This is a genomic window from Buttiauxella warmboldiae (assembly GCF_003818135.1).
GTDB classification, from domain to species: domain Bacteria; phylum Pseudomonadota; class Gammaproteobacteria; order Enterobacterales; family Enterobacteriaceae; genus Buttiauxella; species Buttiauxella warmboldiae.
This window is the reverse complement of sequence record NZ_RPOH01000064.1, coordinates 57,672-112,604: the sequence shown is the minus strand read 5'-3', so window position 1 is coordinate 112,604 and position 54,933 is coordinate 57,672. Positions and strand designations below refer to the sequence as shown.

The window sequence follows — 54,933 nt, the reverse complement described above, 5'->3', positions numbered from 1 at the left end:
TTTATTTTCGCTTTTCATCTGGCTGACGGGCCGGTTGGTAAGCCGTTATGCCGTGTCAGTGGAGGCGCAGTATAGGGATTTTACGGAAGCTGACAAGCATAAAATACAAAAAAACCATCGATAGCCTGGTTTTTAATCAAAAACGAGCCCCGAAGGGCCCGTTTTATCTTTTTGCAGCTTACTGCACTGCCGCTATATGACCATCTTTAACCTGAAGATGGACCATTTTCCCTGGAATCAGCTCTCCAGAAAGAATTTGCTGAGCCAGCGGGTTCTCAATTTGCTGCTGAATTGCTCGTTTCAGCGGTCGTGCCCCATACACCGGGTCATAACCATTCTCGCTGAGCAACTTCAACGCATCATCAGTGATAGTGACTTCGTAGCCACGCTCTTCAAGTCGTTTATACAAACGCTGCAGCTGAATCTGCGCAATAGACGCAATGTGTTTTTCACCCAACGGATGGAATACCACAACTTCATCAATACGGTTAACGAACTCCGGACGGAAGTTCTGGCTGACAACCCCCAGCACCAGATCTTTCATATGACCATAATCCAGATCGCCGAAGCGTTCCTGAATCAAGTCAGACCCGAGGTTAGAAGTCATTATCACCACCGTATTACGGAAATCGACGGTTCTGCCCTGTCCATCAGTCAGCCGACCGTCATCCAGTACCTGTAATAAGATGTTGAATACGTCCGGGTGCGCCTTCTCAACTTCATCTAACAGAATGACAGAGTAAGGACGACGACGAACCGCTTCTGTCAGATAACCGCCCTCTTCATAACCGACATAACCCGGAGGCGCCCCCACCAGACGTGAGACCGAGTGTTTTTCCATAAACTCGGACATATCGATACGCACCATCGCATCGTCGCTATCAAACATAAAGTTTGCCAGCGTCTTGCACAGTTCAGTTTTACCCACCCCGGTCGGCCCAAGGAACAGGAACGAACCAATTGGGCGATTAGGATCGGATAAACCAGCACAGCTACGGCGAATAGCGTTCGATACGGCTTCTACCGCTTCATTCTGCCCGATAACACGGGTATGAAGCTGCTGTTCCATACGCAGCAGTTTCTCACGTTCGCCTTCAAGCATTCGGGCGACTGGAATACCAGTCCAGCGCGCCAGCACTTCCGCAATTTCTGCATCAGTGACTTTATTACGCAGCAGGCGCATGGTTTTGCCTTCACTCTGAGTCGCAGCCGCAAGCTGTTTCTCAAGCTCCGGGATTTTCCCGTATTGCAACTCAGACATGCGTGCGAGGTCGCCCACGCGGCGAGCCTGCTCAATGGCAATTTTCGCCTGCTCCAGCTCAGCTTTAATCGTCTGGGTACCGGAAAGAGAGGCTTTCTCCGCTTTCCACTCTTCTTCCAGAACTGAGTATTCCCGCTCTTTTTGCCCTAACTCTTCTTCAAGCATAGCGAGCCGTTTTTGGCTGGCTTCATCAGACTCTTTCTTCAACGCCTGCTGTTCCAGTTTCAGCTGGATAATACGGCGGTCAAGACGGTCCAGCTCTTCCGGCTTCGAGTCAATCTGCATACGAATGCTGGACGCCGCTTCATCGATAAGGTCGATGGCTTTATCCGGTAGCTGACGGTCGGCAATATAACGATGCGATAAAGTCGCAGCCGCCACAATGGCCGGGTCCGTGATCTGCACATGGTGGTGCAATTCGTAGCGCTCTTTTAAGCCACGTAAAATAGCAATGGTGTCTTCGACAGAAGGCTCGGCAACAAATACTTTCTGGAAGCGACGCTCAAGTGCCGCATCCTTTTCTATATATTGACGATATTCATCAAGCGTTGTCGCACCCACGCAGTGTAGTTCACCACGCGCCAAGGCAGGCTTCAGCATGTTGCCTGCATCCATTGCGCCGTCTGCTTTACCTGCGCCGACCATAGTGTGCAATTCGTCAATAAACAGAATGACGTTGCCTTCCTGCTTAGAGAGGTCGTTCAGCACACCTTTCAGGCGCTCTTCAAACTCCCCACGGTATTTGGCACCCGCCACCAGCGAGCCCATATCCAGAGCCAGTACGCGGCGACCTTTCAGCCCTTCGGGGACTTCGCCGTTAATAATGCGCTGCGCCAGGCCTTCAACGATGGCGGTTTTACCCACGCCAGGCTCACCAATTAATACCGGGTTGTTTTTGGTACGACGTTGCAAGACCTGAATAGTGCGACGAATTTCTTCGTCACGGCCAATTACCGGATCGAGTTTGCCCTGTTCGGCACGCTCGGTCAGATCGACGGTATATTTTTTTAATGCCTGCCGCTGATCTTCGGCACCCTGATCGTTCACGTTCTCGCCTCCACGCATTTGCTCAATGGCTGCTGTCACATTTGCCGTGGTAGCCCCTGCTGATTTAAGTAAATCCGTTAATGTTCCGCGTGCTTCAAGCGCGGCCAGAACAAATAACTCTGACGAAATAAAATTGTCATTTCTTTTTTGCGCCAGTTTGTCACACAGGTTTAATACGCGGACCAAATCCTGTGAAGGCTGAACGTCACCGCCTGTTCCTTCCACTTGCGGCAAACGGCTTAAAGCCTGATCGATGGACGTACGCAGCTGGCCCGCGTTTACGCCAGCAGAGGTCAGTAAAGGACGCACAGATCCGCCTTCCTGATTCAGCAGCGCGCTCATCAGGTGCAGGGGTTCAATAAATTGGTTGTCTTGCCCGAGAGCTAAGGATTGGGCATCAGCGAGTGCAAGCTGGAATTTATTAGTAAGACGATCCAGACGCATAACTCCTCCCATATACAGGTCAAATTTGCTACTGGAGATAAAATGAGGTCATCCCTCAATTATTCAAGGTTAATGACCTGAAATATTTGAAGCGTGAGTTATTCACGCTGGATCGCCTTGATTCAATAGGTTATATCAGCCAAATGAAACTTGCCATACGGCCTGTGGTTCTGTCGCGTCGATATGAGAAAAAATCATCCGCTTCGCTAAAGGTACAGCGATCGCCACCATAAACCTCGGTAACACCTACAGCAGATAAACGCTGGCGGGCCAGAGTGTAAAGATCCGCGAGGTATTTTTCCCCTGACGGGAGAAATGCACTCCCGGCCTGACTATCTTTCGCCATAAAGGCTTCACGCACTTCCGGGCCGACTTCAAACGCGCCAGGTCCGATAGCCGGGCCAAGCCAGGCGATAATATTTTCTGGAGCGTCTTTAAAGCAGGCAACCGTCTCTTCAAGAACGCCTTCGCATAGCCCGCGCCATCCGGCATGAGCCGCCGCAACTTCGCTTCCGGCTTTATTACAGAAGAGTACTGGCAGGCAATCTGCTGTCATTACCGCACAAACCGTGCCCGGTGTTGAGCTATAAGAAGCATCAGCGCGCTTAGACAAATATGGCCCGCCCGTGAGTTTTAACACTTCTTTGCCGTGTACCTGCTCTAACCAAACGGGTTTCGAGGGCAACGAGGCAACAGCGTAAAAAAGACGGCGGTTTTCTTCGACATCATCCAGGTTATCACCGCAGTGGGCCCCAAGATTAAGCGAATCGTAAGGCGGTTGACTCACACCGCCAACACGTGTCGAACTGCAAGCAGCCACTCCTTCAGGGAGCGGCCAGTGCGGGACGATCAATTTGCTCATAGCCAGTCCAGTTGATCCTTATGGATTTCCGTATCGACACGCAGCGCTTCTATTAGCTCAACCATATCCTGAGGAATCGGCGCATGCCACTCCATCAACATACCGCTGATTGGATGATGAAGACGCAGCATGGTGGCATGCAGAGCCTGGCGGTCAAACTTACGCAGCACGCTAACAAACTCTTCCGACGCGCCTTTTGGCGGACGTGGACGGCCACCGTAAAGCTGATCGCCAACTAATGGATGAGTGATATGCGCCATATGCACACGAATCTGGTGAGTACGGCCGGTTTCCAGACGCAGACGCAGACGTGTGTGCACGCGGAAATGTTCCATGATTCGGTAATGCGTAACCGCAGGTTTTCCCATTGGATGCACAGCCATGTGGGTACGTTTGGTTGAATGACGGCTGATGGGCTCGTCTACCGTGCCGCCCGCAGTCATGTGGCCAATCGCCACCGCTTCATATTCACGCGTAATTTCACGCAGCTGCAAAGCTTCAACCAGGTGAGTTTGTGCTGGAACGGTTTTCGCCACCACCATCAAACCGGTGGTGTCTTTATCCAGACGATGCACAATACCCGCGCGAGGCACATCGGCAATCGGCGGATAGTAATGCAGCAGCGCATTCAGTACGGTCCCGTCAGGGTTGCCCGCACCAGGATGCACAACGAAATCACGCGGTTTGTTAATCACCAGAATATCGTCATCTTCATAGACGATATTGAGCGGGATATCTTGTGGTTCCCAGCGCGCATCCTCTTCGATTTCCGCATTGATTGTGACGCTTTCGCCACCCAATACTTTTTCTTTCGGTTTGTCGCTGAGCGTGCCATTGACCAGCACGCGCCGATCGAGAATCCATTCTTTTATACGAGAACGTGAATAATCCGGGAACAATTCGGCCAAAGCTTGATCTAAGCGTTGACCGAGTTGAGATTCGGACACGGTTGCGGTGAGTTGTACTAGTTGTGCCATAGACAGCTTCTTCGTTAACGTTGGGTTTTACGGCAATGCCGTTTAATATAGTGTGCTATTGTAGCTGGTCTTAATCGGGAGCTGGAACTGCGAGCCTCCCGGATAACATTCTGAGGAAAGTCAAAACGTCATGACGCGTATGAAATATCTGGTGGCAGCAGCCACGTTGAGCCTGGCTTTGGCTGGTTGCTCCAGTTCCAAGGATGAGGTTCCTGATAATCCACCTTCTGAGATCTATGCGACTGCCCAGCAAAAGTTGCAGGACGGTAACTTTAAAGCGGCGATAACGCAACTGGAAGCGCTGGATAACCGTTATCCGTTCGGGCCTTACTCGCAGCAAGTGCAGTTAGATCTTATTTATGCTTACTATAAGAACGCTGACTTGCCACTGGCTCAGGCGGCTATCGACCGCTTTATGCGTCTTAATCCCACCCATCCAAACATTGACTATGTACTTTACATGCGTGGTCTGACGGACATGGCGTTGGATGATAGCGCATTACAAGGTTTCTTTGGCGTAGATCGTTCAGACCGGGATCCACAGCATGCTCGTGATGCTTTCAACGATTTCTCTAAGCTGGTTCGTGGTTACCCGAACAGCCAGTATGTCACCGATGCCACCAGGCGCCTGGTGTTCCTGAAAGATCGTTTAGCAAAATATGAGCTTTCGGTGGCGCAATACTACACTAAACGCGGCGCGTGGGTTGCAGTAGTTAACCGTGTCGAAGGAATGTTGCGTGATTTCCCGGATACTCAGGCCACTCGTGATGGTCTGAAGCTGATGGAAAATGCTTACCGTGAACTGCAAATGCCGGCTCAGGCCGATAAAGTGGCTAAAATTATCGCGGCTAACAGCAGCAAAGTCTGATGCACCGAGCGATAAAAAACAAAGTGGCAGCCCGGGTGGCTGCCATTTTTATGCGCTGAAAACTGTAAACTGAAACGGTTTAGCCTCAGGTCATCCCGTCAAATATGGACGCTATTTCTCACTTCCACAAGCTTTAAAAACAGAGATCCTGTTCTGCCTCACAAAAAGGGTTTGCTGACAAAAAGCGACAAAACAGTGTGATTCACATCACACATTTTGACATTCAGAAAGGTATGCTGGCGTTACCAAGACGGGAAAGACAAGAGGTAACTTTATGCCAATGAACATTACCAGCAAGCAAATGGAAATCACCCCAGCTATTCGCCAGCACGTCGCAGACCGTCTCACTAAACTGGACAAGTGGCAAACTCATCTAATTAATCCACACATTGTTTTGTCCAAAGAACCGAAGGGTTTTGTGGCTGATGCCACCATTAATACGCCAAACGGGCAGCTCGTAGCGAGCGCTAAACACGATGATATGTATACGGCTATCAACGATTTGATCAACAAACTGGAGCGGCAGTTGAATAAAGTGCAACACAAGGGTGAAGCGCGTCGCACAGCAGGCTCAGTGAAAGACGTCGCTATCGCGGAAGAAATTGAAGAAGAGTAATCTTTTATCCTTATCAATCACTACAACGCGCCTCCGGGCGCGTTTTTTATTGACAGAGCGAAAACAGACCGGGTAACTTAGCTGTCTGACTAATCAGGAACCCACCATGAAATTATTTCCGTTTTTCTTCGCATTCTTTTTTACCTTCCCCTGAATGGGAGGCAATTCGTCGTGTGATAAAGAATGCGAAGACGAACAAACAGGCCTCCCCAACCGGGGGGGCTTTTTTTATGGATTTCGAAAAGGTAGCGTTATGAGTGAGATAAACCCATTGCTGGCACTGCGCGATAAAATCAGCGCCCTGGATGTAAAACTGCTGGCATTACTGGCTGAGCGGCGCTTACTGGCGGTTGAAGTCGGCAAAGCCAAACTCGCGACTCACCGCCCGGTACGGGATATCGATCGTGAGAGGGATTTACTGGAGCGCCTGATAGCCCTGGGCAAAACGCATAATCTGGACGCCCATTATATTACCCGCCTGTTTCAGCTCATCATTGAAGACTCCGTCCTGACTCAGCAAACGCTATTGCAGCAGCATCTTAATAAAACCAACCCGCAATCAGCCCGCATCGCATTCCTCGGCCCGAAAGGTTCTTACTCGCACCTGGCCGCCCGCCAGTACGCCGCTCGCCATTTCGAACAATTTATCGAAAGTGGCTGTGCCAAATTCCATGACATCTTTAATCAGGTCGAAACAGGCCAGGCTGATTACGCTGTTGTCCCGCTGGAAAACACCAGCTCTGGCGCAATTAACGATGTCTATGATTTGCTGCAGCACACCAGTTTGTCCATCGTTGCGGAAATGACCGTGCCAATTGACCACTGTGTATTAGTTAACGGCACTACAGATTTAGACACAATCCAGACGGTATACAGCCATCCACAGCCGTTCCAGCAATGCAGCCAGTTCATTAATCGCTACCCGCACTGGAAAATTGAATATTGCGAAAGTACGTCTGCGGCGATGGAAAAAGTGGCTCAGGCGAACTCGCCACATGTTGCAGCGCTGGGCAACGAAGCCGGCGGTGCGCTGTATGGCCTACAGGTTCTGGAACGCAATCTGGCAAACCAGACGCAAAATATTACCCGTTTCATCGTGCTGGCCCGCAAAGCAGTTGAAGTAACCGACCAGGTTCCGGCAAAAACCACGCTGCTGATGGCTACCGGCCAACAAGCCGGTGCATTAGTAGAAGCGCTACTGGTTTTACGTAATCACAATCTGATTATGACTAAACTGGAATCCCGACCAATCAACGGCAACCCATGGGAAGAGATGTTTTATCTGGACGTGCAGGCCAATCTGCATGATGACGCGATGCGCAAAGCCCTGCGTGAACTGGGTGAAATCACCCGTTCAATGAAGGTGCTCGGCTGCTATCCAAGCGAAAATGTGGTGCCTGTCGATCCGGCCTGATGCTGGTTACTGGTGTTGTTTAAACTTCAATTTTGGCATGCCCGCAACAGCGGCTTTCAGCGTAAAAATGGCGCCGGAAAGCGGGCGTTCCGCAACTTCTGCATCATCCATATTTTCTCGCGTCGTCGTGATGAACAACGTCTTCATATCATCACCGCCAAAGCACATCATCGTCGGGCAGCGTACCGGCAACGAATACTCTTCCAGTACCTCAGCCGCTGGTGATAAACGAGCAATACGGTAGCCGTCGAACAGCGCAGTCCAGTAGCAGCCCTCCACATCCATTGCTGCGCCGTCAGGAATTCCCTGCCCCGGCTCGAAGCGCTTAAACACTTCACGCATAGCAGGTTCACCGCGCGCATCCAGCGCAGTTCTGTAAATCACCCGGTTTGGCGTATCTGAGGTATACATCCAGTTTTTATCCGCGCTAAAAGCCAGGCCGTTAGCGCCATGGATATCGTGCTGGATGACGTGTGGCGTCAGATCGTTATCGATACGGCACAACAGCGCACCATTGTAGTCCCCCGGCCCCCAAAAGGTTCCGGCATAAAACCGCCCGTCCCTGTCGGTCCCGCCATCATTGAAGCGCGCCAGCAGCGGATTATTCGGATTATCACAAACCTTACGCGTGATGAGCCCGGTAGGGTTAGTGAGATAAATTCCGCTCCTGAGCGCGACGATAAAGCCGCCCGTTTCGCACAAAGCAAAACAGCCCACTTCTTCAGAAAACTGGATAACATCATGTTTTTTGCTTGCAAGGTGATAGCGATGAATTTCATTCTCAAGAATATCCGTCCAGTAGAGGCTGTTTTCATCCGCGCTCCACGTTGGGCATTCAGGTAAGTGACCGGTGTAATCGAACAGAACTTGCGGCTGAGCCATTTTCCCATCCTTAATCGCCAATAAAAAAAGCCAGCAGGTCTCCCTGATGGCTTTTGATTATAAAACCTTTTTGCCATTACTGGCGGCTATCATTCGCCTGACGTAACAAAGTGCGACTTTCACTCTGGAATCGCTGCGCATAGTCACCAAACCAGTGCTCCACTTTGCGGAAGCTGTCGATAAACGCCCGCTTATCACCCTGTTCCAGCAGACCAATCGCCTCGCCAAAACGCTTATAGTAACGCTTAATCAGCTCCAGATTGCTTTCTGACGACATAATGATATCGGCGTAAAGCTGCGGATCCTGAGCAAACAGCCTCCCGACCATGGCCAGTTCCAGGCGATAAATCGGTGATGAGAGCGCCAGTAATTGCTCAAGCTGCACATTTTCTTCAGCCAAATGCAAACCATAAGCAAAGGTCGCAAAGTGGCGCAGCGCCTGAATAAACGCCATATTCTGATCGTGCTCTACTGCCGTGGAACGATGTAAACGTGCGCCCCAGACCTGAATTTGCTCAAGCAGCCACTGATACGCTTCGGGCTGGCGACCATCGCAATACACCACGACTTGCTTCGCAAGGCTTCCGCTATCGGGCCCGAACATCGGGTGCAGGCCAAGCACCGGGCCCTGATGGGCAGCTAACATCGCTTGCAGAGGGCCATTTTTCACCGAAGCCAAATCGACCAGAATGCAGTCATCAGGCAAGCGTGGTAACTGAGCAATAATTTGTTCAGTGATATGAATTGGCACACTCACAATCACCATGCCTGCATCAGCCATCAGCTCAGGGGCTTTAGCCCAGTCTTCTTTTTCAAGGATACGGACCTGATAACCAGACAGCGTAAGCATTTTTTCAAACAGGCGCCCCATCTGGCCGCCACCGCCGACAATAACCACCGGGCGCAGCGCAGGGAATAGCGTTTTAAAACCTTTGTCATTCTCGCTTGAGTAAGACTCCCGCATGACACGGCGCAATACATCTTCAATCAGATCGGGGGGAACGCCCAGCGCTTGCGCTTCTTTACGGCGTGAAGCCAGCATTGCGGCCTCGCGTTCCGGGACATAAATAGGCAAACCATGCTGGCTTTTGACTTCGCCAACTTCTGCTACCAGCTCCAGACGGCGCGCCAGTAGCTCCAGCAACGCCTTATCCACCTCATCAATTTGATCGCGTAGTGCGGTCAATTCAGCCACCATAGTAAAACCTCTTATGCCTGACGCGCCGTGAGCGTACCGTTCAGATCGTTATGAATCTCACGTAATAAAGTCTCTGTTGTCTCCCAATCGATGCAGGCATCCGTTACGGAAACACCGTATTTCATTTCACTGCGCGGCTGCTCTGAAGATTGGTTACCCTCATGGATATGACTTTCAATCATCAGGCCAATAATCGAACGATTACCATCTTTAATCTGGGCGACAGCTGATTCAGCGACGCCCGGCTGGCGACGGTAGTCTTTGTTTGAGTTGCCATGGCTGCAATCTATCATCAAGGCCGGGCGGAGTCCCGCCTGCTCCATCTCTTTTTCACACTGCGCAACGTCTGCCGGGCTGTAGTTCGGCGCTTTGCCGCCGCGTAAAATCACATGGCCATCGGGATTGCCCTGGGTTTGCAGCAGGCAAACCTGGCCTGCCTGGTTGATGCCGACGAAACGGTGCGGCATAGATGCGGCACGCATCGCATTGATCGCCGTCCCCAGGCTGCCGTCAGTCCCATTTTTAAAACCAACCGGCATCGAAAGGCCGGAAGCCATTTCACGGTGAGTCTGGGATTCAGTGGTACGCGCACCAATTGCAGACCAGCTGAACAGATCGCCTAAGTATTGCGGACTATTTGGATCAAGCGCTTCCGTCGCCAGCGGCAGGCCCATACTGACCAGCTCTACCAGCAGCTGACGGGCAATTTTCAAACCGCCCTCGACATCAAACGAGCCATCCATATGGGGATCGTTGATCAAGCCTTTCCAGCCTACGGTAGTCCGTGGCTTTTCAAAATAGACACGCATCACGAGGTACAGACTATCGCTAACTTGTTCAGAAAGCGTTTTAAAACGACGAGCATATTCAAGCGCGGTATCAGGATCGTGGATCGAGCAAGGTCCACACACCACCAACAGGCGAGGATCGCGGCCAGCGATAATGTCGGAAATGGTTTGACGGGACTGTTCAATCTGCGCTTCCTGAGCCGCAGTCAGCGGGAATTTCGCTTTCAGCTGCTCCGGAGTGATGAGTACCTGTTCGTCAGAAATATGAACGTTGTTCAGCGCGTCTTTTTGCATGATGGCGATCCTGTTAGCTCGTTTGCGATAGTCGTTTCCTCGGTGAGGACGGCACTACCTTATCAGCTTTAGTAAACATTGCAATCCATTTTACGTAAACAATACGTTACACAAGCAAATTAATTGCTGGATTATGCACGTTAATAACCTCATATCGTAAACATTAATATACACCCATGCATAACCAGGCCTGTTTTTACGTAAACATGCGTTCCAAAAAATAGCCTGATACATGACCATAAGGGCTCTATGCTCAAAGCATACACTTTGCAACAGGTATCCTGGTCATGCGTTATGTAGCCCTTCTACCGCTACTCTTGCTCTGCGCCTGTTATGTTGATCCCTATACACATGCTCCAGCAGCGGCCCCCACCGACTGGTATCAGGCGGGCTGGAATGATGCGATGTCCGGGCACCCCATAAGAAGCAACCTTGTCATTGCACATATGCATAACGATGAGAATGTGGATCGTGAAGAGTGGCTAAAGGGATATGCAGAAGGCCAGCAGCGGATTTGCGACCCGCAATTGCTACTGCTACTCGGGCAAAGCGGTAAATCATTTCCCGCCAGCTGTGAAACGCTGCCTGATGTTAGCAAGCGTCGCACTCAGTGGGAGAAAGGAAATCACGAAGAATTTCAGCGCTCGTTTCTGCGTTAGACAAAAAAAGGGCTGCCGGATGGCAGCCCTTTATATGGATGTCGCGCTAGCGAATCTTACTTGCCCAGACGCTCTTTGATACGAGCAGACTTACCAGTACGCTCACGCAGGTAGTACAGTTTAGCTTTACGAACGGCACCACGACGTTTAACGGTAATGCTGTCGATTACCGGGGAGTGAGTCTGGAATACACGCTCAACACCTTCGCCGTTGGAAATTTTACGAACAGTGAATGCAGAGTGCAGACCGCGGTTACGGATTGCGATAACCACGCCCTCAAATGCCTGCAGACGTTTTTTAGAACCTTCAACGACCCATACTTTCACTTCCACGGAATCACCCGGACGGAATGAAGGTACATCCTGTTTCATCTGTTCTTGTTCAATTTGCTTGATAATGTTGCTCATAATTTTGTCTCTTATCCTGGGTAAACTGATAATCGGGGGCTTACGCCATCCCATCATGTTTATGTTGCTGTATTTGCGTGTTCCCGTTGGAACTCCGCCAGCAACCTTGCTTGCTCTTCAGTCAGAGCCAGGTTTTCCAGAAGTTCAGGTCTTCTAAGCCAGGTGCGGCCCAACGACTGTTTCAGGCGCCAACGGCGAATCTCAGCATGGTTACCCGACAGTAAAACTGGCGGAACCTCCATGCCTGCTAACACTTCAGGGCGAGTATAGTGTGGGCAGTCGAGCAATCCATCGGCAAACGAATCTTCGCTTGCTGATGACTGATGCCCCAGCACTCCCGGAATAAACCGTGAAACTGAGTCAATCAAGACCATTGCTGGCAACTCACCACCGCTGAGAACGTAATCACCGATTGACCATTCTTCATCAATTTCGGTTTGGATCACGCGCTCATCTATCCCTTCGTAACGGCCACAAACCAGAATTAACTTCTCATTTGTTGCCAGTTCACTGACGCCTTGTTGATCAAGCTTGCGTCCCTGAGGTGACAGATAGATAACCTTAGCACCTTCCCCTGCCGCCGCTTTCGCTGCGTGGATGGCTTCCCGTAAAGGATTGACCATCATAAGCATCCCCGGTCCGCCACCGTAAGGCCTTTCGTCCACGGTACGGTGCCGGTCATAAGCGAAGTCGCGTGGACTCCAGCTCTGGATGCTCAGCAGGCCATTTTTTACTGCCCGGCCAGTTACCCCGAAGTCGGTAATTGCGCGAAACATCTCTGGAAACAGGCTAACTACACCAATGAACACAAGCCAATCTCCATTACGCCGTCTTTTACCGTTAATCCGGAGGTTTTAAAAACCAGGATCCCAATCTACTTCAATGGTTTGAGTAGCGAGATCGACTTTCTTGATAACCTGCCCATCGAGGAACGGAACCAGCCGCTCCTTGATGCCGAACGCATCCTTCAGGTTTGCCTTAATGACCAGAACGTCATTGGAGCCGGTTTCCATCATATCGATGACTTTACCGAGCTGATATCCCTCAGTGGTGACAACCTGGCAACCCATAAGGTCTTTCCAGTAATAGTCGCCCTCTTCGAGACCTGGCAATTGCGTAGAATCAACCACAATTTCGCAATTGGTGAGGAGATTCGCCGCATCCCGATCGTCAACGCCTTGCAGCTTGATGATCAGATCCTGACCGTGGTGCTTCCAGCTTTCCAGCTGTACTTGCTGCCACTGACCCGCCTTCTGGATAAACCAGGGCTGATAGTCAAAAATGCTATCGGCGTCTTCGGTGGAGGAAAACACTCTGAGCCAACCACGAATCCCATAGCAGGAACCCATCTTGCCCAATACGATTGGGTTAACAGGAGCCTTTGCAGCGAGTTGATTGCTCATCATGACCACCGTGACAGATTAAGCTGCTTTTTTTGCTGCTTTGATCAGCGCAGATACGCGATCAGAAACGGTTGCGCCTAAGCCAACCCAATGCTCGATACGATCCAGATCCAGGCGAGTTGCCTCGTCTTTTTCACCAGCGATAGGGTTGAAGAAACCAACGCGCTCGATGAAGCGACCGTTACGTGCATTACGGCTGTCAGTAACAACAACCTGGTAGAACGGACGCTTTTTCGCGCCGTGACGTGCTAAACGAATAGTTACCATAACATCCTCTTTAGTGAATAAAACACCGGGCCCCATCGAGGGAGGGAGCCCGGTGTCATATTAAAAGCCCGAAAATTTTACTCATTTCGTCGCAAAATGCAATCTAAATGAGCTTAACGGCCTGGGAAACCTGGCGGCATCATACCTTTCATGCCGCGCATCATTTTCGCCATTCCGCCTTTCTTCATCTTCTTCATCATGCGCTGCATGTCGTCGAACTGCTTGAGCAGACGGTTGACATCCTGCACCTGCATACCCGCACCCGTCGCGATACGACGTTTACGTGAACCTTTGATAATCTCTGGCTGCGCACGCTCTTTGAGCGTCATGGAGTTAATAATCGCCTCCATACGCACCAGAACTTTGTCATCCATTTGCGACTTAACGTTATCCGGCAATTGCCCCATACCCGGCAATTTGCTCATCATGCTCGCCATGCCGCCCATGTTTTTCATTTGTTTAAGCTGCTCAAGGAAGTCGTTGAGATCAAACCCGTCGCCCTTCTTCAGCTTGCTGGCAAGCTTTTCCGCCTGAGCGCGGTCAACTTTGCTCTCAATATCTTCGATAAGCGAGAGAACATCGCCCATCCCCAGAATACGTGAGGCGATACGATCCGGGTGGAATGGCTCCAGCGCTTCAGTTTTTTCGCCCACACCGAGGAACTTAATCGGCTTGCCGGTGATATGGCGAATAGACAGCGCGGCACCACCACGGGCATCACCATCGACTTTCGTCAGCACAACGCCGGTTAGCGGTAACGCTTCGTTAAAGGCTTTTGCGGTATTTGCCGCATCCTGGCCGGTCATGGCATCGACCACAAACAAGGTTTCAACTGGGTTAATCGCAGCATGAACCTGTTTGATTTCGTCCATCATCGCTTCATCAACGTGCAAACGACCGGCGGTATCCACCAGCAGCACATCAAAGAATTTCAGCTTCGCTTCTTTCAGCGCCGCGTTAACGATATCGACCGGTTTTTGACCGACATCAGACGGGAAGAAATCAACACCGACTTGTTCCGCCAGCGTTTCCAGCTGTTTGATCGCCGCCGGGCGATAAACGTCGGCAGAGACCACCAGCACTTTCTTCTTGTGTTTCTCACGCAGGAATTTACCTAACTTACCTACGCTTGTAGTTTTACCCGCACCTTGCAGGCCCGCCATCAGCACCACGGCTGGTGGCTGTGCAGCAAGATTCAGGCTGGCATTCTCTTCGCCCATCGCCGCAACCAGTTCGGCGCGCACGATTTTGACGAACTCCTGACCCGGCGTCAGGCTTTTGTTCACTTCATGGCCAACCGCTTTTTCTTTCACACGGCTGATAAAGTCACGCACGACCGGCAGCGCAACGTCCGCTTCCAGCAACGCCATGCGCACTTCGCGTAGGGTTTCTTTTACGTTCTCTTCAGTCAGCCGCCCGCGGCCGCTGATATTGCGCAGCGTGCGCGACAGACGGTCAGTTAAATTATCAAACATGGTCTTTTGCCTAACGTGGTAACTTAGGGCCGCAGCTTGCGACACAAACAGAATTTGGCGGATTATAACATGAAGCCGCCTTCGGTGTGATGCAACGGTTAGAGTTGGAGCAGGCGGCAGGTAACGTTATACTGCTTTTTTTCTTCTCTGGCTAACTGACCGACACTTTATATGCCTGTTTTCGCACTCCTTGCGCTTGTAGCCTATTCCAGCAGCCTTGCGCTGATTATCCCCGCGCTGCTGACCAAAAACAGCGGATGGCGCCGTTTCGCTATTATATCGGCCGTTATCGCGCTGGTGAGCCACGGTGTCGCGCTTGAGGAGCGTATCTTTGCCGCTGATGGCGGTCAGAACCTCAGCCTGCTTAACGTCGGCTCGCTAGTCAGCCTGATGATATGCAGCGTGATGACCATCGTCGCCTCACGCAATCGAGGCTGGCTGCTGTTGCCCATTGTTTACGCTTTCGCGCTAATTAATCTGGCGCTGGCCACCTTTATGCCCAATGAGTTCATCACCCATCTTGAAACCACACCGGGGATGATGGTGCATATCGGTTTGTCACTCTTTGCCTACGCCACGCTGATTATTGCGGCACTTTACGCGCTGCAGCTGGCCTGGATTGACTACCAGCTCAAAAATAAAAAACTCGCTTTCCGTGCCGAAATGCCGCCGTTGATGAGCATTGAGCGCAAAATGTTTCATATCACCCAGGTCGGCGTGGTCCTGCTGACGTTAACCCTTTGCACCGGCCTGTTTTACCTGAAAAATCTTTTCAGCCTGGAAAACGTCGATAAGGCGGTATTGTCGATCCTCGCGTGGTTTGTCTACATCGTTTTGCTTTGGGGACATTATCATGAGGGGTGGCGAGGCCGCCGTGTAGTGTGGTTTAACGTCGCGGGTGCCACAATTCTGACACTTGCCTATTTTGGCAGCCGCGTTTTGCAACAATTCGTCGGCTAACGTTGCATTTTTAAAGGAAAACCTTTTGGAACAGATCTCAACTACTACGCTGATCGTCACGCTGATCGTCATGGTAGTAGTTTCAGCGTACTTCTCCGGCTCTGAAACCGGCATGATGACGCTTAACCGTTATAAGCTGCGCCACCTCGCCAAGCAGGGCAATCGCGCCGCGAAACGGGTTGAAAAACTTCTTCGTAAACCAGACCGCCTGATTAGTCTGGTATTAATTGGCAATAACCTGGTCAATATTCTCGCCTCCGCCATCAGCACCATCATCGGTATGCGTTTGTACGGCGATGCGGGCGTGGCTATTGCAACAGGTATCCTCACTTTTGTGGTGCTGGTTTTTGCCGAAGTGCTGCCAAAAACCATTGCTGCGCTGTACCCGGAAAAAGTGGCCTTCCCAAGCAGCTTGCTACTCGGCCCGTTACAAATCCTGATGATGCCGCTGGTTTGGCTTCTTAACCTTATCACTCGCATGTTGATGCGCATGCTCGGTATAAAAACCGATAACGTTATCAGTGGCGCACTCAGTAAAGAGGAGTTGCGGACCCTGGTACATGAATCGCATTCGAAGATTTCCCGCCGCAACCAGGACATGCTGCTTTCCGTGCTGGATCTGGAAAAAATCAGCGTCGACGATATCATGGTGCCGCGCAATGAAATTGTCGGGATCGATATTAACGATGACTGGAAATCCATCGTGCGCCAGCTGACACACTCCCCCCACGGACGTATCGTGCTGTACCGCGACACGCTGGATGACGCCATCAGCATGCTACGCGTGCGTGAAGCCTACCGTTTGATGACCGAAAAGCAGGAGTTCACCAAAGAGACGCTGCTGCGTGCCTCTGACGAGATTTACTTCGTGCCGGAAGGAACGCCGCTCAGCGTGCAGTTGGTTAAATTTCAGCGTAATAAAAAGAAAGCCGGTCTGGTGGTTGACGAGTACGGTGATATTCAGGGGCTGGTCACCGTGGAAGATATTCTTGAAGAGATTGTCGGTGATTTCACTACCTCCATGTCGCCAACGCTGGCTGAGGAAGTCACGCCGCAAAACGATGGCTCCGTGATTATTGAAGGCAGCGCCAACGTTCGTGAAATCAACAAAGCCTTCAACTGGACGCTGCCCGAAGACGAGGCTCGTACCGTAAATGGCATGCTGCTTGAAGAGCTGCAGGAGATCCCGGCTATCGATACACGCGTGCGCTTAAGCCGCTACGATATTGATATCCTTGACGTGCAGGACAATATGATTAAGCAAGTGCGCGTCACGCCGGTGACACCGCTTCGCCAGAGTGTTGAAGAGAAATAGTGACAAAAAGCCAGCCGCTACGGGCTGGCTTTTACCTAACGTAATCGGGCTAATTACGCTTTTGCTTTTGCCACAGAAACCATTGCTGCGCGCAGCGTGCGGCCGTTCAGGGTATAGCCCTTCTGCATCACCATCAGCACATGGTTAGGTGCCACATCTTCAGATTCGACCATCGCAATCGCCTGATGCACGTCCGGGTTGAACGGCACATTGGTATCGCCGATCGCTTCCACGCCAAATTTACGCATCACATCCAGCATTGATTTCTGAGTTAACTCAATGCCTTCAATCATCGCGGCTAAATCGGCATTGGACTTGTCTGCCACTTCCAGAGCGCGGTCCAGGCTGTCGATAACCGGCAGCAGCTCGTTGACAAATTTGTCCAGCGCGAACTTGTGCGCTTTCTCCATATCGAGTTCGGTACGGCGACGCAGGTTTTCCATCTCCGCTTTGCTGCGTAACACCAGGTCACGCTCGCGCTGCTGAACTTCTTCCAGTTGCGCTGTTAAATCGGCAATTTGTTCATCGCGCGGATCAACCACTTCGGCACCCTCTACGGCCTCGACTTCTTCGTGGCTTTCCATTGCAATTTCGTCCGAGACTTGCTCGTCTGGTGTTTTTTGATCTTTACTACTCATGAATTTCTCCGCGTTTTTAGCATTCATCTCGCTGGTTCGCTTATTATGGGGATCGGTTTCCGGGATTCAAGGGAACGTGACATATTGTCATAATAAGACGGCATATCTGCGCATAAGGATCTTCAGCATAATGAACAAACATTTCAACTGCATTGGTATTGTCGGGCATCCTCGTCATCCTACCGCCCTCACCACGCATGAAATGCTGTATCGCTGGTTATGCACCAAAGGCTACGACGTCATCGTCGAGTCGCAAATTGCCCAGGAACTTAACCTGAAAAAGGTGAAAACCGGCACGCTGGCGGAAATTGGCCAGCAGGCCGATCTCGCGGTGGTGGTTGGCGGTGACGGCAATATGCTGGGGGCGGCCCGCGTGCTTGCCCGCTATGATATTAAAGTCATCGGCATTAACCGTGGCAACCTCGGTTTTCTTACCGACCTTGATCCGGACAATGCCCAACAGCAGCTGGCTGATGTTCTCGAAGGGCACTACATCGCCGAGCGCCGCTTCTTGCTCGAAGCCCAGGTTTGTCGGCAAGAGACGCCAACACGCCTGAGTACCGCCATCAACGAAGTGGTTCTGCACCCCGGGAAAGTTGCGCATATGATTGAATTCGAAGTCTATATCGATGAGATCTTCGCTTTCTCGCAGCGCTCCGACGGGCTCATCATTTCGACGCCAACCGGTTCAACTGCCTATTCTCTTTCGGCAGGCGGGCCCATTCTGACCCCGTCGCTGGATGCCATTACGCTGGTGCCGATGTTCCCGCACACGCTTTCGGCTCGCCCGCTGGTGATCAACAGCAGCAGCACTATTCGCCTGCGTTTTTCGCATATGAGTAGCGACCTGGAAATCAGCTGCGACAGCCAGATTGCCCTGCCGATTCAGGAAGGCGAAGACGTATTGATTCGCCGCTGCGACTACCATCTCAATCTGATTCACCCCAAAGATTACAGTTATTTCAACACATTGAGTTCAAAGCTCGGCTGGTCGAAAAAATTGTTCTAAAAAGTGACCCAGGCCTTTTACTGTATATAAAACCAGTTTATACTGTATGAAAACACAGTCATGTCTTTTCATACAGGAAAGCTATTATGCTGGCACAACTCACCATCAGTAACTTCGCTATCGTTCGTGAACTGGAAATTGATTTTCACCACGGCATGACCGCCATTACCGGTGAAACGGGTGCCGGTAAATCTATTGCGATTGATGCCCTTGGGTTGTGTCTGGGCGGCCGAGCGGAAGCAGACATGGTACGCAGGGGGGCTAACCGCGCCGACCTGTGCGCCCGCTTTTCGCTGAAAGATACCCCGGCGGCCCTGCGCTGGCTGGAAGAAAATCAGCTTGATGATGGCCGCGAATGCTTGTTGCGCCGGGTCATCAGCAGCGATGGCCGCTCGCGCGGCTTTATTAACGGAACCGCGGTTCCCCTTTCGCAACTGCGCGATCTCGGCCAGATGCTGATTCAAATCCATGGCCAGCATGCACACCAGCTCCTGTTAAAACCTGAACATCAAAAAAACCTGCTCGATGGCTATGCGGGCGAGCCTGCTTTGCTGCAACAAATGGCAGAAAGCTATCGCGAGTGGCACCAAAGCTGTCGGACTCTTGCACAGCACCAGCAGCTTGCTCAGGAACATGCGGCGCGCACTGAACTGCTAAATTACCAATTAAAAGAGCTCAATGAATTTGCCCCGGTGGCGGGCGAGTTTGAGCAAATTGATGAAGAGTACAAACGGCTGGCGAACAGCGGGCAGCTGATCTCCACCAGCCAGCAGGCGCTGGCTATTCTCGCCGATGGCGAAGAGAGCAATCTGCAAAGCCAGTTATATAGCGTGCGCCATCTGCTGGAAGAGCTGGTAGGCATGGATGGAAAACTTTCCGGCGTATTGAATATGCTGGAAGAAGCCAATATTCAAATCTCAGAAGCCAGCGATGAATTGCGCCATTACTGCGACCGCCTGGATCTCGACCCAAACCGGCTGTATGAGCTGGAACAGCGTATCGCCAGGCAGATCTCACTGGCGCGCAAGCACCACATTTCCCCTGAAGAGTTACCGGCGTTTCATCAGCAATTGCTGGCAGAGTTGCATCAGCTTGACGATCGGGCCAGCTCTCAGGACGAACTGATGCAGGCGGTAACCCTCCATCATCAGCAAGCGCTTAGTATTGCGCGTGAATTGCATCAGCGCCGTACACACTATGCCGCTGAGCTTTGCGGCTTGATTACCCAAAGTATGCACTCACTCTCCATGCCTCACGGAAAACTGGCGATTGACGTAGAGTTTAACGAAAACCACCTCACTGCTGAAGGCGCTGACCGTATTGATTTCCGCGTAACCACCAACCCAGGCCAGCCATTACAGCCGCTGGCGAAAGTAGCATCCGGGGGCGAGCTTTCGCGTATTGCTCTTGCCATTCAGGTGATTACCGCACGCAAGATGGAAACCCCCGCGTTAATCTTTGATGAAGTGGATGTTGGGATCAGCGGCCCAACTGCCGCAGTGGTAGGCAAATTACTGCGCCAGCTAGGTGAGTCGACTCAGGTGATGTGCGTAACGCACCTGCCGCAGGTCGCAGGCTGCGGTCATCATCACTTCTTCGTCAGTAAAGAGACCGACGGTGAAATGACAGAAACACATATGCAGCCGTTGGATAAACGCTCACGCCTGCAAGAGCTGGCACGCTTACTTGGCGGAAGCGAAGTCACCCGTAACACGCTTGCCAACGCCAAAGAGCTGCTGGCCGCTTAAACGCTATTATTGATGTGCCTTATGCACCGCAAAACACAATCGTTCAAAAAAAGAACAACCGGCTGGCATATTGTTAATTGAGCAGCTTTTAAGCCAACTTTTTTGCCGTACCGGGGTCAGAGTTAAGCGCCTTAATGTTTTAAACTGCGTAAAGGTTTATTATCATCGGCATATTATAAATGAGCCATGTGCTGCTCGGGCCCGAAAAGGAATCAAATCACTATGCGCTGTAAAACGCTGACTGCCGCCGCAGCGGTTCTTCTTATGCTGACCGCAGGCTGTTCCACTCTGGAGCGCGTGGTTTACCGCCCCGACATTAACCAGGGTAACTATCTGACACAAAATGATGTGTCTAAGATCCGTACCGGCATGACTCAACAGCAAGTTGCCTATGCGCTGGGTACGCCAATGATGGCCGATCCATTCGGCACCAGTACCTGGTTCTATGTCTTCCGCCAGCAGCCAGGGCATGAAAACGTCACTCAGCAAACGCTGACGCTGACCTTTAACAGCAGCGGTGTGTTGACCCATATCGATAATAAGCCGAAGCTGGAAAAACAATAACCTACAAAAAAGGTGCCGCAACAGGCACCTTTTTTCTGGCGATTTGTTAACTACTTCTGCGCTGTTTTTTCTGCTCTCTGGCGCCTTAACTCTTTCGGATCGGCAATCAGCGGCCGATAAATCTCTACCCGATCCCCCTCATTAACGCTATCGCTCAGCTTTACCGGGCGGCTAAAAATGCCAATCTTATTCTTCGCCAGGTCAATATCGGTACGCAACTCGAGGATACCTGATGCGGCAATCGCCTGTTCAACGGTACTGCCCTGCTCCAGCACCACTTTGAGCAAATACTGTTTCTCAGGCAGCGCATACGCCACCTCAACCTTAATTTCAGGCGCCACTGTAAACCTCTTTGGCACGCACGGTAAACGCCTGAACCATGTTACCCGCAAGCTCCCTGAAGATACGGCCAAACGCCAGTTCGATCAGTTTATTGGTAAATTCAAAATCAAGCTGGAACTCAATGCGGCATGCTTCAGCACTCAGCGGGGTAAATTTCCAGCCCCCTATCAGGGACTTAAAAGGCCCATCCACAAGATGCATCAAAATGCTCTGATTGCTGGTTAGCGTATTGCGCGTTGTGAAGGTTTTGCTGATCCCTGCCTTAGAAACATCTACCGCCGCCGTCATCTGTTCTGACGAGGCGTCAAGCACCCGGCTGCCGGTACAACCCGGTAAAAAATCGGGGTAGGATTTCACATCGTTCACTAATTGATACATCTGCTCCGCGCTGTATGGCACTAGCGCAGTACGGGTAATCTGAGGCATAGCATTTCCTGAGAGTCACAAAACGGGTAAATAATAACATTTATCATCATGCAAAGAAAAACTCTTAGCCTGGAGCCGTGCTAAGATATGCCCTCATCCTCGCAGCGAAGCGGGGTGTATTTGAACTCCTGGATGACTTATACTGAGCAGCACTATGACAAAGAAAAAAGCACATAAACCAGGTTCAGCCACCATTGCGCAAAACAAACGCGCCCGCCATGAATACTTTATCGAAGATGAGTATGAAGCAGGGCTCGTGCTGCAAGGCTGGGAAGTAAAATCTCTGCGCGCCGGGAAGGCAAACATCGGTGATAGCTACGTCATTTTGAAAGATGGCGAAGCGTTCCTGTTTGGTGCCAACTTTACCCCGCTAAATGTGGCTTCAAGCCATGTGGTTTGCGACCCAACGCGTACCCGTAAGCTGCTGCTTAACCAACGGGAGCTGGATAATCTTTACGGACGAATCAACCGTGACGGCTATACCGTGGTTGCGCTATCGATGTACTGGAAGAACGCCTGGTGCAAAGTGAAAATTGGCGTTGCGAAAGGGAAGAAACAGCACGATAAGCGTACCGATCTGAAAGACAAAGAATGGGCGCTAGATAAAGCGCGCATAATGAAACACGCAGGTCGATAAACCAGCTTTATAAGCTGCCAATTTCGCACTGGTCTTCACATGGGCCAGTGCTCAATACTCACCGGTATATTTTATTAACATTCATATAGTAATATATGTTTTCTAATAATAACCGTGCGCAAACAAATACCCTTCTCTTTTATTAAAAACACGCTACCAATACATACTTATAAAAAATATATATTTTTTAAGATTAATTTCCTTATTCACCTCAGCAATGAGAACTTTTATCATTGATAGTGCCCCCCTTCGCCAATACCCATACTAATTATAAGAATAATTTTTAGTTAAGTATTATAATTACGGTATAGCTGTCACCACCAAAAAATTAGTTTTATACCTTAACTTCAATGAGTTAAAGACAACCAACTTACTTTTATTGATGATAGCGTCACATGCATTTATACCACTTCCGCTCAAGTAACAAATCTGATAACTCATACTAAAGTCTTAGTTTCCTCCCACTTAAGTTGCACATTCATCCTTTCCTGGCTATATCTTCATTACCCCTGAATAGAAATGATAAGAAAGCATGAAGTTTTCATTTATTTAATTGATGCTCCGGTAAAAAACCAAACTTAACCATTATTGTTTGTCGTCAAAATCTTGACGCCGGCTGCCCTCGCTTAAAATTTATTGATGGGTTTATTTAATACTTTCTTTCGAAAAAATACTGATGTGCTAAAGCCTCCGGCGCCCACCTTGAATGGAGTAATAACAATGAGTTCAATATCAATTGTGTCAAAACTGACTGGCGTAACAAATAATGTTGAATCCTCTGAAATTACTCTAAGTGCCCCTTCGATTGTGCGGCTGAAAGCTGAACGCACCGATATCGTCAGTATTACGCGTTCCAGTCAGGATATGGTGATTACTCTGCGCGATGGCGAAGTCATTAACGTAAAAAATTTCTACACTTTAGCCGGGCAGAGCGGTAATCAACTGGTGCTTGAAGATAGCGAAGGTGCGTTATGGTGGGTACAAGACACCTCCGGCGCTTTCCATTTTGAATCTATTGCCAATATTGAAGAGCTGGCGATCGCAACGGAGACACAGTCTGAAGCTGGCGCTATCTGGCCCTGGGTTTTAGGGGGCGTTGCCGCTGCAGGCGGAATCGCCCTGGCAGCAGGCGGCGGTGGTGGTGGTGGTGATGAGAATAATTCAAATAGTGGTGGCACCGGTGGAGATGGAGATTCGAATAACGGTGGTGGTGATGATTCAAACAGCGGTGGTAACGACGGAGATGATGATTCGAGCAGCGGTGGAGACGATGGAGACGATGATTCGAATAGCGGTGGTGAACCAGGGGGGAGCAATCCACCTGCACCGCCAACTGACACAACACCGCCTACGGCTCCAATCAATCTAAATACTTCGTTAGACGGCACAACTGTGACAGGTACTGCAGAAGCAGGAAGTACCGTGATTATAAGGGATGCTGATGGGAATGAAATTGGCAGAGGGACGGCTGATACAACTACCGGCACTTTTGCCGTCACAATATCCCCCTCACAGACTATGGGTGGATTACTCACTGCTGTTGCGGTGGATGAAGCAGGAAACCAAAGTCCAGAAACTGGCTTCCCTGCCAGCACTGCTGACCTACCATTTTCAGTCACGCAGATTTTTGATGATGTCACCCCAGAAATAGGGAATCTGAGCAAAGGTAAGGAAACCAATGATGCCCGACCAGAGCTGAGCGGCACAGGGAAAGCAGGTGCGATCGTCACTATCTTCGACAATGAAATATCAATCGGAACAGCGACGGTTACCTCGTATGGATACTGGGTATTTACCCCAACCTCAAATCTGGAGGATGGCTCACATACTTTCACCATAACGGCCAAAGATACCGCTGGTAACGTCAGCGAGCCGTCAGATGAGTTTAATTTCATCGTTGATACCATTACTCCGAGTGCGCCAACCGGCCTGCAAGTTTCCACCGATGGCCTGCATGTCACCGGTTTCGCAGAAGCGGGCAGCATTATCACCGTTACCGACGGCAACGGTGCAATTCTGGGAACCGGAACGGCGGATATCAACGGCGCATTTGATGTCACCCCGCTGCTAACAGCACAAACCAACGGTGAAGCACTGCTGGTGAATGCCAGTGATGCGGCGGGCAACAAAAGCCCGAATACCGGCGTGCTCGCCCGGGACAACACCGTTCCTCTTGCGCCAACAGAATTGGCAGTTAACGATGAAGGAACGATTGTTAGCGGTAAGGCTGAACCAGGAAGTACTGTCACAGTCCGCGACAGCGACGGCAACCTTCTTGGCGACGGGAAAGCCGGAGATGACGGCAGCTTTAGCGTGACAATTTCACCACCGCAAACCAACGGCGAAACGCTGGAAATCACCGCAACAGATAAAACCGGGAACACCAGCCCGGCAGCACCGATCGATGCGCCGGACTCCACTGCACCAGCGCTTCCGGTTATCAGCGTGGTGGTTGACGATATCGCAACATCCACCGAAAATCTGAACAGTGGCGATACCACCAACGACGATAAACCGACGCTGCGTGGCACCGCTGAAGCTGGCTCAACAATAAACATCTATGATAACGGCGGGACTACGCCAATCGGCACCGTCACCGCCGACCCGGACGGCAACTGGAACTTCACGCCGACGACGGCTCTGGGACAAGGGCTGCATAATCTAACGGTCACCGCGACCGATGACGATAACAACACCAGTCCTGCCGCGTCATTTACGCTCAACGTAGATTCCATCGCCCCGCTGGCTCCAGCGATTACCCTGGTGAGCGATGATGTCAGCCCCCTTACCGGCCCAATCCCGAATAACGGTGCTACCAACGACATTTCCCCGACCCTCAGCGGAACAGGCGAGCCTGGCTCAACGGTCACACTGACTCTTGACGGCGCGACAGAGCTGACAACATTCACCGTCGATTCATCCGGCACCTGGAGCTACACGCTGGCGACAGAACTCACCGAAGGCGAACACCGCTTCACCGTCACCGCCTCCGATGCCGCCGGGAACGTCACTCTGCCGTCTGCCGAATATGTGATTACGGTGGATACCAGCGCGCCGGTTGCCCCAGCTTTTGGCAATGCGAATGACGATGCCGGCAGTATCACCAGCGATTTTGGCAATAATTCCTCCACCGATGATACCCGTCCGCAATTCAACGGCACCGGGCCGGAAGGCGCGACCATCACGCTGTACGACGGCGCGACGGCTATCGGGTCATTTGTCGTCGGTAACAATGAGCAATGGAGTATTACCCCAGCCCAGCCTCTGGCCGAAGGGGCGCACACGCTGCGGGCGGTTGCCACCGATGCGGCAGGCAATGCCAGCCCGGACGCCACATTTACGGTGACGATAGACACTACCCCGCCGCCAGCGCCGTCGATTATCAACGCGCTGGGGAACGTGGGCGGAGCCACCGTAACACTCACCAGCGGCGGCAGCACGCAAAACGGCACGCCAACGCTTTCAGGCAGCGGAGAAGTTGGGGCGACCATCAATATTTACGACAATGGCGGCACCACACCCATTGGCACGATTACCGTTCCGGCTGGCGGCAACTGGACGTTTACCCCAACCACCGCGTTAGGTGAAGGTTTGCACTCGCTTACCGCCGTGGCGACTGATGCCGTCGGTAACGTCGGCCTGCCGTCTGCTGGTTTTACGCTGACCGTCGATTCTATAGACCCTGCCACACCGGGCATTCCCGTGGTGACTGACGATCAAACTCCAGGACTGGGCACAATCCTCAACGGCGGCAGCACCAACGACACCACGCCAACCTTCTCCGGCAGCGGAGGAACGGCGGGTGATACCATCACCATCCTCGATAACGGCACGCCACTTGGCACGACGACTGTCAGAGCCGATGGCAGCTGGAGCTTTACGCCGCAAACGCCACTTACCACGCCGAACCATTCCATTACCGTGACCGAAACCGATGCCGCAGGGAATACAAGCCTGGAATCCGGTGCCATCGGCTTCACGCTGGATACCGAAGCGCCAAATGCACCAACCATTGATTTTGCTGACGATAATATCGGCACGGTGACTGCCGCATTACAGAGCGGTAAGGTTACCGATGACAATATTCCCGTCTTCCACGGCACCGGAGTCAACGGCGATACCATCACGCTGTACAACGGCACCACGGTGCTTGGCACTGCTGTCGTCGCTGGCGGAGTATGGACAATTACGCCAACCGCAGCATTACCGAACGGCACGCTGAACATTACCGCCACCGCAACCGACCCGGCGGGTAACGTCGGCAGCCCGTCGGCAAACTTTACGCTGAGCGTTGATAACACACCGCTTACGGCTCCGGTGGTGACGGAAATCCTCGACAACGTTGGCGTCATTCAAACGCCGCTCCCCAGCGGAAGCGTTACCGACGACAAAACACCTACCTTCAATGGCACAGGCACCGTTGGCAGCACGATTAATATTTATGACAACGGCGGAACCACGCCAATTGCGACGACAACCGTTGGCGCGAATGGCACCTGGAGCATTACGCTGCCTGAACTAGCCGAAAACGGGCATTCGCTGACGATTGGCGCAACCGATCCGGCAGGTAACTCAGTTGGGCCATCCGCACCAATTTTGATTACGGTAGATACTGCTCCGCCACCCGCGCCGACTATCACAACGCCGCTGGAAGATACGGGGACATTAATCAGCGGGACGGCTGAAGCAGGCAGTACGGTAATTATCCGTGGTGCAGATGGGGCTGAAATAGGCAGAGGAATAGCCAACGGGCCTGGCGGTGCGTTTACCGTCACCATCTCGCCGGCACAGACCGCAGGGGAAGCATTAACCGCGATTGCTCAGGATCTGGCAGGCAACCAGAGTATTGAAGTGGATATTACTGCCACCGATTCCGGCATCCCTCACCCACCGACTATTGATCAGGTTACAGACGATGTGCTTCCAAACCTCGTAAACGTTGGCAATGGGCAAAGTACCAACGACACCATGCCAACGCTGAGAGGATCGGGTGCGGTAGTTAATGCCAGAGTCGATATTTACCTGGATGGTGCTCTGTTCACGTCTGTCACAGCGGATGGCAGCGGCAACTGGACCTACCAGTTCACAACGGCCCTGAGCCAGGGTCCCCATAACTTTGCCGTTAGCCAGACCGTCAATATCAATGGAACCAATGTTGATAGCGGTAAGTCACCGGCATTTAGCATCACCGTCGACAATATCGCACCAACCACACCAACAATCACCGCCGTCACCGATGATGTCACTCCTGGACCAGAGGATATCTCCAGCGGGCAAGCCACTAACGATCCGCGCCCAACCTTTACCGGTACTGGCGAAGCAGGTTCGACGATCGCCATTCTGGATGGCATAACGCCAATCGGCAACGCCGTAGTAGGAACCAACGGCACCTGGACCTTTACGCCTACGGGTGATTTGGGTAACGGCCTGCATCCAATAACCGTCACCTCGACCGACGCCGCCGGAAACGTCAGTGCGCCGTCTGCCGGATTCTCGGTCAATATCGATACCACCGTGCCGCTTGCGCCAGTCATTACTACCGTAACGGACGACGGTACCACACCTGGCGCAATCGTCTCCGGGCAGCCAACCAACGACACCACGCCAACCTTTAGCGGAACCGTTGAACCCAATACCACGCTTATTATTAGCGACAACGGTAAGGTGGTTGCGACAATTCCTGTCGATGGAACCGGGAATTGGACATGGACACCAAAACAGATGCTCACCGAAGGCAGCCATCCGCTGACGCTCACCAGCACCGACGCGGCGGGGAACGTTAGCCCGGCGACCACCTTTAACGCAGTCATAGACACAACGGCACCGATACTTCCGGCGATCGCGTTGGTGGTTGATGATCAAACGACTGGCACAGATTTGCCGTTAACCAGCGGGCAATCGACAAAAGACACTCTGCCAACGTTAAGCGGCACCAGCGAAGCCAACGCCATTATTATCCTAAGAGATGGCAATACCATTATTGGCACTACGGCCGCAAATGGTGCAGGAGAGTGGTCACTGGATCCGACCTCCCCCCTCGGCCAGGGCAACCACAATCTGACCGTCACCGCTACGGACGCGGCCGGAAACGTCAGCAATCCATCCGGGATATTCTCGGTCGTCATCGACTCGGTGGCACCAACCGCACCGCTTATTGTTAGCGTAACCGACAACACCGCGCCCAGTATCGGGCCAATCATCAGCGGGCTGCCAACCAACGAAACGCGCCCTGTAATTACCGGCTCCGGTGAAATCGGCTCCACCATTACCGTTTCTGACGGCAGCCAGGTGCTTGGCACCACCACAGTGGGTGCGGGTGGAACCTGGAGCTTTACGCCAACCGATCCGCTGACTACCGGCTCGCATAACCTGACTGTTACCGCGACCGACGCAACGGGCAACGTCAGCGCGCCATCGGCAGGCTTTAACGTCGTGGTTGATATCGCAGCCCCCACCGCACCCGCGATTACCAATATTGCTGACGATATTGGTTCAGCGGTTGGCAATCTGGATAACAACCAGGTGACGGACGACGCTCGCCCGGCGCTGAGCGGCACCGCAGAAGCTGGTTCAACGGTCAATATTTACGATAACGGCACCTTGATCGGCACCACCACCGCAGTGGGTGGCGTCTGGAACTTCACCCCGCCAGCAAACGCTGCGCTGGGTAACGGCAGGCATGCATTAACCGTCACTGCCACCGATGCGGCGGGCAATGTCAGCCCATCGTCGCCCGCATTCAATATTGTTGTCGATACCACCGCCCCAACCGCACCAATCGTCATTCAGGCATTTGACGATTTCAGCCTGGCCACCGGCGCGCTGGTTAGCGGGCAAACGACCAACGACAATCAGCCATTGCTGAGCGGTACGGCGGAAGCCAACTCGATAGTGAGTATTTCCGACAATGGCGTATTTCTTGCGGAGGTCACAGCCAGCCCGACAGGCACCTGGAGTTACACGCCGCCAGCCCGCTCCGATGGCGAACACGTCTTTACGGCAACCTCTGCGGATGCGGCGGGTAACGTCGGGGCTGTCTCCGGCTCCTTTACGCTGACCATCGACACCGGAACGCCGATCGCGCCAGCGCTCACGTCAGTTGTGGATGATGTAGCAGGCGGCGTATTTAATATCTCGCTCAGCAATGGGCAAGTCACCAATGACGCGCGCCCTACGCTCAACGGCACCGCAGAAGCAGGCACCACGCTTGCCATCTTTGACGGCGCAACACAAATTGGCACCCTGACGGTTCCGGCTGGCGGCAACTGGTCATTCACGCCGACTACACCGCTGGGCACGGGGCTGCACACCTTCACGATCACGGCAACCGATGCGGCGGGTAACGTCAGCGCAGCCACTGACGGATTTGCCATCACGGTTGATGCTAGCGCGCCGAATGCTCCGGTTATTACTTCGATTGTTGATGATGCTGCCGGAGGCGTATTCAACGCTGCACTTGCTAATAACCAGGCCACTAACGATCGGCTACCAACGCTTAACGGCACGGCGGAAGCCAACTCGTCGGTGAATATTTATAACAATGGCGTGCTGTACGCCACGGTCACCGCCAACGGCAGTGGCATCTGGACATATTCGCCAACGGCGCAGCTTTCCGAAGGCACGCATTCCTTCACCGTGACCGCTACCGATCTGGCGGGGAATACCAGCGTGGCTTCGCTGCCTGCGGCGATTGTTGTGGATGTTACTGCGCCAACGCAGCCAACCGGGCTGACAGTTAATGCAACCGGGACCAGCGTGACGGGTACTGCCGAAGCCGGCAGCACGGTGACGATTACCACCAGCGGCGGAACCGTACTTGGCACGGCAACGGCGGACGGCACAGGCGCATTTACAGTTGCCATTTCCCCGGCGCAAACCAACGCGCAAGCCCTGCTCGCCTTTGCTCAGGATGCAGCGGGCAATACAGGGGCATCCACCGGATTTACCGCGCCTGATACCGCGCTGCCGGGCGTGCCTGTAATCACAAGCGTGGTGGATAACTTCGCCGCCATAACCGGGAACGTGGCTAACGGGCAAAGCACTAATGATGTCACGCCAACCATCAACGGCACGGCCGATGCAGGGGCCACCGTTAATGTGTTTAACAATGGTGTGTTAATGGGAACCGTCACCGCCAGTGGCAGCGGTGCCTGGAGCTATACGCCGGGAGCGCTAGGTGAAGGTTCCCATGCCTTTACCGCCACCGCGACCAATGCCAACGGCACGGGAAATTTCTCCACCGCTGCAACGGTGATTGTGGATATCACGCCACCAGCCGTACCGACTGCGGTGGTGAGTGCAGACGGTAGTTCAGTGAGCGGCAGCGCCGAAGCTAACAGCACCGTGACCATTACTCTGCCGGGCGGCGGCACCGTTAACGCTACGGCAGACTCCAGCGGGAACTACACCGCCACGCTGCCGGTGCGCCAGATTGAAGGCCAGCCGCTGTCGGTGAACGCAACGGACGCGGCGGGCAACGCTTCTACCTCGCTCAATATCAATGCGCCAGTACTGCCACTGGCCGCTGACAGCAACGTGGTGAATCTTGCGTTAACCTCTAACTCTACCGTTACGACCGAGCAATACGCTGATTACGGCGTGCTGCTGGTCGGTGCGCTGGGCGAGACGGCTTCCGTACTGGGCGATGACACCGCACAGGTCCAATTTGACGTCGGCCCGGGAAGCGGAAATATCACTATTGAAGCCGCAGCGACTGGCGTAGTGTTGACTCTGCTCAATTCACTGGAAGTTGCAGTTCAACGTTTAGATTCAGGCGTATGGACCACTCTTTACGACTCGTCGCAGACACAATTTGCCAATCTGTTAACTATCGGAGCCAGCGGTATTACGTTCAAAGTCGATAACCTCCCTCCGGGCACTTATCGCGTGCTGAGTTACAACACCAGCCTGCTGGCGACCGGTTCACTCACAAACCTGGACGTAGCCGTGGAGCAAGTCAGTCCTGGTATAGTTGCTGGTGAAACATCTCACCCAGGGAACGTAATAACTGACATTGGCCCTAATGGCACCCAGGACACTGTGCCATCCGGTACGTTGGTGACCTCGGTCACCAACGCGCAGGGTATCAGTACGCCTGTCATCGCGGGCGGCGTAGAGATTCAGGGGCAGTACGGCACTTTGCGTATCAACCAGGACGGCAGCTATACCTATACGCTGACAAACACCTCGTCGGCGGTTCTCGGACGAACCGAGAACTTCAGCTATACCATCACCCACAATGGCGTAAGCGATACCGCACAGTTGGTGGTGACGCTGGGTAATCCCACGCCAGCCAGCACCGTCACACCAACCGACAACACGGCAACGCTAACCTACACTACAGACGTTGAAGCGGTTAACCACGGAGCTTCATCGCAAAATGGGTTATCCGTACTCAGTATTGGCGTGGGAAATGTGTTGGATGCGAATTTACTCGCCAACATGTCCAACCCCATAATCTTTGAGGTTGATGACGGTTCGACGCGCACCATGACGTTACAGGCCAGCGTCGGCGGCGTGGCGCTGCTTTCGACCTTCGACTTGTATATCTACAAGTTCAACGATATCACCCAGCAGTTCGAGCAATATAAGGTGGAGAAAACCTGGCTTACCGCGCCGCTGCTCGGCGGGACTTCCGCGCAATTAACCTTAACGCTGCCGGGCGGCGAGTACCTGTTCCTGCTTAATAATGCCAGCGGTGTGTCCGTGTTGACGGGCTATACGCTGAATATTTTGCAGGACTATATCTACGCGGTGGAGACTGTCAGCGCCACCACGGTGGGCAATATCCTCGAAGATGATATTGCTCCTGCTGGCAGCGAGGTAACCCAGGTTAACGGCGTGTCCGTCGCTACTACTGGCCTGACGACTATTAATGGTGAGTACGGTGTGTTGACCATTGATACCAACGGCAACTACACCTACAAATTGAATGCAGGCCAGGGTGCAGACAGCATCAAAACGCCGGACAGCTTCATTTATACGGTAACCGCACCAAATGGTGATACAGGCACTGCATCCCTTAACATCACCGCCACGCCGCGCACCGTCGATGCGATTGATGACACCAGTAAGCTGATGGCGGTCAGCACCGTGCAAAACACAGCGGCTTACTCTGACACGACCGTTGGTTCAGCATCATGGAATACGGCTTTGCTTGCATCAACCTCCGGCACTGGCAGTGGAACATTTGTGGTCGACAGCAACACTGTGCTTCACGATCCAGTGCTAAGTTTTAACGTCGCGTCGCTCCTGTCTCTGGGAGGATTAACCGTTAACTGGACGTTGAGCGGCCCAACAGGCATCGTCAAAACCGGCTCGTTTAATAGTGGACTTTTACTGGGTGGCGTGGCGAATATTAATTTGAGCGGCACCGACCTGCAGGCTGGCAGCTACACACTGAGCTACACAGGCAATATGGGGCCACTTGCTGCGGGGCGGATCACTATCACCCCGTCCATCACCGGTACCACCCTCGATTTGGACAGCTATTCAACCCTCGCGGGCAGCACGGTTCAGGGTAACCTGTATGACGGCACCGATGCCTCCGGAGCCATGGATCAGTTAGGCACCGTCCAGACGCTGTTAACCCTCACCGGCTTTAACGGCAGCACCGCAACGCTTGATCCGCTCACTAACAGCAGCGCCTCCGCAACCATTCAGGGTCAATACGGCAAGCTGCAAATCGCTATCGACGGGGCCTATACCTACACGCTCAATAACGGGATTAACCCGGCTTCGATAACCTCTAAAGAAACATTCACCTACACCCTGAACGACCAGAAAGGCCACGCCGATAGCGCAACGCTAACCATTGATATGAATCCGCAGTTTGTCAGTACCGCACAACGGGATGTGATTACCGGCTCGGCCTATGGCGACACGCTGATTTATGACTTGCTCAACGCCAGCAGTACCACTGGCGGCAATGGCGCAGATACGTGGAAAAACTTCTCGCTGGCGCAAGGCGACAAGATTGATATTCACGACCTGCTCACCGGGTGGAACCCGGCTAGCTCCAATATCGCCAACTACCTCAATGTCGCCACCAGTGGCAATAACACGGTGATCTCCATCGACCGTGATGGCACAGGCCTGGCCTACACAGCTGCCCCACTCGTCACGCTGGAGAATGTCAACACCACGCTCGAAGAGCTGCTACAGCAAAACCACATCATTACCTGAATAACATCATCAACAAATACCCCGGGTGCGCAGACGCCCGGGGAACAAGAAAAAGTAGTGCCATTTAATAGGGATGAACTATGGGAAAATTACAGTCCGTGGCTTTATGGCTTGCATGTAACCTGCTTGTTGCTCAGGGACATGCCGATGACACGACGCAATACATAAGCACTCAGGCGCTCTCTGAGCAGCAACAACTACCGGCGCTTGATGGCTCATCCAGCCTGCCACTAAACGCCCCGGCGCCAGGAACACTGACCCTCAACGATGCGGTGAACCGTGCGGTGAGCTGGCACCCGAGCATTTATGAAGCCATCGGCAAGCTGGCCGGGCAGTCAGAACAGGTTAACGTCGCAAAATCAAAGTACTACCCGCAAGTCACGGCTGGCATGAATAACGGCTACAGCAACAGTTATACCGACAGCGGTTTTAGCCCGTCGCTGGTGCTTTCCGTTTCGCAGATGCTTTACGACTTCGGCAAAGTGTCGAGCCAGGTACGCGCCGAAAGCGCGGGCGTAGCCCAGGAGCAGGCGAACGTGCTGGTGAGCATTGATAACGTTGGCCACGACACGGCTAACGCCATGATTCAGGCGCAGATGTGGCAGCAAATGGTCACTATCGCCAAAGATCAGCTTGATGCCCTGAGCGCTATTGGCCGCTTAACCGAGAAGCGCAACGACGAAGGGGCGACGTCGATGTCAGACGTGGTGCAAACCAACGCGCGTATTGAATCCGCCCGATCGCAGCTGATTCAATATCAGGCCAATCTCGACAGCGCCCAGGCCACATTAATGAGCTGGCTGGGCTGGAACAACCTCAACGGCATCAGCAACGAATTCCCGAATAAACTCGCCAAAAGCTGTGAGATCACCAAACCCGACGACCGCTTAGTGCCTGCCGTTTTAGCCTCCTGGGCGCAGGCAAGCGTGGCGCAGGCGAATCTCGATTACGCCAACGCGCAAATGACGCCGACCATTTCGCTTGAGCCGCAGGTTCAGCACTACCTCAACGATAAATATGCCAGCCATGAAGTGCTCGACCGCACGCAATATTCCGCGTTTATCAAAGTTGAAATGCCGATTTATCAGGGTGGCGGCTTAACGGCGCGGCGCAAGGCGGCAAGCCACGCGGTGGAAGCGGCGCAATCTGGCGTGCAGCGCACCCGGCTGGACATTCGCCAGAAACTGATGGAATCGCGCAGCCAGGCGCTTGGTTTGATGGGAGCGGTTCAGGTGTTGCAGCGCCAGGAAGCGTTAAGCGCGCGTACCCGCGAACTTTACCAGCAGCAATATCTGGATTTAGGTTCCCGCCCGCTGCTTGACGTGCTGAATGCGGAACAGGAGGTTTTCCAGGCCCGTTTCGCCCAGCGACAAATCCTCAGCCAGCTTCATCAATTGCAGCTCAATTGCCTGTATAACAGCGGGCGATTGCGCAACGCATTTGGCCTGGAGCACCGCATTATCCAGTCGCTGGAGATCCAGCCATGAGCAAAATCCCGCCTCCGGTTGATGAACACCTGAACGAACAATCGCTGAGCCACTGGGCGCAGTTGATTAGCCACGTCGCCGCGCATTACCGCGTGGTCTGCTCACCCGGCACTATTCAGGCCAACGCCCCGTGGTTTAAAGACAAAAACATGCTTTCAGCGCTGACGCAGCTATCGCGCCAGGCGGGGCTTTCATTTCACATGCTGAGCACCCCGGAACGGGCGATTGGCAAATGGCGGTTGCCGATCGCGGCCTGTCTGAACAACGGGCAGCTGGCGGTTATAGAACATTTCGACGGCGAAGATAGCGTCGATATTTGTGTGATTGACGACCAGCGCCAGACCAACCGGGTATCGCTCGCCAGCCTGCTGCCTGAAATCCGTTTTGTGGCTGCACTTCGCCCGCTATCGGCACTCAAAGACAGCCGTGTTGATGCGTATATTTCGCGCTTCAGCCCGGACTGGCTCAAAGAGCTGGTAATGCAGGATTTGCGCCCGTACGGCCCGGTGATGCTGGCGGCATTTTTGATCAACGTGCTGTCGCTTTCCGGCATCCTTTTTTCGATGCAGGTTTATGACCGCGTGATCCCGGCGCAGTCTTACCCCACACTGTATGTGCTGGCGTCCGGCGTATTGCTGGCGGTGATATTTGGTTTTGTGCTGCGCGTGGCGCGTGGCCATATTATGGACGTGCTCGGTAAACGTGCGGACATGCGCATTTCCGACCGCGTGTTCAGCCACGCATTACGCCTGCGCAACAGCGCTATTCCCCGCTCCACCGGCAGCTTTATTTCCCAGCTTCGCGAACTCGAACAGATCCGAGAAATGATCACCTCATCGACGATCTCGACGATCGTCGATCTCCCCTTCTTCTTTATGTTCATCATCGTGCTGGCCGTTATCGCCCCGCAGCTGGCGTGGATCGCCCCCGTGGCGGTGGTATTAATGATTTTGCCCGGCCTTTTGCTGCAAAAAAAACTGGCGATGCTCGCCAATCAGTCGGCGCACGAGGCCACTTTACGCAACGCTGTATTAGTGGAAAGCGTGCAGGGGCTGGAAGACATCAAGCTGATGCAGGCGGAAAACCGCTTTTTGCAGCAGTGGAACAGCTACATTCGCATTACGGCAGAGTCCGGCCTGCGTACGCGCCAGCTTTCACAGGGGTTAATCAGCTGGGGCATCACTATTCAAAGCCTGGTGTATGCGGCGGTGATTTTGTTCGGCGCACCGCTGGTGATTGAAGGCGATATGACCACCGGTGCGATGGTTGCCGCATCCATGCTGGCATCGCGCATGATTGCGCCGATGGCAAACCTGTGCGGCGTGCTCGCTCGCTGGCAGCAGGTCAAAGCGGCAAAACAAGGCTTGGACAGCATTATGCAATTGCCCGTCGAAACCCAACGCGGCGAAAGCCTGGTGCATCAGGATATTTTCCACGGCCATTATCTGTTTGAAAATGCGCATTTTCGCTACCACAGCGACGACCAGCGTATCCCTTTGCGCATTGCTCATCTCGAAATTCAGCAGGGCGAGCGCGTGGCGGTGCTCGGGCGCAACGGCGCGGGGAAATCAACGTTACTTCAGGCGCTGGCGGGCGGCGTTGATTTGATCCGCGGCGATGCGCGGCTCGACAATCTGAGCATGACGCAAATTGATATGGCGGATTTGCGGCGCAACATCGGTTTTATGAGCCAGAACGCCCGCTTATTCTACGGCACGCTGCGCGAAAACCTTACCCTTGGCGCACCGAATGCCAGTGACGAAGAGATCTTCGAGGTGCTGGAAATAAGCGGTGCCGGTAATTTTGTTAAACAACTGCCAAAAGGACTCGCGCACCCCATTATGGAAGGCGGGACGGGGTTATCGGGAGGGCAACGCCAGTCCATTTTGCTGGCGCGTATGCTGTTGCGCTCCCCCAATATTGTGTTACTTGATGAACCTACCGCCTCGCTGGATGACCACACCGAACGCGAATTTATTCAGCGCCTGGGGCAATGGCTGGGGCATCGCACGTTAATTGTCGCCACTCACCGGGTACCGATGCTTGAACTTGTGGAACGGGTGCTGGTTCTGAAGGAGGGGCAGCTGGTGATGGATGCGCCGAAAGCTCAAGCGCTAAGTAACAGTAACAACAGCCGCGCCACCGTACAGGCAAACGAGCGGGAGTGGAAAAATGAAAACCAGTCAGCCTGATATCGCCATTGATGACCCGGATATGAAGCGTGAAAATGAATTTTCCGGCGCCAGCCGCATCATTATCATAAGCGCCTTACTTTTTATTTTGTTCGGCATTTGGGCATGGTTTGGCAAACTTGATGAAGTGTCTACCGGCACCGGGAAAGTGGTTCCCGGTTCGCGTGAGCAAATTTTGCAGTCGCTTGACGGAGGCATCGTCACCGAAGTGCTGGTACACGAAGGCGATAAGGTCGAAGCCGGGCAAATCGTCGCCCGCCTCGACCCGACCCGTTCCGAATCCAACGTTGGCGAAAGCGCTGCCCGTTACCGCGCGTCGCTGGCCTCCAGCGTGCGGCTTAACGCAGAAGTGAACGACCTGCCGCTGGTATTCCCCGACTCGCTCAAAGCCTGGCCGGATCTTCTTGCGTCCGAAACTCGCCTGTATAAAAGCCGCCGTGCACAGCTCAACGACTCCGCATCCGACATACAAGACGCGCTGGTTTCGGTAAATAAAGAGCTGGCGATTACCCAACGCCTGGCGAAAAGCGGCGCGGCCAGTAACGTTGAAGTTCTGCGTTTACAGCGGCAAAAAAGCGACCTGCAACTCAAAATTACCGACCTGCGTTCGCAGTATTACGTGCAGGCGCGCGAGGCGCTTTCCAAAGCTAATGCCGAAGTCGATATGCTATCGGCGATAATCAAAGGCCGCGAAGATTCGGTATCGCGCATGACGGTACGCTCGCCGGTGCGCGGTATTGTAAAAAATATTCAGGTGACGACGATTGGCGGCGTTATCCCGCCTAACGGTGAAATGATGGAAATCGTGCCTGTTGACGATCGCTTGCTGATTGAAGCTCGCCTCTCCCCGCGTGACATCGCGTTTATTCACCCCGGCCAACGCGCGCTGGTGAAAGTCACCGCCTATGATTACGCCATTTATGGCGGCCTGGAAGGTATAGTTGAAACTATCTCGCCGGACACTATCCAGGACGAAGTGAAACCGGAAATCGTCTATTACCGGGTATTTATCCGCACCCACCAGGACTTTCTGGAAAATAAAGCCGGACGCCATTTTTCTATCTCACCGGGAATGGTGGCCAGCGTGGATATAAAAACCGGGCAGAAAACCATCGTAGATTACCTGATCAAACCGTTTAACCGCGCCAGTGAAGCGCTGCGTGAACGTTAACCGGGTTGAGGGGTGGTAACCCATGATACATCTCTGTTATACTCCGCCTGACACTTGTGGGGCTGATTCTGGATTCGACGGGATTCGCGAAACCCAAGGTGCATGCCGAGGGGCGGTTTGCCTCGTAAAAAGCCGCAAAAAAATAGTCGCAAACGACGAAAACTACGCCCTAGCAGCTTAATAACCTGCTAAGAGCCTTCTCTCCCTAGCTTCCGCTCTTAAGACGGGGATCAAAGAGAAGTCAAACCCAAAAGAGATCGTGTGGAAACCTTGCCTGGGGTTGAAGCATTAAAACTAATCAGGATAGTTTGGTAATGGCGTGTCTACCCGCAGTTGCCCGGCGAATGTAAAGATAGACTAAGCATGTAGTACCGACGGCGTAGTAATTTCGGACGGGGGTTCAACTCCCCCCAGCTCCACCACTTTTTAGTTGTTTGAAGTACAATGAAGTCTACTAAGCCCGCATAGCACAAGCTTTGCGGGCTTTTTTACGTCTATTGTCGTCCAGTGAGAATTGCTGAGAACTATCACATATGGCACCCTGAATGGGACCCACTAAGAAGGGTCCAAAAAACGAGGGTCCCAAAATGGCAAAAATCGCTAAGAAGCTCACTGACACTGAAATCAAAAGCACCAAGCCAGCCGACAAAGAAATCAACTTGTTTGACGGAGATGGTTTGATACTACGAATTGCTCCCCTCTCGAAAGGAGGAAAGAAGAATTGGTATTTCAGGTATGCAGTGCCAGTGAGTAAAAAAAGAACCAAAATGAGCCTTGGGACCTATCCTCACCTTACACTGGCAAGAGCCAGAGCCTTACGTGATGAATATCTTTCCTTTCTGGCAAATGGTGTTGATCCACAAATCCATAACAACGATAAGGCGAAGGCATTAAAGAGTGCTACTGAGCACACTCTCCAAGCCGTAGCGCGGAAATGGTTAGATGAGAAGGTAAAGACATCAGGTATCTCACAAGACCATGCAGCAGACATCTGGCGCAGCTTAGAGAGAAATGTCTTTCCTGGTCTGGGTAATGTCCCTATCAATGAGATCCGGCCTAAGCTCTTAAAACAACACCTTGATCCTATTGAGCAACGAGGGGTGTTGGAAACTCTACGCCGCATCATTTCCCGTCTGAATGAAATCTTCCGGTGGGCAGCCACTGAAGAACTTATTGAGTTCAACCCGGCTGACAACCTTGGCCAAAGATTCAGTAAACCAAAAAAGCAAAATATGCCTGCCCTTCCCCCAAGCGAATTGCCAAGGTTTATGGAATCCTTGACGAATGCTTCAATCCGGTTGGAAACACGTATGCTAATTGAATGGCAATTGTTGACATGGGTTCGTCCGGGTGAAGCCGTTCGTGCAAGGTGGTCTGATATTGATACAACCAACAGCATTTGGAACATTCCTGCTGATTTTATGAAAATGAAAAAGCCTCACAAAGTTCCTTTGAGTAAAGAAGCTTTGCACATCCTTGAATTAATGAAATCAATAAGTGGGCATAGAGAATGGGTTTTCCCCAGCATTAAAGCGCCTCTTAATCATATGCATGAACAAACAGCCAACGCAGCTATTATCCGAATGGGGTTTGGAGGCGAACTTGTAGCTCACGGTATGCGTTCGATTGCAAGAACAGCGGCAGAGGAGTCAGGTAAGTTCAGAGCTGAAGTTCTTGAGGCAGCACTCGCCCACTCTAAAAAAGATGAAATTATCGCAGCATACAATCGTGCAGAATATCTGATAGAACGACAGAGTTTGATGCAATGGTGGAGTGATTACGTTCAAACTCAAAGAGCTAAAGCTATCGCTGCTTGACTGATACAGGGGATTAGCAAGAAGGATAGGGATAGCCTGGAAAGCCCATATGCTGACGAATGCCCCTTAGCTAAAACATTCTCATCGGATTGAAAGCGCACATGTACATAAAACCAGTATAAAAACATAAGGTTATATAACTAAACTTTGATACGTATGCTTCCATATGTTTTTAGTGTTTGATATGGTGAAAAAAAGATACTGATGTTTTTTTATGCTTTCATTGCTTGTTTCCTTAGTGGGCTACCATATGGATTTCTTTGAAAAAACTAATGCTGACAAAAATTCAATAGGTTTTACCTATCAAGATTACGTTGCTTTAAAACATGCCTTAGAGCTTAAACCAGAAGAACACATTGGGATTGAAGTTTATGACGATCTCCATCTTGAGAGCATCGAGGGTCATAAAACTTTGGTTCAAGTTAAACATTCAATTAACAAGTCTAATATAACTAATAAAGACATAGACTTATGGAAAACATTATATAATTGGTCAGAGGCGATTAAGACCATAGGCGACAAAAGCATTAGCCTTATTTTTTACACTAACAAAGGTCTTACCTTAGAGCCTGGTATCGTGCAACTTTTGACTAACGACACTAAGGACATTGAAAAAATAAAAGATGAAATAGAAAAGATAGAACAAGATCATAAAAATAAGTCAGATGACCTCTATAAGTATATTTCTATCATAAACTCACTCGATAGCAATTCTTCTAAACGTTTATTTAATAGTATAAGTTTTCAACATAGCGAAGATGGGATCATCCGCCAAATAAAAACATTACTAAAAACATTAGCAATCCCTGATGATAAAATAGATGATGCTTTTAATTATATTTCAGGTGCTTTTTTTAAACATAAATATGATTTGGTTAAAAATCACACCAAAATAAATATAAGTTATGATGATTTTCGAAATAATTTGGGAATAGATAGGATTATTCAAATTTCAAGAAATTGTATAAATAATTTCGACCAATACTACGATTTTGAATCTGCATACCCAACTAACGTTGAATCAAAGATATCTTACAAACAACTCAAAGATTTGGATTTGAATAGCGATTCAATCGTAAAATATATAAATGAAATGGCCAAAACAGAAGCTTTCATTCAAAAATTGCAAAGCTCTGGAGATTTAACAACTCAAGAAGAAAGACTAATATATCTAAAAGCGCTTGATGAATGGCAATCACGTCATTCAGCAACGTATATACGAAGCCGTTTTACAGAAATAAATGAAGATCATCTTAATAAAGCCTTCTCTGTCTATACTGAATTGACAGGAAACTGTAATATTGTGTTGGATAAAAATCAATTACCTAAATCTATGACTACAGGAACGTTCTTGCTCCTTTCAGATAAGCCCAAAATAGGATGGCTTCAAAACTGGGAGTCAGTCTATAAATGAAAATATATAACAATGAGCTTTTGGGTATATTCTCTTTGCAAGAGGTGTTATCAATAGCATCAAATATTGAAATAAGCAATGCAATGCTAATTTTACCAATTATATTTCATAAAAAAAGCTTAGATTACCTTGCCCACAAGAGAACCAATACACTATCTTTTCAAGATCTACTATTAACCAAGCCCGAAATAATAGTATCCATAAATAAAAGATTCTATAATTTCCTTCCATCCTCAGTTAATTGTGTTTCATTGTGCCTTGAAAATGGAATAGCTGAATTAGAACACGGTAAATTAGCATTTAAAAACAAGTTAATATTAGATAATGCGATCCCGTTTATTGGCAAAAGAGCCGTAAAAATACAGGCAGCATCTATAAATGTTGCACGTTTATTATTAGAAGAACCACACAATATATATGACATTTGTGGAGTTAGATTATAATGCAGATTACTAATATTTTAATATGGCAAATTGATTCAACCTTGAGGAATTTAGAACTTGAGGAAAATAAGGTAAATGTAATAACAGGTGATTCTGGCAAAGGGAAATCCTCAATACTGGCTATCATTGATTATTGCCTTTTATCCTCATCATCTGATGGTATATCAAAAACAAATGTCGATAATTTTGTAAATTGGTATGGGATTAGATTAAGTATAAACGGTAAATATTTCACTATTTGTAGAAAAGCGACACACTTTGAAGAAGATGATCTAGTTTACTTTGACAAAAATGGAGACATTCCACAAATCCCTATTAACAATATCAAAAAGGATGTTTTAAAAGAACATCTGAATTATGAGTTTGGTATTAATAGTTCTCTAAAAATCCCTTATGGTGGTAGATTCATACAACAAGGGTCAAAAGTATCCTATAGATATTTTATCCCGCATTGCTTTATAGATCAAACAACACTAACCTCTTCAGAACATCTTTATTCGAAAATCTCTGATTTAAAGACAAGAGAGCGTATTGACCGAACCTTTGACATGGCTCTTGGCAGTGAAAACGCCGAAACTATGATAATGAGAACGCGGTTAGAAGAATTACAAAGGAATCTTGCTCGTATCGAATATAAACAGTCGGCTAGCAAAGACTCTTATTTCAATTTCGAAAGTGAAATAGAATCATTATACGACAGGGCGTATTATTTTGGTTTAATAAGTGGAAACAGCAAGAATGAACCAACTGTAAGTGATAAACTTGAAAATTTGAAAGCGATAGTTAATTACAAGAATATAAACGAAATCCCAGCAATTAATGAAAGAACAAAAATTGAAAAAGAACTTTTCCTCTTAAAAAAAGAACTGACAGACATTAATGAATATATAGAAACAAATACTGAATATAAGAAGTTTTTAAAAGACAACCAAGACTCTCTTTTAATAGCCAAATATTTAGATGATAATTATAGCGAAATATTATATACAAAAAACATCTATTCAATCATTAAATCCTTATTGAACCAAAGCTCAGAGATAAAAAAGGCTATAGCCGAAAAAGGACAAAACTCACTCATATCAAAAACAAATGCTAAGAGAAAAGAGTTAGAACTTAAAATATCATCCTTGAGTAAAAAACTTGCAACTGTTAGTGATGAAAAAATCACACCAATCGAGCTTTATCGGTTCATGGGTGAACTCAGCTCTGAAATTAAACGGATAGTTGTTCTCCCTAAATATGATTATACTGATACTATAGAAAAGATAACTACTAAAATTAATGAGTTAGAAAGCAAGATAACAGATAATAATGCCTTTAAAGAATATACATTGAGTTTACTGAACGGAAAAATAAAGGAAATATTCAAACGGATGCCTTTAAAAGGATTTGAGGATGCAACTCCGATATTCAACAAGGCAAAAAAACACTTGATTTGATAAATAAAAATCAAGTTGAAAAAATGATAGATATTGGAAGTGCTTCTAACTATATGTATGTACATGTAGCTTATTTCCTTGCACTTCACGAATTGGTAAGAGATAGAAAAGTACCGTGGGTTCCACGATTCTTAGTCATTGACCAGCCCAGCACTCCATATTTTAGTACTGCTGGTAAAAAAACTGATGACTTTGCAAGTCTTGATGCAGCCCTAAATGAAATTAATTCTTTTGTTGAGAAAATGCGGTCTCATGGTGGTTTCCAAATAATACTGTTAGAGCATATTGAAGAGTCTTATTGGCTTGACAGAGAAATGACGAACTTTACTCTTGTTGATAATGAATTAAGAGGCAATTATGGTTTAATTCATTTCAAATAAAATTGTACAGAGATTATGAGGGCACTATGATTGCATAAATAGTGCCACAGCTTATCAGCTACGGGGTTTATAACCAACATCCAGAGTAAATTTTGAAAGTTCTTAAAAATGTTCAATAAACAATGGTGGTGTAAGTTTCACATAACACCACCACATAAGATTTTAAATCCATCAATACACTCAAATTGTATTTATAATGTGGTAATTAGAATGTTCTTTTCTCTCCTGAAATTATTCGATAAGGAAATTCAATATTTTTAATCAACCGTTTTTCGGCTTTTTCTTTTCCTTTTTCTTTTTGGGTTTTTCGTGATGCGAATAATATATCTTTGGTTTCAAATTAAATCCTTCAACAACTTCCTTCCAAGTTTGAACCGCTAATAAAAATTGAATAGAATTGATGTCAATCAATTTTTTGGCTTTTGTAGTAGTTGAGATCCATAAAACCACATCAGTAATTTTCTCTTCAAATTTTACTACTCCTCTTACTATAGTTTGAATTGTAGTTTTTGACTGCTCAATATTATAAATTAGATCATGCGGTTTATCTGATATCTTTACAGCAATAATCTCTCCATTTTTATAAAGATCTGCAACTTCAACATTGTAGTCCTTTCCATCATCACGTAAGGATGGTATTTTTTTGAGCTGGCGATCTAGAAGTATATAACCTTTCTCAACAGACATCTTTTCATTAAAATAGTACTCTCTATATTCTAATTTGTCTTTAGAAGTTCCTTCTTCGATTTGTTTTATTTTTTCAGCTTGCCATGCTTTGAATTCGTCTTCCTTTAGAGCATCTTTAACCTCAAATTTTATACTGGCTAAAGAGGTAGACAAATACTTCATAAAGGCAGAGTTAAATCGACTCCACCCTCCCTTCTTAAGGAAGTAGTGCTCACTGCCATCGCTATAAGTAATACTCAATATTTCTTTTAGCGAGGCCGTATGACCACTGTTATTTTCATTAGTTATCTTAACAAAAACTTTATTGATATCCTTTATGTCGTTGTTTTTTATAAATTGCTTAACATCTGTTATTTTTATATCATTAACCTTATCTGCTGATTGAAGATACTTTCCACTCCCCTCAACTTTTGTGTGCAATTTAAAAAATGTCAAAGAATTATTAATTACAATAGAGGCACCAAAAGATTGAATCTCATCTATAATAACATTTACATCATCTTTAATGATCGATTGAAGTAGATAATTATCAAGCTCATCTATCTTTGACTCGTCAGTGATTTTTTCCGATTTAGGAAATTCGATTTTCTCTTTGGTTGCCAACGAAGAATCAATATCATTGAAGACATCTACTAATGCAGTAGGGGCACCATCTAAACTTAGCTGTATTGAATCAGAAAAAGTTATATTATTACATCCCCACTTGTCAGTTTCTTTGGCTTTTGTTTTAAGATGTTCGATGGATTCGCCAGGAAAATATGATCCTTGCACAAACTGTGAATATGACGATGCCTCCTGACTCTTTCCCCCACAAAAGAATCTACTTTTCTTGAGCAAAATATTTTCATCATTAGCTATACGCATTGCCACATTCAGCCCAAAGTCTGCTTCAATAAACTTGCTGAGATAAAAATGTGATTTACCAAGACTGATAAGATAGCAATTCTCAGGGTCCTTTTCTTTAAATCCTATTAGCAGGCCAAAATAGAATATATTATGAGGCTTTTCAATTTCTTCATTGAAGAAATCACTAAATACATCCCACCACCATACTTCATTTCCTTTTAACTTATCAGAAAAATAAAATTTGAGTTGATAAGATTGATGTAGAATAGTTTTTTGTTCGACAAGCCCTTCTTTAATGATTTTTTTTGTCAATTCTGGAAGACTCTTATATGGCATTCTATATATGTTATAACTGACTGACATTTAATCGCCTCTGAAATATATATTCATACAAGTTAATGTTAAAATGAACAATTTTAAATATACTTAATTTATCGAGCTAAAATACTCAATGAATTTAACAACTGTGTATCCAAGGTTTCACTTGTGGGTACTGGCAGTCCGTTCGCAATGCGATAATTTTTTATTGACTGCCTTGTCGAAGGCCCCATTATGCCGTCAATATTTCCGTTGTAATAACCTTTGTCCAGCAAAGCGAATTGAACCCGCATGATTAAGCGCTTACGCTTCTCTGTACCAGAAGTCAGCCCATTACTTGCACGGTTAGCTTCTGTAGTTCCAACAGAATTCGTAGTAGTAGAGTTGTTATTGTCGTTAGAACGAAGCGAACGCACAGAGGAAGAGGACGATGAGGAACTTGTTCCTGAACTTGAAGACCCAGATGAGCTTGGTGAGCTGTATGTTTTTGGATAATAAGGAGTGCTGCCACCATAGTACCCGCCACCTGATGATGATCGGTGAGAACTATGGCTTCGATGGGAGCTATGACTGCGATGCCCTGCAATGTAGAATGGAACTTCGGTGTTAAGTGGGGCTATCACTAAATCATGTTCATTAAGAGTCATACCAGGCAAATCACTTGCTCCGGTGGATGAATCACTTGCCCATACAGAATTATTGAGCGCCAAAAATCCCGGAAGTAGAGCAGCAAAATTAAATTTTTTCATAAAATTGGTCTCGGTGGTTGATGAAAACGGCCTGTTGAGGAACTGAAATAACCAGTACAGGAAGACTTCTGAGTGCATTCATCACATTCTTTAGGATAGTAATTTTTCCAATCAGAGATCGACTGAGCAGCAAGCTCCCAAGCTCTTTCGGGAAGATGACACAAAGGATAATTAAAAATTGTTAGAGGTATACCTGACCTGTGCGCAGCGTCTATGGCGGAGATTATTTTCTCACTATAACTGCTGTGCTCAATGAAGATTGTTGACCAGTTCTTTCGTGCCCAACCGATAGATTCCAGCCCCATAAGGGAAATCTGATTGATGTTGGAGAACACACGGCCAACGAACTCTACAATATCATCCAATTCTGTATAGTTAGCCAGTGTCGGAATAACTCTAAGTTCGATATTAATCCCTGAGTTTCCTGCATTAATTAACCCCTTAACCGTTTCATTAAATGCGCCATCATTCCCTACCAGATGATCATGCACAAGTGGTCTTGATGAGTAGAGCGGGATACCAAAGGTGATTTTTATCTTTTTGCTTCGCTTTGCCATTTCCTGAGTAAAGTTGATATCAGAAAATTTGCGTCCGTTTGTTAAAACATGCAAAGCAGTATCTGGTGAATTCTCGATGATAAAATCAATGAAGTGAAGGAAATCATCTCCATACAGCAAAGGTTCTCCACCGCTGACCCCAACAACTCCATCCAAACCAAATGAAGCTATAGCAAGAGCTGATTGGGTAAGTAGCCAGTCATCATTTGATTTCTTAGGTGGCTGCGAACAAAACAGACACAAGTTATTGCAGCGTTCCGTTACTAAGACAGTATTATGATTGGCTCTGCGGGACAGAATTACGCGTATCATATTGCCATTGTTGATTATCCCAATATCTCCATCTTCAATTGACTCATATAATTCAGTGCTAATAACAGAGAAATCAAAGCATGGTTGAATGGCATCATTATTGCCTTCAGCAACTACCAGTAAATTGGGTAAAAAGAATAAAGGGTTCATTGGTTTTTGTTTGCATAACCGATAGAACCCCGTGGGCACATTCTTTTTTGAAGCAAAATGAAAGATATCGTTCCTAATAACCTCAGACATATGCCCATCCTTTTAGCATCTCAGCCTTCGGACCACCTTCTGAGATGCAGTTCATCAGATACCTGAACATCCCCTTGTGATACTGACAAAACGTTGAACGACTCCTATCACCGACAGGCTCACCCTGTACACTTATGTTCTGGCATGGATCTGCACCGCAAAATGGTTGATATGCACATGTATCACAACCCGGCAGAGCAAAATTGAACGATGAACTCAACACTGCGTTATAGTAAGGACTCTTAGAAAATGATAGCGTTTTAACCTCACCCGCACTGAACTCCGTTTCAGGGTTCACCTTCTGCAACATACGGCTCTCATCGCTACCATATACTCGACCGTCATAATTGAAAAGAATACTGTTAAGCACGACCCCGCTTGGCGACTTTAAATCCGCATAACCACTAAAGCCGGGATTGAAGATCCTTTTCAGATGAATGGAGGCCGAATGTTCCACAACCCTTATCCCTTCATTATTCATCTTAAGGATTTCATCTATCAACGAGGCATAGAAACTGAAGTATTCCTCCATAGAAAATGTGAACGATGCTTTTTGTGCAAACCCATAGGGACTAACAGGTCGGATAAACATGTCCTTGAGGCCAAGAGACAAGTGAGCCTGGACAATCGATTCAGGATGCCTAATGAGATCTTTAGTAACTGTAGTAACCGTTGCAACGCGACCAGCGCCTAAAGACCGTTTGATAGCCTCTACCCCTGACACTGTTCTACTGTACGCAAGCCCATGACCAAGAATTCGATTACTGTTGTGAACAACTTCCTCACCATCAAGCGAAACAGAGAACGTTATGTTCCTATCTCTCGACCATTCAAGCATATCCTCATTCAAGACAGACAGGCTTGAAGCTACCACCATCTCAAAATCGGTGCTTCCCAGCGTTTCAGCACATTGCTCATAGATAGACTGAATTAAATCGAACCGCAAGAGTGGCTCTCCACCCTGTATCTCTATCTTGTAAGGTGGAGTTGATAGTTTTTTGATAGTAGAAATGATATCAGGGATGAGAGCGGGATCTAAATCATAACCAGAGGCGTTCACTGAAGCTCTACTGACCTGACAATACTTGCAGGTATGGTCGCAACGTAATGTGGGCACAATCATGAAAATTGGTCTGATCGCCAGTTCATTCATCAATCGTTTTGCAAAAGCAGAACTTAAAGCATAGGGAGCAATAGCTGATGAGCTTTCGTTGGTTATGAACAGCTTGCTTTCGAGTGCGTTTGATTGTTCCGCACTGATTTGCTCATCAGAAAGATCAAGCAGCTCTTGCTCATCAATGAAGTGATGAAAACCAGCGAGGTTGCTTATAAACACCTGTCCATTAGGCAATCTATCAAAATTGAATGGCATCAATTCCATCACGAAAGCCTTTCATCGACACTGCGAAGCACTTTATGGACAATAGAATCTCTCAACGCCCCTGTTTTATGCTGTAGTTTTTCTCGCAAAGTGTAATCATTCAGCAGCCTCTCAAATTCATAGAGGCATTCGGGACTATCGTTTTCAAAAGAGACTGTCCAGGAGGATATATCTTCACAAAGCTTCCACTGAGTAAGCGAAGTCATCCAGTACAGGCTATTGCGTATAACCCATTCAGAATAAACATCTTTTTTTAACATCCTTTCGCACATTGCCATTGCCTCACAAAACTAATAATCACAATCAGCAACCGCTTTAAAGCGGATTTTTCCTATAGAAATGAGGATACACCATTTAATTAATATGTTACAGGATGTTAGTATCTGAATGGCGACTCTGAAAAATGATGTTGCTTATCCTAGGATAATCAATGATGTTTTCTGATTATCATATGCCGCTTGAACCGGCAAACAGCTAAGAAGCTAACATGACGTTAAACGCAGGGGGTTTCAAAGAGTTGTTAGTGGCTCATAGTATGAGATGTATCCCTTCAGTAATCACAATGCGAAAGGATTCTGTACTGACTTAATCGAAAAAGCATGGGCCTGAAGCGTTGACACCATTGATGTCAAGGAAGCCTACAATCGCTTTCAATACCTTGAGCAACCTAGAAAGATGAGAGCTGGTGGGGGTGAGGATGAAAATTTAACTTCTTATGTGAAGATAAGTATGCGTGCAATTCTGATCAACACAAGCATAAATCAGAAACTACAAGCAAATGGTGCATCAGTATAAATCACACCGACTCAAGCCGCTGATTGATAAGGAATAAATCAACAATATAATACAACCTACCTATGAGCTACTTTTATGTCTTTAAGTTAGTAAATCATTATATTTAATCTTTCATTACTTTATGCTATAAAAATGATTGCGTGATTGTTTTTTCTTAAAAAGGATTTAGTCAAATGAATCATCCTCAGAAAGGTAGTTATATAAACAATAAAGAACTCGATTTTGTAAAGACAGAGTATCTTAAATTCACTGAATTTCTCTGCTCAGTAATAGGAGAGAATAGATTTAAGAAAAGCAAGTTTTGGTTTTTTCAAAAGCAACTTAGCAATCTAAGTGAATTGGATTTAGTAAACCAAACTAAGTTATTGGCTGCCATTAACAAATATGGAAGGTTACTGCCTATTTTTGCAGGTGATATAGATTTTTTAGAGAAAAATTTATTAAAATTAGTAAGTGGAAATCATTCATTCTCTAACTTAGAAGAAGAACACAATGATTTTTACTTTGAGTTTGATATGGCTTTGAGATACTTATTAAGAGAAGATCAAAAAGATGTAAACATTACAAGCGACTGCGACATTATTATTGATAATGACATTGCAATTGAATGTAAATTTTTACATAGCGAATCAGGATTCGAGCAAAATATTAGAAAAGCAAACAATCAAATAATAAAAAGAATCGAAGATGGTTTAGCTACAAGGGGATTCATCTCCATTGACATATCTCATTTAGTATCAAAGGAAGAGATACAAAATTTCATTAATTCAATATTTATTGAGTTTTGCGACCAATATAAGAGTCTTGGAACAAGCCCTGAAGATGCGCAATCACAAATACCCCGCAATAAGAATTTCGAAAAAATAATACAGGGCTATATAAATCAAAAAATTGAATATTATTATCATAAAGCTAAAAACACATATGTACACTTCAATCTTGATCCGAGAGTATTTGGAGTATTCTACCAATATGAAGACGTTTTTTTATTAGATTCGCATAAACATGCAACCTGCATACCTATTAGAACAGGTTGCTATGATATAAATGATGAATATATACACCAAAACCCATCTATAGATGAAGATGAGGTAAAAAAAGAGTTTTATTCCTTGGCTACTGGGATTTAATTCTTTTAAAAATTCTATCCCTTTGAATTCATTGGGATAGAATAAATGATAATATTATGAGTATCCATACCAGATATTAAGAAAACCATCTCTAAGCCTTATAGCAAAAGCTCTGCCAGAAAAAACGTAAAGAATTACGTTAAATATAGATTTTTTTAAGATTTAAACTTTACAAATCTGAGAATTAACCCCCATAAATAAGAAGGCTGTCATTTTATTTCAGGCTACATGCTTTCTTGAATTTTCGATAGTTAATTGAATCCATTCGTCTACTTCACTTTCAATGAAAGCAACAGAGCGCGCACCGATTTTAACGGGGGAAGGAAAACGATTTTGGTTGATGAGGTGATAGATCCAAGCTTTACCGTATCCAGTTCGATGCAGAACCTCTGGTAAACGAATAAGGCGGGTATTGTGCTGATTCATAGTCGTTTCCTCTTGTGTCGTTTTGATGGGTATGACTATACGAATGAATCAGCAAGAAAGAGACAGAAGCTGAGAACGCCAGAGCTAATAGAGGTTAGCCTTAGTCAGAATCTGAGATTTTCATCACCTCTGAAACTCTGATCTTTTTCAAATGGCTGTTCTTGTTGATGAACAGATTAAACTGGCGAATAAAAGGTATACTCGCCGCCTTCAAAGCAAGGGGTTTGTCTGTATCCCTGATTTGGTGGTTCAGGCGAGTGTTGATCTCATCATCGTCATCTGTATATAACAGGCGAGAAAGGCGGTCTTCTGATATACGTACTTTATGTAATTTTGACCATACCAGGATGTCGATCATGGGAATGAGTCTGTAATTAATGATTTTCTTGATGGTGCCATAGCCAAACCTGATCGAATCAGATGTATCGGCTTCGATACCCCGTACTTTACGCCATTGAGGAAGTGCAGCCTTTAGGGATTCAGCGATCTCTTCATCTGTCCCGTTTGCTAGGTCGATTTCGACCATGACAGTATCCCTGAACAATTTTGGCAAAACTTCCGATACAGGGCTATCGAGGAATTCTCTGTTAACAGAATACTCATCGCTTCCATCCCAAAAAAACAGTGAGTTCCGTAATCCAACTATGCTGAGTTGAGCCAGTCTTTCGGTTGTCGTCAAAAAGAAGTGAGGGGGCTGGTAAAGAGTATCCTCTCTTGTGAGATAGCCGAGATGCTTTTCTGTGATGAGAAAGGGCTTTCCAGTGAAGATCCTGTCGATGTAGAGCCTTACGGCTTCTGCTTCAAATTCTTCATGATATTGTTTGAAGAACAATGTCCTTGCCAGCAATTCATGGTAGAGGTGTATAAGCGGAAGCTCTTCGAATCCGCGATATGTATCTATATCCAGCCACTTCTTCACCTCTCTCGTATGTTCAACTGACCAGTTTTTCATAACGATCTCCAACAGGCATTAGACTTAATGTATGTAGCAAACGTAATCGACATGTTAAAGGAAGACCAATGAAATGAGTTCAGATGCCATCAGGAAGTTGAACCAAAAGGTTTGATATTTTTTGATACAGTTCGCTAACGGACTATTTTCAGGGGGTTATGCCGTTACGATTTATGGTTCCTTTATAGAACCAAAGGTAAAGTCAGAAACAACAGTTATCTAGAAAATTCAATCAAATAGATATCTAGTTACAGGGACCCCAGCCCGATGAAGTCCTGAAAGCCCTCATGGCACAAGCCCTGCGGGCTTTTTTGTGCATCCAATTTGTCCCGCGAAGTCTGACGCAAACTAATTAAATCCGAACCTTTTAGGCACCTTGTTAGTCACCTCATAAAGCTTTATTGTTTTTGAGGTGCCTAAACCATGGAAAACTGGCCAAAAAACTCTTTCCGTTAGTGATTGCAGCCGTTTTAGAGCCTATCCCAGTAGGCGTAATTGGCGTAGCCAGTTTGAACACGGAAGCGCGGAGAAACCGGAGCGTACACGTAGTACGTGAGGATTTCGAGCACTGCCCTGGTTCAAAATGGCAAGTAAAATAGCCCTAATGGGATGAGCTCTTATTGTATTCAGGAGATATGATGGCTACCGCGTTACTGGTTATTGATATGCAAAACTTTGTGACAGACAGAATAAATCGCGGAGTGGAAATGTTCCCTCATAACGCGATAGATAATATGCGTGCCATTCTGGAAATATTCAGAAAAAACATTAGCCCAGTGATACACATACGGCATCACTCCACCGAAGAGGGATCGTTATTGCACCACAGTTCCCCCCTTGCTCAGCCTGTAAAAGAGTTTGAAGAAAAATACGGTGAGCCTGTATTTGTAAAAAATACCTCTTCCGCATTCAGCTCAACTGGGCTGTTAACGTATTTAAAAGACCATCAACTCTCAGCGTGTGTTGTTATCGGTGCCGTCGCTGGATTTTGCGTCACTTCAACGGTCAGAGCCGGGGCTGATGCTGGTCTTAACATGACGGTGATTCAGGATGCTGTTATTAGTTTTGCACTTAAAGGTGATGAACCTGGGGCAAAACTAATCCTGGATGTCACACTTGCGCTTCTGGCTGCGGATTTTGCTACCGTGATAACAACAAAAGAGTTAAGTGAACAGCTATCAAGAAAATAAAAAACTCACCAAAATACAGCCCAAACACCATTCTGTGTAAATGCCTCTTCTCCGTAGTGACCGTCCAGGCGGTCACCGAACTCAATAATAAAATGGCCATTGCCATGCACCAGTCCCAATGCCATCGTCCATTTCTGTGAGGTCGCCTGGATCGGTATCCCAGCCCTCTCCTGCCGGAGTAATAATTCGTGCCCGCCCGACAGTCACAATATCGACGAGTTTCACCTCTTTCGGCAAACGCACCGCCTGACTGCGGTTACTTTTAAAAATTGTCGTCTTTTCCATTACTACCGCCTGCGTTTAAATTTCGTACCACTGTCAGCGGTAGTATCCCCATGGGATATGTCAACGGGATATATAAAATACCAGAAGCACACAATTCTATTAAAACAGTGAGACAGTGAGACAGTGAGACAGTGAGAGGCAAATATAGCAGTAATAGTGGCGCGGTTGCGGTAAGTATCAATGAGGTTGTCACCCGAGTTAATTACGCCGCCTGTTTTTCCCGCTCCTGATTTAGCATCACGCCATCCCGGCGTTGCCAGCGAGTTAAAGCCCGAAGATAACCACGCTGGCACATATTCCAGCGTGCAGAACAGGGGTTCCAAATACGCAGCAAGATAATACCGCATTAATAATTAAATGATTTTTTCTCAATCCAGGCCCCCTACTCCATTGATAATAAATGCCAGGAGTGGTTCATCTGCTGATGCAAAATACGCGCAATCAGAATATCGATATCACGGACAACATAAAAAATGGTATGTCGCTGAAATTCAATGCGCATCACACCTGGAACCGCAGGATAATCTCGCCCCATTTCTGGCATTCCGGCCAGTGTTTCAAAAAATGCCTCAAGCGCTTCGGTCCTGGCCTTCACCAAATTTAACGAGCATATAGCCATAAATGCTGATGAAGTCGTTTGCTACCCGTTCTGTCAGCTTATACATGATGCTTCAGCTTTCTCTGAGCGGCAATATCGCGCAATGTCAGAGATTTTCAGTTAGGTGCTCAGGCTCATTCATTAGCAAAGCGACCGCCGATAAAGTCCACATATGGCTGTTGTTATTTCTTTAGCCTCAACAACTGGTTAAGACCTCCATATCATGGTGCTTTTAAAATATCCCAAACAAAGGATTTTAATCACTCTGCTACTTAACAATTAGCTAACTAAAAAATCACTTCTGAGACAAAGCCATTTTTAATACATCAGCTGGGTCCAACGATAACAGATGAGCAATATGGGCAAACTCAATAACATCCAGACGACGTTCTCCGTTTTCCACTTTTGCGATAAATGACTGGGGCTTGCCCAACGCTTT

Annotated in this window: 44 protein-coding genes, 1 other RNA gene, 2 pseudogenes and 1 other annotated feature (1 of these 48 cut by a window edge); of the genes and pseudogenes, 23 read left to right on the top strand and 24 right to left on the bottom strand. The window is 48.5% G+C overall.

All coding sequences use genetic code 11. The features are described 5' to 3' along the window. Positions 1-178: 178 nt before the first annotated feature. The 3 genes from clpB to rluD all read right to left on the bottom strand — a co-directional run bounded on the left by clpB (position 179) and on the right by rluD (position 4,591). A complete protein-coding gene (gene clpB, locus EHN07_RS15150; RefSeq protein WP_124024912.1) occupies positions 179-2,752 on the bottom strand; it encodes an ATP-dependent chaperone ClpB in 2,574 nt (857 codons plus the stop codon). 130 nt (positions 2,753-2,882) lie between these two features. Next, entirely contained in the window at positions 2,883-3,614 is a 732-nt protein-coding gene (yfiH, locus tag EHN07_RS15145; protein WP_124024911.1) for a purine nucleoside phosphorylase YfiH, read from the bottom strand. Next, on the bottom strand, positions 3,611-4,591 hold the full coding sequence (gene rluD, locus EHN07_RS15140) for a 23S rRNA pseudouridine(1911/1915/1917) synthase RluD (RefSeq protein ID WP_124024910.1): 981 nt from the start codon (positions 4,589-4,591) through the stop codon (positions 3,611-3,613). Before rluD ends, yfiH begins: the two co-directional genes overlap by 4 nt. Before the next feature lie 130 nt (positions 4,592-4,721). Between rluD and bamD the strand changes: the two genes are divergently transcribed. From bamD to pheA, 4 genes are all read left to right on the top strand, one after another. Then, on the top strand, positions 4,722-5,459 hold the full coding sequence (bamD, locus tag EHN07_RS15135; protein ID WP_124024909.1) for an outer membrane protein assembly factor BamD: 738 nt from the start codon (positions 4,722-4,724) through the stop codon (positions 5,457-5,459). Between the two features lie 274 nt (positions 5,460-5,733). Further along, positions 5,734-6,075, top strand: coding sequence for a ribosome-associated translation inhibitor RaiA (gene raiA, locus EHN07_RS15130; protein ID WP_124024908.1), 342 nt, complete (start codon positions 5,734-5,736; stop codon positions 6,073-6,075). Between the two features lie 105 nt (positions 6,076-6,180). Next, positions 6,181-6,307, top strand: a sequence feature (Phe leader region). Next, entirely contained in the window at positions 6,182-6,229 is a 48-nt protein-coding gene (pheL, locus tag EHN07_RS20535; protein WP_193216298.1) for a pheA operon leader peptide PheL, read from the top strand. It overlaps the preceding feature by 48 nt. A 21-nt stretch (positions 6,308-6,328) precedes the next feature. Further along, on the top strand, positions 6,329-7,489 hold the full coding sequence (gene pheA / locus EHN07_RS15125; protein WP_124024907.1) for a bifunctional chorismate mutase/prephenate dehydratase: 1,161 nt from the start codon (positions 6,329-6,331) through the stop codon (positions 7,487-7,489). A 6-nt stretch (positions 7,490-7,495) separates the two neighbouring features. Here the strand turns inward: pheA and EHN07_RS15120 are convergent, their stop codons facing one another. The 3 genes from EHN07_RS15120 to aroF all read right to left on the bottom strand — a co-directional run bounded on the left by EHN07_RS15120 (position 7,496) and on the right by aroF (position 10,651). Beyond that, positions 7,496-8,371 carry an SMP-30/gluconolactonase/LRE family protein gene (locus EHN07_RS15120; protein WP_124024906.1) on the bottom strand — a complete coding sequence of 292 codons (876 nt, stop codon included), beginning with the start codon at positions 8,369-8,371 and terminating at the stop codon, positions 7,496-7,498. 76 nt (positions 8,372-8,447) lie between these two features. Next, positions 8,448-9,569, bottom strand: a complete 1,122-nt coding sequence (tyrA, locus tag EHN07_RS15115; RefSeq protein ID WP_124024905.1) for a bifunctional chorismate mutase/prephenate dehydrogenase — start codon at positions 9,567-9,569, stop codon at positions 8,448-8,450. A gap of 11 nt (positions 9,570-9,580) precedes the next feature. After that, positions 9,581-10,651, bottom strand: coding sequence for a 3-deoxy-7-phosphoheptulonate synthase AroF (aroF, locus tag EHN07_RS15110; protein ID WP_124024904.1), 1,071 nt, complete (start codon positions 10,649-10,651; stop codon positions 9,581-9,583). 287 nt (positions 10,652-10,938) lie between these two features. On the opposite strand from aroF, the gene EHN07_RS15105 reads away from it, so the two are divergent. Next, entirely contained in the window at positions 10,939-11,310 is a 372-nt protein-coding gene (locus tag EHN07_RS15105) for a DUF2799 domain-containing protein (protein ID WP_124024903.1), read from the top strand. Between the two features lie 56 nt (positions 11,311-11,366). Here the strand turns inward: EHN07_RS15105 and rplS are convergent, their stop codons facing one another. The 5 genes and pseudogenes from rplS to ffh all read right to left on the bottom strand — a co-directional run bounded on the left by rplS (position 11,367) and on the right by ffh (position 14,862). Then, a complete protein-coding gene (gene rplS, locus EHN07_RS15100) occupies positions 11,367-11,717 on the bottom strand; it encodes a 50S ribosomal protein L19 (RefSeq protein WP_124024902.1) in 351 nt (116 codons plus the stop codon). A gap of 40 nt (positions 11,718-11,757) precedes the next feature. Then, positions 11,758-12,526, bottom strand: a pseudogene (gene trmD / locus EHN07_RS15095) (tRNA (guanosine(37)-N1)-methyltransferase TrmD). Between the two features lie 45 nt (positions 12,527-12,571). Next, positions 12,572-13,120 (bottom strand): ribosome maturation factor RimM, encoded by a 549-nt coding sequence (gene rimM / locus EHN07_RS15090; protein WP_124024917.1) that lies wholly within the window; start codon positions 13,118-13,120, stop codon positions 12,572-12,574. Positions 13,121-13,138: 18 nt separating this feature from the next. Next, positions 13,139-13,387 (bottom strand): 30S ribosomal protein S16, encoded by a 249-nt coding sequence (rpsP, locus tag EHN07_RS15085; RefSeq protein WP_064513208.1) that lies wholly within the window; start codon positions 13,385-13,387, stop codon positions 13,139-13,141. Between the two features lie 113 nt (positions 13,388-13,500). Beyond that, positions 13,501-14,862 (bottom strand): signal recognition particle protein, encoded by a 1,362-nt coding sequence (gene ffh, locus EHN07_RS15080; RefSeq protein WP_124024900.1) that lies wholly within the window; start codon positions 14,860-14,862, stop codon positions 13,501-13,503. A 171-nt stretch (positions 14,863-15,033) separates the two neighbouring features. On the opposite strand from ffh, the gene EHN07_RS15075 reads away from it, so the two are divergent. Then, positions 15,034-15,822, top strand: a complete 789-nt coding sequence (locus tag EHN07_RS15075; RefSeq protein WP_124024899.1) for a cytochrome C assembly family protein — start codon at positions 15,034-15,036, stop codon at positions 15,820-15,822. 25 nt (positions 15,823-15,847) lie between these two features. Further along, complete coding sequence (locus EHN07_RS15070; RefSeq protein WP_124024898.1) at positions 15,848-17,137, top strand: HlyC/CorC family transporter; 1,290 nt, start codon at positions 15,848-15,850, stop codon at positions 17,135-17,137. A 53-nt stretch (positions 17,138-17,190) separates the two neighbouring features. Here the strand turns inward: EHN07_RS15070 and grpE are convergent, their stop codons facing one another. After that, positions 17,191-17,775: a nucleotide exchange factor GrpE gene (grpE, locus tag EHN07_RS15065; protein WP_124024897.1), complete on the bottom strand. Its 585-nt coding sequence runs from the start codon at positions 17,773-17,775 to the stop codon at positions 17,191-17,193. A gap of 130 nt (positions 17,776-17,905) precedes the next feature. Here grpE and nadK point away from each other — a divergent pair, with 130 nt between their 5' ends. The 3 genes from nadK (at position 17,906) to bamE (ending at position 21,096) form a co-directional block, all read left to right on the top strand. After that, a complete protein-coding gene (nadK, locus tag EHN07_RS15060; protein WP_124024896.1) occupies positions 17,906-18,784 on the top strand; it encodes an NAD(+) kinase in 879 nt (292 codons plus the stop codon). Between the two features lie 86 nt (positions 18,785-18,870). Continuing rightward, positions 18,871-20,532, top strand: a complete 1,662-nt coding sequence (gene recN, locus EHN07_RS15055) for a DNA repair protein RecN (RefSeq protein WP_124024895.1) — start codon at positions 18,871-18,873, stop codon at positions 20,530-20,532. Between the two features lie 222 nt (positions 20,533-20,754). Next, complete coding sequence (gene bamE / locus EHN07_RS15050; RefSeq protein WP_124024894.1) at positions 20,755-21,096, top strand: outer membrane protein assembly factor BamE; 342 nt, start codon at positions 20,755-20,757, stop codon at positions 21,094-21,096. A 50-nt stretch (positions 21,097-21,146) separates the two neighbouring features. Here bamE and EHN07_RS15045 read toward each other — a convergent pair whose 3' ends face one another. Together EHN07_RS15045 and EHN07_RS15040 are read right to left on the bottom strand one after the other, a co-directional pair. Continuing rightward, positions 21,147-21,437 carry an RnfH family protein gene (locus tag EHN07_RS15045; RefSeq protein WP_124024893.1) on the bottom strand — a complete coding sequence of 97 codons (291 nt, stop codon included), beginning with the start codon at positions 21,435-21,437 and terminating at the stop codon, positions 21,147-21,149. Further along, positions 21,427-21,864: a type II toxin-antitoxin system RatA family toxin gene (locus tag EHN07_RS15040; protein WP_124024892.1), complete on the bottom strand. Its 438-nt coding sequence runs from the start codon at positions 21,862-21,864 to the stop codon at positions 21,427-21,429. Before EHN07_RS15040 ends, EHN07_RS15045 begins: the two co-directional genes overlap by 11 nt. A gap of 154 nt (positions 21,865-22,018) precedes the next feature. Here EHN07_RS15040 and smpB point away from each other — a divergent pair, with 154 nt between their 5' ends. From smpB to EHN07_RS20705, 11 genes are all read left to right on the top strand, one after another. After that, entirely contained in the window at positions 22,019-22,501 is a 483-nt protein-coding gene (gene smpB / locus EHN07_RS15035; protein WP_124024891.1) for an SsrA-binding protein SmpB, read from the top strand. 720 nt (positions 22,502-23,221) lie between these two features. After that, entirely contained in the window at positions 23,222-33,685 is a 10,464-nt protein-coding gene (locus tag EHN07_RS15030; RefSeq protein WP_124024890.1) for a BapA/Bap/LapF family large adhesin, read from the top strand. Positions 33,686-33,765: 80 nt separating this feature from the next. Next, positions 33,766-35,172: a TolC family outer membrane protein gene (locus tag EHN07_RS15025; RefSeq protein ID WP_124024889.1), complete on the top strand. Its 1,407-nt coding sequence runs from the start codon at positions 33,766-33,768 to the stop codon at positions 35,170-35,172. Continuing rightward, positions 35,169-37,364, top strand: a complete 2,196-nt coding sequence (locus tag EHN07_RS15020) for a type I secretion system permease/ATPase (protein WP_124024888.1) — start codon at positions 35,169-35,171, stop codon at positions 37,362-37,364. Before EHN07_RS15025 ends, EHN07_RS15020 begins: the two co-directional genes overlap by 4 nt. 7 nt (positions 37,365-37,371) lie before the next feature. After that, the gene (locus tag EHN07_RS15015; protein WP_124024916.1) at positions 37,372-38,535 is read left to right on the top strand and encodes an HlyD family type I secretion periplasmic adaptor subunit; all 1,164 of its coding nucleotides are present in this window, start codon (positions 37,372-37,374) and stop codon (positions 38,533-38,535) included. Positions 38,536-38,593: 58 nt separating this feature from the next. Next, positions 38,594-38,957: a transfer-messenger RNA gene (gene ssrA / locus EHN07_RS15010) on the top strand. Between the two features lie 165 nt (positions 38,958-39,122). Beyond that, positions 39,123-40,352, top strand: a complete 1,230-nt coding sequence (locus tag EHN07_RS15005) for an integrase domain-containing protein (protein WP_124024887.1) — start codon at positions 39,123-39,125, stop codon at positions 40,350-40,352. 250 nt (positions 40,353-40,602) lie between these two features. Next, positions 40,603-41,766 (top strand): hypothetical protein, encoded by a 1,164-nt coding sequence (locus EHN07_RS15000; RefSeq protein WP_223271244.1) that lies wholly within the window; start codon positions 40,603-40,605, stop codon positions 41,764-41,766. Then, a complete protein-coding gene (locus EHN07_RS14995) occupies positions 41,763-42,209 on the top strand; it encodes a three component ABC system middle component (protein WP_000708540.1) in 447 nt (148 codons plus the stop codon). Before EHN07_RS15000 ends, EHN07_RS14995 begins: the two co-directional genes overlap by 4 nt. Next, on the top strand, positions 42,209-43,648 hold the full coding sequence (locus tag EHN07_RS14990; RefSeq protein WP_244202417.1) for a coiled-coil domain-containing protein: 1,440 nt from the start codon (positions 42,209-42,211) through the stop codon (positions 43,646-43,648). Before EHN07_RS14995 ends, EHN07_RS14990 begins: the two co-directional genes overlap by 1 nt. 23 nt (positions 43,649-43,671) lie before the next feature. Next, positions 43,672-44,028 carry a DUF3732 domain-containing protein gene (locus EHN07_RS20705; protein WP_244202416.1) on the top strand — a complete coding sequence of 119 codons (357 nt, stop codon included), beginning with the start codon at positions 43,672-43,674 and terminating at the stop codon, positions 44,026-44,028. Between the two features lie 261 nt (positions 44,029-44,289). Here EHN07_RS20705 and EHN07_RS14985 read toward each other — a convergent pair whose 3' ends face one another. The 5 genes from EHN07_RS14985 to hxsD all read right to left on the bottom strand — a co-directional run bounded on the left by EHN07_RS14985 (position 44,290) and on the right by hxsD (position 49,390). Beyond that, positions 44,290-45,924, bottom strand: coding sequence for a DUF6119 family protein (locus tag EHN07_RS14985; protein ID WP_089675007.1), 1,635 nt, complete (start codon positions 45,922-45,924; stop codon positions 44,290-44,292). A 68-nt stretch (positions 45,925-45,992) separates the two neighbouring features. Further along, positions 45,993-46,628, bottom strand: a complete 636-nt coding sequence (gene hxsA / locus EHN07_RS14980) for a His-Xaa-Ser repeat protein HxsA (RefSeq protein WP_124024886.1) — start codon at positions 46,626-46,628, stop codon at positions 45,993-45,995. Next, positions 46,625-47,737, bottom strand: coding sequence for a His-Xaa-Ser system radical SAM maturase HxsC (gene hxsC / locus EHN07_RS14975; RefSeq protein WP_000005560.1), 1,113 nt, complete (start codon positions 47,735-47,737; stop codon positions 46,625-46,627). Before hxsC ends, hxsA begins: the two co-directional genes overlap by 4 nt. Next, positions 47,730-49,118, bottom strand: a complete 1,389-nt coding sequence (gene hxsB / locus EHN07_RS14970; RefSeq protein ID WP_001610844.1) for a His-Xaa-Ser system radical SAM maturase HxsB — start codon at positions 49,116-49,118, stop codon at positions 47,730-47,732. Before hxsB ends, hxsC begins: the two co-directional genes overlap by 8 nt. Next, complete coding sequence (hxsD, locus tag EHN07_RS14965; protein ID WP_165452938.1) at positions 49,118-49,390, bottom strand: His-Xaa-Ser system protein HxsD; 273 nt, start codon at positions 49,388-49,390, stop codon at positions 49,118-49,120. The genes hxsB and hxsD overlap by 1 nt, the downstream gene beginning before the upstream one ends. 696 nt (positions 49,391-50,086) lie before the next feature. Between hxsD and EHN07_RS14960 the strand changes: the two genes are divergently transcribed. Further along, positions 50,087-51,043 carry a hypothetical protein gene (locus EHN07_RS14960; protein WP_109266849.1) on the top strand — a complete coding sequence of 319 codons (957 nt, stop codon included), beginning with the start codon at positions 50,087-50,089 and terminating at the stop codon, positions 51,041-51,043. A 219-nt stretch (positions 51,044-51,262) separates the two neighbouring features. Here the strand turns inward: EHN07_RS14960 and EHN07_RS14955 are convergent, their stop codons facing one another. Both EHN07_RS14955 and EHN07_RS14950 read right to left on the bottom strand, forming a co-directional pair. Further along, positions 51,263-51,469 (bottom strand): helix-turn-helix transcriptional regulator, encoded by a 207-nt coding sequence (locus EHN07_RS14955; protein WP_001071599.1) that lies wholly within the window; start codon positions 51,467-51,469, stop codon positions 51,263-51,265. A 100-nt stretch (positions 51,470-51,569) separates the two neighbouring features. Next, a complete protein-coding gene (locus EHN07_RS14950) occupies positions 51,570-52,421 on the bottom strand; it encodes a DUF6387 family protein (protein ID WP_124024885.1) in 852 nt (283 codons plus the stop codon). A 635-nt stretch (positions 52,422-53,056) separates the two neighbouring features. Here EHN07_RS14950 and EHN07_RS14945 point away from each other — a divergent pair. Next, entirely contained in the window at positions 53,057-53,611 is a 555-nt protein-coding gene (locus EHN07_RS14945; protein ID WP_244202415.1) for a cysteine hydrolase family protein, read from the top strand. A gap of 156 nt (positions 53,612-53,767) precedes the next feature. Here the strand turns inward: EHN07_RS14945 and EHN07_RS20700 are convergent. The 3 genes and pseudogenes from EHN07_RS20700 to EHN07_RS14930 all read right to left on the bottom strand — a co-directional run. After that, a pseudogene (locus EHN07_RS20700) lies at positions 53,768-53,896 on the bottom strand (AbrB/MazE/SpoVT family DNA-binding domain-containing protein); the annotation flags it as partial. Positions 53,897-54,278: 382 nt separating this feature from the next. Further along, entirely contained in the window at positions 54,279-54,515 is a 237-nt protein-coding gene (locus EHN07_RS14935) for a type II toxin-antitoxin system RelE/ParE family toxin (RefSeq protein WP_244202414.1), read from the bottom strand. A 274-nt stretch (positions 54,516-54,789) separates the two neighbouring features. Then, positions 54,790-54,933 carry the 3' portion of a helix-turn-helix domain-containing protein gene (locus EHN07_RS14930; protein ID WP_124024883.1) on the bottom strand. It continues 93 nt past the right edge of the window, so 144 of the gene's 237 nt are visible here — the last part of the coding sequence; its start codon lies beyond the right edge, outside the window; the stop codon is at positions 54,790-54,792.

Excerpts from the sequence above, each read along its gene's own strand:
- EHN07_RS15005 (WP_124024887.1), top strand. The coding sequence starts at position 39,123 with ATGGCAAAAATCGCTAAGAAGCTCACTGACACTGAAATCAAAAGCACC.
- rpsP (WP_064513208.1), bottom strand. The coding sequence starts at position 13,387 with ATGGTAACTATTCGTTTAGCACGTCACGGCGCGAAAAAGCGTCCGTTC.
- EHN07_RS15020 (WP_124024888.1), top strand. The coding sequence starts at position 35,169 with ATGAGCAAAATCCCGCCTCCGGTTGATGAACACCTGAACGAACAATCG.
- raiA (WP_124024908.1), top strand. The coding sequence starts at position 5,734 with ATGCCAATGAACATTACCAGCAAGCAAATGGAAATCACCCCAGCTATT.
- hxsC (WP_000005560.1), bottom strand. The coding sequence starts at position 47,737 with ATGTCTGAGGTTATTAGGAACGATATCTTTCATTTTGCTTCAAAAAAG.
- bamE (WP_124024894.1), top strand. The coding sequence starts at position 20,755 with ATGCGCTGTAAAACGCTGACTGCCGCCGCAGCGGTTCTTCTTATGCTG.
- tyrA (WP_124024905.1), bottom strand. The coding sequence starts at position 9,569 with ATGGTGGCTGAATTGACCGCACTACGCGATCAAATTGATGAGGTGGAT.
- EHN07_RS14935 (WP_244202414.1), bottom strand. The coding sequence starts at position 54,515 with ATGGCTATATGCTCGTTAAATTTGGTGAAGGCCAGGACCGAAGCGCTT.
- hxsA (WP_124024886.1), bottom strand. The coding sequence starts at position 46,628 with ATGAAAAAATTTAATTTTGCTGCTCTACTTCCGGGATTTTTGGCGCTC.
- EHN07_RS15000 (WP_223271244.1), top strand. The coding sequence starts at position 40,603 with ATGGATTTCTTTGAAAAAACTAATGCTGACAAAAATTCAATAGGTTTT.
- EHN07_RS15075 (WP_124024899.1), top strand. The coding sequence starts at position 15,034 with ATGCCTGTTTTCGCACTCCTTGCGCTTGTAGCCTATTCCAGCAGCCTT.
- bamD (WP_124024909.1), top strand. The coding sequence starts at position 4,722 with ATGACGCGTATGAAATATCTGGTGGCAGCAGCCACGTTGAGCCTGGCT.
- rimM (WP_124024917.1), bottom strand. The coding sequence starts at position 13,120 with ATGAGCAATCAACTCGCTGCAAAGGCTCCTGTTAACCCAATCGTATTG.
- clpB (WP_124024912.1), bottom strand. The coding sequence starts at position 2,752 with ATGCGTCTGGATCGTCTTACTAATAAATTCCAGCTTGCACTCGCTGAT.
- EHN07_RS15030 (WP_124024890.1), top strand. The coding sequence starts at position 23,222 with ATGAGTTCAATATCAATTGTGTCAAAACTGACTGGCGTAACAAATAAT.
- EHN07_RS14950 (WP_124024885.1), bottom strand. The coding sequence starts at position 52,421 with ATGAAAAACTGGTCAGTTGAACATACGAGAGAGGTGAAGAAGTGGCTG.
- pheA (WP_124024907.1), top strand. The coding sequence starts at position 6,329 with ATGAGTGAGATAAACCCATTGCTGGCACTGCGCGATAAAATCAGCGCC.
- EHN07_RS15105 (WP_124024903.1), top strand. The coding sequence starts at position 10,939 with ATGCGTTATGTAGCCCTTCTACCGCTACTCTTGCTCTGCGCCTGTTAT.
- aroF (WP_124024904.1), bottom strand. The coding sequence starts at position 10,651 with ATGCAAAAAGACGCGCTGAACAACGTTCATATTTCTGACGAACAGGTA.
- EHN07_RS14985 (WP_089675007.1), bottom strand. The coding sequence starts at position 45,924 with ATGTCAGTCAGTTATAACATATATAGAATGCCATATAAGAGTCTTCCA.
- rluD (WP_124024910.1), bottom strand. The coding sequence starts at position 4,591 with ATGGCACAACTAGTACAACTCACCGCAACCGTGTCCGAATCTCAACTC.
- nadK (WP_124024896.1), top strand. The coding sequence starts at position 17,906 with ATGAACAAACATTTCAACTGCATTGGTATTGTCGGGCATCCTCGTCAT.
- EHN07_RS14995 (WP_000708540.1), top strand. The coding sequence starts at position 41,763 with ATGAAAATATATAACAATGAGCTTTTGGGTATATTCTCTTTGCAAGAG.
- recN (WP_124024895.1), top strand. The coding sequence starts at position 18,871 with ATGCTGGCACAACTCACCATCAGTAACTTCGCTATCGTTCGTGAACTG.
- EHN07_RS15120 (WP_124024906.1), bottom strand. The coding sequence starts at position 8,371 with ATGGCTCAGCCGCAAGTTCTGTTCGATTACACCGGTCACTTACCTGAA.
- EHN07_RS15025 (WP_124024889.1), top strand. The coding sequence starts at position 33,766 with ATGGGAAAATTACAGTCCGTGGCTTTATGGCTTGCATGTAACCTGCTT.
- yfiH (WP_124024911.1), bottom strand. The coding sequence starts at position 3,614 with ATGAGCAAATTGATCGTCCCGCACTGGCCGCTCCCTGAAGGAGTGGCT.
- EHN07_RS14990 (WP_244202417.1), top strand. The coding sequence starts at position 42,209 with ATGCAGATTACTAATATTTTAATATGGCAAATTGATTCAACCTTGAGG.
- grpE (WP_124024897.1), bottom strand. The coding sequence starts at position 17,775 with ATGAGTAGTAAAGATCAAAAAACACCAGACGAGCAAGTCTCGGACGAA.
- hxsB (WP_001610844.1), bottom strand. The coding sequence starts at position 49,118 with ATGGAATTGATGCCATTCAATTTTGATAGATTGCCTAATGGACAGGTG.
- EHN07_RS14960 (WP_109266849.1), top strand. The coding sequence starts at position 50,087 with ATGAATCATCCTCAGAAAGGTAGTTATATAAACAATAAAGAACTCGAT.
- EHN07_RS14945 (WP_244202415.1), top strand. The coding sequence starts at position 53,057 with ATGATGGCTACCGCGTTACTGGTTATTGATATGCAAAACTTTGTGACA.
- smpB (WP_124024891.1), top strand. The coding sequence starts at position 22,019 with ATGACAAAGAAAAAAGCACATAAACCAGGTTCAGCCACCATTGCGCAA.
- EHN07_RS15040 (WP_124024892.1), bottom strand. The coding sequence starts at position 21,864 with ATGCCTCAGATTACCCGTACTGCGCTAGTGCCATACAGCGCGGAGCAG.
- ffh (WP_124024900.1), bottom strand. The coding sequence starts at position 14,862 with ATGTTTGATAATTTAACTGACCGTCTGTCGCGCACGCTGCGCAATATC.
- hxsD (WP_165452938.1), bottom strand. The coding sequence starts at position 49,390 with ATGTGCGAAAGGATGTTAAAAAAAGATGTTTATTCTGAATGGGTTATA.
- EHN07_RS14955 (WP_001071599.1), bottom strand. The coding sequence starts at position 51,469 with ATGAATCAGCACAATACCCGCCTTATTCGTTTACCAGAGGTTCTGCAT.
- rplS (WP_124024902.1), bottom strand. The coding sequence starts at position 11,717 with ATGAGCAACATTATCAAGCAAATTGAACAAGAACAGATGAAACAGGAT.
- EHN07_RS20705 (WP_244202416.1), top strand. The coding sequence starts at position 43,672 with ATGATAGATATTGGAAGTGCTTCTAACTATATGTATGTACATGTAGCT.